This window comes from Streptomyces sp. NRRL F-5630, assembly GCF_000719475.1.
Taxonomy (GTDB): domain Bacteria; phylum Actinomycetota; class Actinomycetes; order Streptomycetales; family Streptomycetaceae; genus Streptomyces.
The window spans coordinates 57,672-113,585 of sequence record NZ_JOGO01000009.1 but is presented as its reverse complement, the minus strand read 5'-3'; the positions used below and the strand labels follow the sequence as shown (position 1 = coordinate 113,585).

The window sequence follows — 55,914 nt, the reverse complement described above, 5'->3', positions numbered from 1 at the left end:
CGGTCGCCGCGCTGCTCGTCCTCCTGGCGGACGATCCCGCGCTGCACCCCGGCGTCGTGCCGCTCGTCGCGCCCGTCCTCCCGCTGTGGCCCGCGCTCGCCGTGCTCGCCGGGCTCGTCCCCGCCCTCGCCGCGCCGCCCGCGCCGCCCCTGACCCGTACCGCCCCGGAGCCCGCACCGTGATCCGTTTCGACAACGTCTCCGTCACCTACGCCGAGGCGGCGGCGCCCGCGCTCGCGGGCGTGGACCTGACCGTGCCCGAGGGTGAGCTGGCGCTCCTCGTCGGGCTCTCCGGGGTCGGCAAGTCGACGCTGCTCGGCACGGTCTCGGGGCTCGTGCCGCACTTCACCGGGGGGACGCTCGGCGGCAGAGTCACCGTCGCGGGGCGCGACACCCGGCTGCACAAGCCGCGCGAGCTCGCCGATGTCGTCGGCACGGTGGGCCAGGACCCGCTCGCGCACTTCGTGACCGACACGGTCGAGGAGGAACTCGCCTACGGCATGGAGTCGCTGGGCCTCGCCCCCGCCGTCATGCGCCGTCGCGTCGAGGAGACGCTCGACCTCCTCGGCCTGCACGAACTGCGCGACCGCCCCCTCGCGACGCTCTCCGGCGGCCAGCGCCAGCGCCTCGCGATCGGCTCCGTGCTCACCCCGCACCCGCGCGTCCTCGTCCTGGACGAGCCGACGTCGGCGCTGGACCCGGGCGCGGCCGAGGAGGTCCTCGCCGTCCTGCGCCGTCTCGTCGACGACCTCGGCACGACGGTCCTCATGGCCGAGCACCGGCTCGAACGCGTCGTCCAGTACGCGGACCGGGTGGTCCTCATCGAGGCGCTCGGCGCACGGCCCGTCACGGGCACCCCGCGCGGGGTCATGGCGGTCTCGCCGGTCGTCCCGCCCGTCGTGGCGCTCGGCCGCGTGGCCGGATGGGACCCGCTGCCGCTGTCGGTACGGGACGCGCGGCGCACGGCGGGGGGTCTGCGGGAGCGGCTGAGCGGCCTGGAGCCGGGGGCGGCGGCCCCGCACAGCGGGACGCCCGGCCCGGCGGACCCGGAGGGCGGGACCCCTCGCCCGGCGGACCCGTCCGGGGGCTCCCCGGACCCGGGGGCGGTCCCGTGCGACGGAGCGCCCCTCGCCCCGCGGCCCTCCCCCGCACAAGCCCGCTCCCCGCGCTCCCGCCTGCTCGACCGCGTGCTCCGCCGCCGGGCCGCGCCGGACGCCGCCCCCACCGCCCCCGCCCACGGCGCCGAGGCCGCCCGGGTGCGGGGGCTCGCGGTCACGCGGGGGACCGTGCGGGCGCTGCGGGGCGTCGAACTGACCGTGCGCGGCGGCGAGACCGTCGCGCTCATGGGGCGCAACGGGGCGGGGAAGTCCACGCTGCTCTCGTGCCTCGTCGGGCTGCTCGCGCCGACGGCCGGGTCCGTGACGGTCGGCGGCGAGGCGCCGCGCGCGCTCGCGCCCGCCCGGCTGATCCGGCGCGTCGGGCTCGTCCCGCAGGAGCCGCGCGACCTCCTGTACGCGGACACCGTCGCCGCCGAGTGCGCCGCCGCCGACGCGGACGCGGGTGCGGCGCCCGGGACGTGCCGGGCCCTCGTGCGCGAACTGCTGCCGGAGGTGCCCGACGCGACGCACCCGCGCGACCTCTCCGAGGGCCAGCGGCTCGCGCTCGCGCTCGCCGTCGTGCTCACCGCGCGCCCGCCGCTGCTGCTGCTCGACGAGCCGACGCGCGGCCTGGACTACGCGGCGAAGGCGCGGCTCGTGGGCATCCTGACCGGGCTCGCCCGCGCCGGGCACGCGATCGTCCTCGCCACGCACGACGTGGAACTCGCCGCCGAACTCGCGCACCGCGTCGTCATCCTGGCCGAGGGCGAGGTCGTCGCGGACGGCCCGGCCGCCGAGGTCGTCGTGGCCTCGCCGCTCTTCGCCCCTCAGACGGCGAAGATCCTCGCGCCGGGCGCGGCCTGGCTCACGGTGGGGCAGGTCGCCGAGGCGCTCGGGTCCGAGGGGACGGCGCCGCGATGAGGGGCACCGCCCGTACCGGGAGCACGGCCGCTCCTCAGGGGCGTACGACCGCCCGTACCGGGAGCGCGCCCCGTGCCGTGCGTCTCGGGCCCCGGGCCGCCGCGGCGCTCGCACTCGTCACCGTGATCGGGATCATGGCCTTCGGCTGGCCGCTGCTCGCCGCGCCCGGTGCGGGCGTCGCGCACTCGGGGGACGCGCCGTGGCTCTTCGCGGCGCTGCTCCCGCTGCTGCTCGCGGTCGTGGTCGCCGCGATCGCGGACGGGGGCCTGGACGCGAAGGCGGTGGCGATGCTCGGGGTCCTCGCCGCCGCGGGGGCGGCGCTGCGGCCGCTCGGCGCGGGCACGGCGGGCATCGAGCCGATGTTCTTCCTCATGGTGCTCGCGGGGCGGGTGCTCGGCCCCGGCTTCGGCTTCGTGCTCGGCGCGGTGTCGATGTTCGCCTCGGCGCTGCTGACCGGCGGCGTGGGCCCCTGGCTGCCGTTCCAGATGCTCGCGATGGGCTGGGTCTCGGGCGGCGCGGGCCTGCTGCCGGGGTCGCGGTCGCTGCGCGGGACGCGCGAGCTGCTGGTCCTGGCGGGGTACGGGGCGCTCGCGGCGCTCGCGTACGGCTTCGTCATGAACCTCCAGGGCTGGCCCTACCTCGGCGGCCTGTCCACGGGCGTCTCGTACGTGCCCGGCGACCCGCTCGGCGCGAACCTCGCCCGCTTCCTCGCCTACTGCCTCGCGACCTCGCTCGGCTGGGACCTGCCCCGGGCGGCGCTCACGGCGGTGCTGAGCCTGACGCTGGGGCCCGCCGTCCTGAAGACCCTGCGCCGGGCGACCCGCAGGGCGGCGTTCGCGCCGGAGGTCTCCTTCGCGGCGGACGCGCCCACGCCGCCCCCGGACGAGGGAGACGGGGCGCGAAAGTGAGGCACGAGCACGCCGCGACGCGGAGCGAGCAGGGCCCGGAGGCCGCCGCCACCCGCTCCGCGTGACGGCGGCCTTCGTCCCACGCCACCCGGGACGACTGCCCACGGCCCCGCGTCCGCGCGCCCTACCCCTGCCGCTCCCCGCCCTCCGCCGACGCCACGATCCCGGCCAGGACCAGATCGACGCCCGAGAGGAACTGCGTGCGGTCGTCGTGGTCGCGCAGTTGGCCGGCCACGGCGCGCGTGAAGGGGTACGCGGCCGGGTCGAGGGCTTCCCAGGCGCGCGAGGCGGTCTCCAGGTACTCGGTGCGGGACGCGTCCTGCGGCAGGGCGGCGGCCATGGCGGTGTTCGCCGCGTTCTGGGCCGCGACGCCGAAGACGTAGTGCATGAGCGCCGACGTGGCCGTGAACCAGCCGCTCTCGGGCATCCCCAGCGCCCGCACCTGCCGTCCCAGCGCCTCGAAGACGCGCGGCGCCACCGCGCCCCAGGGGCTGCGCGCGCACTCCGCCGCGAGCTGGGCGGCGAGCCAGGGGTGCGCCTCGGTCGCCTCGTAGAGGCCGAGTGCGACGGAGCGGATGGCCTCTCGCGGCGTGTCACCGGCGCCGGGCTCCACGGACACCGCGTCCGCGACCACCGCCTCCGTCGCCGCGCTGAGCAGCTCGTCCTTGTTCGCCACGTGCCAGTAGATCGCGCCGGGTCCCGTCGAGAGCCGCTCCGTCAGGGCCCGGAAGGTCAGCTTCCGCACGCCCGCCGTGTCGAGCAGTTCGACGGCGGTCCGGACGATGCGGGCGCGCGAGAGCGGCTCGGCGCGCGCGGTCCTCTTCGTCATGGCCCCATCCTGGCACACCCGCCTGGAACGCGGTTCCAGCTTGACAATGCTGGAACACCGTTCCACGGTAGTGGTGGAACAACATTCCAGACACCCCCGGACAGCGCTCCGGACGACTGCGAAGGAGCCCGCCATGACCACGCACCCGCACGTCACGATCATCGGCGCGGGACTCGGCGGGCTCACGCTCGCCCGCGTCCTGCACGTCCACGGCATCCCGTCCACGGTCTACGAGGCGGAATCGTCGCCCACGTCCCGCGCGCAGGGCGGGATGCTCGACATCCACGAGAACAACGGGCAGCCCGCGCTCGCGGCAGCCGGTCTCACCGAGGAGTTCCGCGCGCTAATCCTGGAGGGCCGCGAGGCCTCGCGGGCACTCGCGCCCGACGGGTCCGTGCTCCTGGAGGAGAAGGACGACGGCACGGGGGGCCGCCCCGAGGTGCAGCGCGGTGAGCTGCGCCAGGTCCTCCTGGACTCGCTGCCCGAGGGCACGGTCCGCTGGGACCACAAGGTCAGCGGGGTGCGCGCGCTCGGCGACGGCCGCCACGAGGTGAGCTTCGCGAACGGCACCCGCACGCGGACGGACCTCCTCGTCGGCGCGGACGGCGCCTGGTCGCGGGTGCGTCCGCTGCTGTCGGACGCGAAGCCCGTGTACACGGGGACGTCCTTCGTCGAGACGTACCTGTACGAGGCGGACACACGCCACCCGGCGGCGGCCGGGGTGGTCGGGGACGGCGCGATGTACACGCTGGTGCCGGGCAAGGGCATCCAGGCGCACCGCGAGAAGGGCGGCAGGCTGCACACGTACGTCTCGCTGCGGCGCCCGCTGGAGTGGTTCGAGGCGCTCGGCTTCGGCGACCCGGAGTCGGTCAGGGCGGGGCTGCTCCGGGAGTTCGAGGGCTGGGCGCCCGAGCTGACCTCGCTCATCACGGAGGGCGAGACGGACCCCGTGCTCCGCCCGCTGTACACGCTGCCCGCCGACCACCGCTGGGAGCGGGTGCCCGGCGTCACGCTGATCGGGGACGCGGCGCACCTCATGATCCCCTCGGGCGAGGGCGCCAACCTCGCGATGTTCGACGGGGCCGAACTGGCGAAGACGCTCGCCGCCCACCCGGGCGACACGGAGGCCGCGCTCGCCGCGTACGAGCGGGACGTCTTCCCGCGCAGCCACGAGGAAGCCGGGCAGGCGCTCCTCCTCCACGAGCTGATGTTCGGCCCGGACGCCCCGCACGGCTTCCTGCGCCTGATCACGGGGCAGGACGTGCGGTCCTGACCGCGCGGGGGCCCTCACCCCCCCGGTAAGGGCTTGCTCAGGGAGTCCCTTCGGAGACCGAGGAGCGGGGGCGTGCGGGGGGAGCTTCCGTGGCGGACCCGTCCGGCGCGGAGGGCTCGCCCGACCCGGCGGCCCTCCCGATGTCCTTGGTCCGCCCCCTCGGCCCCGCCAGGGCGTACGTGAGGGCGAAGCCCAGCCCCACCACCGTGGCGCCGCCCACCGCGTCCAGCACCCAGTGGTTCCCTGTCGCCACGATCGCCGACACCGTGAACAACGGGTGGAGCAGTCCCAGCGCCTTCATCCACCACTTCGGCGCCAGGATCGCGATCACGAGCCCGCACCACAGCGACCACCCGAAGTGCAGCGACGGCATCGCGGCGTACTGGTTGGTGACGGCGGTGAGGGTCCCGTAGTCCGGCTTGCTGAAGTCCTGCACCCCGTGGACGGTGTCGATGAAGCCGAGCGTCGGCATGAGGCGCGGCGGGGCGAGCGGGAAGAGCCAGAAGCCGAGGAGCGCGAGGAGCGTCGCGAAGCCGAGCGCGCTGCGCGCCCACCGGTACTCGGCGGGCCGCCGGATGTAGAGGACCGCGAGGACGGCCAGCGGGACGACGAAGTGGAAGGACTCGTAGTAGAAGTTGAAGAAGTCCTCCAGCCAGGAGACCTTCACGACGGCGTGGTTGACCCAGTGCTCGATGTCGATGTGGAGGAACTTCTCGATGCTGTGGATGACGTCGCCGTGGTGCTCGGCGGTGGCCCGGCCGCCGCGCGCGGCCTTGCGGACCTCGGAGTAGGCCGCGTAGCCGACGCGGATGAGCAGCAGTTCGAGGAGCAGGTTGGGACGCCGCGCGACCCAGCGCCACACGGGGAGCAGCGGCACCCAGGACCAGCGCGCGGGGCGGCGCGGCAGGTGGACGGTCGGCACCGGGTGCTCGTAGGCGGGTGCGGAGGTGCTGAGGAAGGGCACGACGCAGGCCGCGGCGAGGGCGGTGATGAGGATGATGTTCTGCGTGACCGGGTCGAGGCTCGCCATGTTCGGCAGCAGCACCTTGGGGGTGAGCGAGAGCGCGAGCACGACGGCGACGGGCCACACGTACCGGTCCGCCGCCTTGGTGCCGACGCGGCCGACGACGGTGAGCAGGACCCACAGCATCTGGTGCTGCCAGCTCGTCGGCGAGACCGCCACGGCGACGCAGCCGGTGATCGCCACGGCGAGGAGCGGCTGCCCGTCGGCCGCGTACCGCACCGCGCGGCGCAGCCCGGCGAAGATCACGAGCAGCGCGAGCACGGCGTAGAGCGCGAGTTCGGCCGGGCCGTGCAGGCCGAAGCGCAGCAGCGCGCCGTGCAGCGACTGGTTGGCGAGTTCGTCGCTGGAGCCGAGGCCGGCGCCCGCGACGTGGTGGACCCAGTAGGTCCACGAGTCGTGCGGCTGGGCGATCCAGGCGAGCACGGTGCCGACGAGGAAGGTGCCGAGCGTGGAGAGGCCCGCGCGGCGGCGGCCGGTGAGCCACAGGAGCGGCGCGAAGAGCAGCATCGTCGGCTGGAAGGCCGCCGCGAGGCCGATGAGGATTCCGGCGGGGACGTCCTTGCGCACGGCGAAGCAGCCGAGGACGACGAGGAGGACGGGGAGGATGCTCAGCTGCCCGGTGTGGAAGGCGTTGCGCACCGGGAGCGAGACGAGGAAGAGGCAGATCGCGACGGGCGCGACGAGCAGCGGTACGAGGCGGGACTGCGAGCGGGGCCGGGGCACGGCGCGCGCGACGACGAGGCCGAGCACGACGACGAGCAGGAGGCTGGCCACCGTCCACAGCACGCCGAGGGTGTCCTGCGCCGCCTCGCGCAGCGGCTTGAGGACGAGCCCGCCGAAGGGCGTCCCCGTGAAGCGGCCGGTGTCGTACAGGGAACCCGAGACGTGCAGCACCCCCTCCGGGCCGACCCACGTCTCCAGGTCGGTCAGCCGGTCCCCGGGGGGCAGCCGCAGGACGGCCGTGAGCTGCCGCGCCACGAGTGCCGCGGCGGCGGCCCACAGCACGATGCAGAGGACCCGCGTCCGGGCCCTGACACCTTCGGGCCCCCCGGGACCGAACATCCCGTCCGTCCCGCTCCGCTCCGCATTCGCCACGGCGTGTGGCCTCCCGCCCCGCTCGTCGTTGTCCGGCACGTCCCGGCCCTCGGTGGCGCGCTCCGTGCTCCCAGAGGCTCGTGCCGCCCGTGTATGGAGACGCGGCCGAGCCCCTGTTCGCCTCATAGCCTCTTCTCTTTCACCTTGCCGTTGGCCATGTTTTGACCGGCTTTTGGCCGAAAACAGAGGATCTGGACAAGGTCGCCCACCGACGAGGAAGCGGACACCTCCCGAATTCTCGCGGAACGGCGCGGAACGCTCCCTCTTGCCCCGCTCGGGGCGGGGAAAGCGTAGCCCTCGGCGCGCGGCCGGTTTTCACCGCACCCTCCCGGCGATCGATTGGTCACCCTACGTGACGCCCGGCCCGGCCGGAGCCCCCCGGGACGGCCCGATGATAAGTTCCCTTTGGGAACTCACCCCGAGAGCTTCCGCGCCGGGAGCCTCGCCGCGCACCGAAAGGCCGCACCGTGCCCGACCCCGCCCAGACCTGGAACGACGTCGACACCTACTTCACCGATCTGCTCGCCCCCGCCGAGGACGCCTTCGCCGCGGCACTCGCCGCGAGCGACGCGGCCGGGCTGCCGCCCATCGCCGTCGCGCCCAACCAGGGCAAGCTCCTTCGCCTCCTCGCCGAGACGCAGGGCGCCCGCCGCGTCCTGGAGATCGGCACGCTCGGCGGCTACAGCACGCTGTGGCTCGCGGCGGCGCTCCCCGCGGACGGGAAGCTCGTCACGCTGGAGTACGAGCCGAGGCACGCCGAGGTGGCGCGCGCCAACCTCGACCGCGCCGGGTACGCCGAGACGGTCGAGATCCGCGTCGGCGCCGCGCTGGACAGCCTCGCCGCGCTCGCCGAGGAGAAGCCGGAGCCCTTCGACTTCGTCTTCATCGACGCGGACAAGGTGAACAACCCCGGCTACGTCACGTGGGCCCTGGCGCTGACCCGTCCGGGCAGCCTCATCGTGATCGACAACGTCGTACGGAACGGGGCGGTGAAGGACGCGGACAGCACGGACCCGAGCGTTCTCGGCACCCGTGCCGCGCTCGACCTCGTGGCGCGCGAGCCGCGCCTGAGCGGGACGGCGGTGCAGACGGTGGGGAGCAAGGGGTACGACGGTTTCGCGCTGGCCCGCGTCGTCGCCTGAACGCCCGGCGGGCGAGGGGCCCGTAGGCGCGAGGGACGTCGGTGGACGGAGACGGCGGCACGACCCGGGTGAAGCCCCCCGGCGTGGGCTTCGCGTCCTCGCGGGCCGTCTTTCCCCTGCTCCACCGCATCTCGTCATGGTGCGGGCCCTTGTCCGGGAGCGGCTTCTCGCCCGGGACGGGACCGGAGCAGGCAGCCGGTCCCCCGTCGCGCGGCCCCGGCGCATGAGGAAGGGGCGGAGGACGGGGTCCCACCCGTCGTCCGCCCCTTCCGGCTTCCGTCGCCCGCGGTCCGCGAGGTCCGCGCGTGGTCCGTACGGCCCGCGAGGTCCGCACGGTCCGGCGGCGTCACAGGTTCAGCAGGCGCTCCGTCGTCTCGCGGTACTCCTGGAGCGCGAGGCGCAGCCGCTCGGTGTCGGCCTCCGCGCCGCTCGTGGCGCCGGGCCTCCGCGTGTCGGAGGCACCGGAGAGGCCGGTCCGGTCCTCGGCCACACCGTCGCGGTCGGCGTCGCGCACCGTACCCGTACGGTCGCGCGGTCCGCTCGGATCGATCCGGTCGCCGCCGAGGTCGGCCCTGTCGCTCACCAGGTCCGCCCGGTCGCTCGCCAGGTCCGCCCGGTCGCCGCCCAGGCCCGTACCGGCGCCGCCCGGCGTGCCGTCGCCGAAGCCCGCGCCGTCCTCGCGCCGCGCGCTCTCCGCGTTCCGGGCGCTCCCCGCGTCTCCCTTGCCGTCCCACGCCGAGCGGAGTTCACCGCGGCGGTGGACGAGGGCCTCGTGGAGCTGTTCGACGGTCTCGGCGAGGAGGCGGTCGGCCTTCTCGACGGCCTCTGCGGGCGAGTCGACGAACTCGCTGACCGCCTCGCGGAGCCGGGGTTCGAGGCGCTCTCGTGCGCCGCTGGGCAGGAAGCTCGTGGTGTGGTCGCCGGTACGTGTGGTGGTGGTCTTCCCGTCGGGCAGTGTCGCGGTCATCTCGGTCAGCTCCTCCGGGCCTCGTGGCCCTCGTAGGTCTCTGCGGCTTCGGGGGCGGGGGCCGGGGCCGTGCCCGGCGCCGGGGCCTCGGCCGTGCCGGCTGCGGGCGGTGTACCCGGTCCCTGCGCGCGTTCGTCCGCGTGCGCGGTGCGGTGCGGTGCGCCGTGTGCGGTGCCCCGTCCCGTACGCATCCCCGACGTGCCCGCGCCGATGAGCTCCTCGAAGAGGCCGCGCGCGGCGAGCAGCGCCTCGCGCAGTTCCTCGGTGCTCTCGTGACCGCCCTCGGTGGGGGTCAGCGCGGCGCGGAGCCTGCGGTAGCCGTCGACGTGGTGCGGGTGGTGGACGGAGAGCGAGTCGAGCCGGGCCGCGTGCCGGTCGCCGCCGGGGTGGCCGACGGCCGTCGCGGTCTCGGCGAGGAGCCGGTCCGCCTCGGCCGCGGCCTCGCGCGGCGCCTCGACGAAGCGTTCCTGGAGAGTGCTCCAGGAGGCGAGGAGACGGGTGCGCTCCTCGGGAGCGGGGGTGTGCTCGCGCAACGAGCCGTACGTCTTGACGCGCTCCTTCAGCTCCTGCTCGGCGGCGCGCCTGTCACCGTCGTGGTGGCGTACGGCCCGGTCGTACTCGGGGCCGAAGCGGCGCGGCAACGAGCCGCCCGAGGCGCCGGCGCCGCGCCGTACGAGGAAGAACGCGACGGCGGCGAGAACGGCGACCACCACCACGATCAACACGACTGTCAAGGCGGGAGACATGCTTGCCCTCCGTGGGAATGAGTCCGGCGGAACCCGCGTCCCTGTCCCGGACCCGGGGTCTTGCGTTCTGCACTCCGGGTTGCCGCGAACGGCGGGTCAAAACCGTTGGCCCGCGACCGGCACGGGTGTGAGGGCCGAAGGACGGCCACCCCCGGAGCGATCGGCCCGGGCCGCACGGGACCCCGACAGCGCCTGACCTGTGGCGCGCGTACGGCGGGGAGGTCTCCGGCCCCTGGGGACCGGCCCCGCCCGCCGCGACCACAGCCGTGGAGGAAGGAGCGCGGCCCTCCTGGCGCGTTGACGGGTGGTCATGTCCCGCCCCGCCGAACCGGCGCTCACGGGGCTCGGCATAATCGCGGGAATCGCTCAGGGGGCCGGGAGGGGACCGCGGTGGACGCAGAGGAACGCGGAAGAGAAGACGGGCAGCGCAGGGCAGACGGGCAGGAACCCTGCCCGCAGTGCGGAAGGCCGCGCGCGGGCGGGGCGCCGTGCGAGTGCGGCGCGGACGCCGAGGAGTTCAGCCCGTTGCGGGTGCGGCCGTACGTGACGGTCGGCGAGGAGGAGGCCGACGGGGCGGAACCGGAGCCGACGACGTACGGCGCGGCGCTGCCCGAGGCGACGACGCCGCTGCCGCCCGTCCCCGGACCGGGCGTTCCCGGCGCCGCCGAGCCGGAGGCGGAAGCGCGGGACGGCGCGCGGCGCAAGGGGGTGTACGTGGCCTCGGGAGCGGCCGTCGTGGCCGTGGGCGCCGTCGCGGCGCTGTTCGCGGGCGGCGCGTTCTCCTCGGACCCGGGCACGGCGGGACCGCCGCCGAGCGTCGCGGCGGCGGAGGGCGGGCCCAGCACGGTGCGAACGGGCGGGACGCAAGCGCCCCCGAGCGCGTCGGCCTCCCTCTCCCCCACGGCCGGTACCTCTCCCTCCGCGTCCGCGTCCGCGTCGCCCAGCGTCTCGGCCTCCGGCACGACGCCGAGCCCGCACGACTCGGCCCCCGGGTCCCCCTCGGCGAGCGCGAGCGAGGCGGCGTCGCCCCTGCCGACGCGCGACGACGTGCCGGAGCCGCCCACGGCGGGGCCGTCCGAGCAACGCCCGCCCAAGGGCATCACGGCGGTGGTGCTGCGGCGGGGCGACAGCGGCCCGGAGGTCACGGAACTGGAGGCGCGGCTGCGGGCCGTCGGGATCTACCCCGGGCGCGACGACGGCCACTTCGACCGGGCCCTCGCCTACGCGCTGACGACGTACCAGGTGACCCGCGGGGCCACCGACGAGCACGGCGTCTACGGGGCCGACACGCGGACGAAGCTGGAGGGGGAGACACCACAGCTGGGGTAGCGAGACGCGGGGGCGGGGGCGCCGGGGGCTCCGGAAGGCGAGTGCTCCGCGAGGCGGGTGCTCCGGAAGCCGACGGGCTACGGGAGTCCGGGAGTCAAGGGGGCCGGGCGCTCCGCGAGGCCAGGCGCTGCGCAAGGCAAAGCGCCCCGCAAGGCAAAGCGCCCCGAGAGGGCCGGTCCGCGAGGCCCGGCGCCCCGCAGGGCCCGGCGCCCTCCGGACCGGGCCGAAGCCGCCCGCCCGTCAGCCCAGTTGGACCCGTACCCCGTCCGCCGTGCCCTCGACCCGTACCGCCCGCAGGTCCATGACGTGGTGGTCCGGCGCGTAGGCCGTCGCGCGGGGGCCGACGCCGAGGACCGTGGACCCGGCGGCGCGGCCCGCGGCGATGCCGGCGGCGGAGTCCTCCAGGACGAGGCAGTCGGCGGGGTCCACGCCGAGCGCGGCGGCGCCCTTCAGGAAGCCCTCGGGGTCCGGCTTGCTCGCGCCGACGTCCTCGGCGGTGACCCGCACGGCGGGGACCTCGAGCCCGGCGGCCGTGAGACGGGCCGTGGCGAGGGGGACGTCGGCGGACGTGACGAGGGCGTGCGGGTGGGGGGCGAGCGCGGCGAGGAGCGCGGCGGCGCCGGGGATCTCGACGACGCCCTCGGTGTCGCGGGTCTCCTCGGCGAGCATGGCCTCGTTCTCGGCGAGGTTGATCTCGACGGGGCGGCCGGGGAGCAGCGCCGCCATCGTCGCGTGCCCCTGGCGTCCGTGCGCGACGCGCAGGACCTCCTCCGGGTCGAGCCCGTGGCGCAGGGCCCAGGCGCGCCAGATGCGCTCGACGACGGCGTCGGAGTTGACGAGCGTGCCGTCCATGTCGATGAGCAGGGCCTTGACGTGCAACTCGGTACGCGGCATGTCACACCTCACGGGCGCGGGGAACACGGGCGGAGAACAAGAGTGGTCCCGCCCACCAGGTCAGGGTGTGTGGGCGGAACCACTTTGTTCGGTCACGATACAAAACGGGCCGGGGAAGCGCCACACCGCCCCTGCCGCGCATCCCTGCCCCCGCCGCGCGTCCCGCACCCGCCGCGCGTTCCAGTCTCCGCCGCGCGTCCCACCACCCGTCCCGGCTCAGGCGACGGCCTCGAAGAGGCTGAGCGCGCCGAGGGCGAGCATCACGAGCACGGCGGCCTTCGTGACCAGGCCGAGCGGCACCTTCCGTATGAGCCCGCGTCCGCCGAGCACGACGAGCGCCCCGACCGCCCACAGCGCGGCGACGGAGCCGGCCCCGACCGAGAGCGGCTGACCGGCGTAGCGGGCGGCGAGGTTCGCGGTCACGATCTGCGTGAGGTCGCCGAACTCGGCGGCGAGGATGAAGGAGAACCCGGCCCCCGCCACCGGCCAGAAGCTCTGCCCGCCGGGCTCGCGCGCCCTGGCGACGGCCGCCTCGTCGGGCGGTCGCTGGAGCAGCAGGAACGCGGCCCCCGCGAGGAAGAGCACGCCGGTGAGGGCGCGCAGCAGCCGCGTGGGCAGCAGGGTCAGCACGCTGCCCGCCGCGATGGCGAGGACGACGTGGAGCAGGAAGGCGGCGGCCATCCCGGCGTAGACGTACGAGGCGCGGTACCGGGTGCCGAGGACGAGCCCGGCGAGCGCCGTCTTGTCCGGCAACTCGGCGAGCGCGACCACCCCGAAGGCCAGCGCGGCCACCCCGAGATCGAACACGCTTCCCGCCTCCCGCGACACCCTCCGGACCGGCACCGGCCCACCCCTGCACCCGGCCACCGAAGGTACCGGGTCCCGGGGAGTGCGGACGCACCGGCGAGGGGCGTGGGGGACGGGAGTTCGCGGTGACGGGGGCGGGATCTCGCGCGGCGGACGGCGCCGGGCGCCTCTCGCCCGCCCCGGCCCGTACGGCAAGCGCCTTCCGCGTGCCCACACCAAGCCCGCACAACTCCCCCGTCCCGCGCGCGGCATCCGCACGCCCGCGCACGACCGACGGTCGCTCACCACCCTTGTAGTGACGTGCGCATGACGCCACGCTGTTACCTGGCGCCCACCCCACGGAAACCCCGGGCCGCCAGCCTGAAGACGGACCCACCCCCACACCGAGGAGTCGACGTGCCCTCACGCCAGGACAGTTCGTTCCCGCTCTACGCGCGTCACGACCGCCCGGTCCCCCGCCGCCCCCGCCGCCTGCTCGGCGCGCTCGGCGCCCTGACCGCCGCGCTCACCACCGCCTCCGTCCTCGCGGGGCCGCCCGCGCAGGCCGCCCCGCCCACCCCCATCGCCGCGTCCACGGCCCGGAGTTACCTCTCCCAGCTGACGGTCGCCGCGCAGGGCTCGATGAGCGGCTACAGCCGCGACAAGTTCCCGCACTGGATCACGCAGTCCGGCACGTGCGACACCCGCGAGGTCGTGCTGAAACGTGACGGCACGAACGTCGAGCAGAACTCCAGCTGTTCCGCGACCTCCGGCACCTGGAAGTCCCCCTACGACGGCGCCACCTGGACGGCGGCCTCGGACGTGGACATCGACCACGTCGTCCCGCTCGCCGAGGCGTGGCGCTCCGGCGCGAGTTCCTGGACCACCGCGCAGCGCCAGGCCCTCGCCAACGACCTCACGCGCCCCCAGCTCGTCGCCGTCACGGACAACGTCAACCAGTCGAAGGGCGACAAGGACCCCGCCACCTGGATGCCCCCGCTCGCCTCGTACGGCTGCGTGTACGCGCGCATGTGGGTCCAGGTGAAGCACTACTACGACCTCGATGTCGACACGGCGGAGAAGTCGGCGTTGCAGGGGGTGCTGAACGGCTGCTGAAGCGGGGCCGGGGGAGGCGGCGCGCACCGCTCTTCCGCCGCCGGACGCCCCGGCGGCGGGAACCGTTCCCGCCCCGCCCGCCGTTCTCCGTAGTGGTTCCGTGCGAGGGCCACGCGTCCCGTTCGAAGGAGCGGGTAAGCGCGGGGGCGCGGGGCGACGACGAACGTGGAGGGCGGGCGGGGATGGCGAAACTGCTGCTGGGTCCGGTGCTGCGGTACGTGGACGCGAGGTCGGCGACCGTCTGGGCCGAGACGGACGAGGCGTGCACGGTACGGGTGCGCGCGACGGCCCGGGAGGACGCGGAAGGCGGTGCGGGCGCGGGGGACGCGGCCTCCCCCGTCGCGAGCCCGTCCGCCTCCGCCTCCTTCGCCGGTGAGGCCGCCACCTTCCGCGTGGCCGGGCACCACTACGCCCTCGTCGTCCTCGACGGCCTCCCCTCCGGCGCCGTGCTGCCCTACGAGGTGACGGTCGAGGCGGAGGGCGGCGGCAGCGAGGCGCGCGTGTGGCCCGAGGAGGACCCGGCGTTCCCGCCCTCCGAGATCCGCACCCTGAGCGAGGACGCGACGGCGCCGGTCCGGGTCTCCTTCGGGTCCTGCCGCTGGGCGGCTCCCCCGGCGGACGAGAAGGACCCGGTGGGCCCCGACGCCCTCGACACCCTCGCCCTGCGGCTCGCCGGGGAGCCCGCGAGCGAGCGGCCCGGACTGCTCGTCCTGCTCGGCGACCAGGTGTACGCGGACGAGGTCTCCCCCGCGACGCGCGAGTGGATGGGGCGGCGGCGCGACCTGGACAGCCCGCCCGGGGCGCAGGTCGCCGACTACACCGAGTACACCCGGCTCTACGCCGAGTCCTGGGGCGACCCGGAGATCCGCTGGCTGCTCTCGACCGTCCCGAGCGTCATGATCTTCGACGACCACGACGTGATCGACGACTGGAACACGAGCGACAAGTGGGTCGCGGAGATGCGCGCGACGGACTGGTGGCGCGAACGCATCCTCAGCGGCCTGATGTCGTACTGGGTCCATCAGCACCTCGGCAACCTCTCGCCCGCGGAACTCGCGGCCGACCCGCTCCTCGCCGCGATCCGTTCGGCCCCCGGCCGCGACGGCACCGAGGCGCTCCGCGCCTTCGCCGAGCGCGCGGACACCGACCCGGCTACCGTGCGCTGGAGCTACCGCCGCGATCTCGGCCGCACCCGGCTCCTCATGATCGACTCGCGGGCCGCACGGGTCCTGGCGGAGGACCGGCGCGCGATGATCGACCGCCGCGAGGAGGACTGGCTGCGGGCGCAGGTGCGCGAGGACCGGGGCGCGTACGACCATCTCCTGCTCGGCACCTCGCTGCCCTGGCTCCTCCCGCATCTGATCCACGACCTGGAGAGCTGGGACTCGGCGCTGTGCGGCGGGGAACGGGGGGCGCGCTGGGCGGGGCGCGGCGAGTACCTGCGGCGCGCCGCCGACCTGGAGCACTGGGCGGCCTTCCCCCGGTCCTTCGACGCGCTCGCGGAGCTGATCGCGGAGGTACGGCAGGGGCCCGAGGCGCCCGCGACGGTGAGCGTCCTGTCGGGCGACGTGCACCACGCCTACGTCGCCGAGGCCCGGTGGCCGCGCGAGGACGGCGTGGAATGGCCGCGCGAGGACGAGGCGGTGGCGGGCAGCCCGGTCTACCAGCTCACGTGCTCCCCCGTGCACAACTCGGTGCCGCTCGCGATGCGCTTCGGTTTCCGTTTCGGCTGGACGGGCGTGGGGCGCGCGCTCGGCCGGGTCTTCGCGCGGCACGGGCGCGTGCCACGGCCCGCCGTGCGCTGGCGGCGCGACGGCGGGCCGTGGTTCGGCAATCAGCTCATGACGCTCGACCTGCGCGGCAGGACGGCCGAGCTGACCCTGGAGAAGGCGGTGGTGCGAGAGGGACGCGCCGCCCTGCGCGAGGTGACGCGCACGAGGCTGCACCGCGCGTGAGCGGTGGGCGACCCGAAACCCCGGCGCACCGCCCGCCGGACGCTTTCAGCGCCCCCGGAAGGGCACGGAGACGCAGGCGGCCCGTTCGGTCGCGACCGACGCCTCGTGGAGGACGACCGACCGGGCCCCGCCGGGGCGGAAGCCCCACGGGTGGGTGGCGGACGCGGTGCCGTCGCCGCGGGCGTCGGTGGTGACGTCGAGCCAGACCTCGTTGCTCGCGTTCGCGTAGGCCGGGTCGGCCGATGGCGACACCGGGTCCTTCTCGTGCTGGTAGTGCCCCCCGGCGGCGGCCGGCTCGGCGCCGCAGACGCCGGTGTGCACGTGCGCCGCGTAGCGGTGACCGGCCGGGAGGCCGGTGACCCGCAGCGTGACGCGGGTGCCCTCGCCGTCGGTGCGCTGCTCGACCTGGACGCCCGCCCCCGCGGGGACGAGCGAGGGCTTGTAGGTGAGCGCCTTCGGGAGGTCCGCGGCGGGCGCGAGCGCCTTCGGCACGGCGGAGAAGCGCGAGCCGACGACCAGTTGGTAGGTCGCGGCGGGGCGCGGACCCGCCGGGGTGCCGAGGGTGCCGGCGGGCGCCGACCCGGCCCGTACCCGCGGCGTCACGGGGCGCACCGAGGTGTCGGCGGCGGGGCGCGGCAGCGGGCGCAGCGCGGGCCTGGCCGGGGGCGCGGCCGGGCGCAGGTAGGAGGCGGGGAGCGGGCCGTGCGCGGGCGCGCCCACCACCTCGCGGTCCGCAACCGGCCGGGGCGGCTCCGGTCGGGCGCCCGGCCCTGTCGGTACGGCGACGGCCTGGCCACTCGCCCCGGCCGCCGCCAGCACGGCCGCGGCGACGGCCCCGGCGACCCTTCCTGACACCATCTGCTGCTCCTCGCGCTCGGTCCCCGTTCGATTACCTTGGGTGTCTTCACTCGTACGGGACGGGGCGGCCGGGCGCCGCTCGGGCGGGGCACGTGGGTGAACGTGAGATGCCCTACAAGCGCACCCCCGGCAAAGCCCCTCGTGATCAGTCCGCGTACGCTGTACGGCTGAGATCCGATCGCCCTTGCCGCCTCCCGTGCGACAGCGTGGCGCTGTCCATGACCGGGAGTTTTCGGTGTTCGAGAGCCTGGGGCCGCTGACCGGCAGCCCGTGGATGTACGCGGTCATCGCGCTCTCGGTCGCGCTCGACGTCTTCCTCCCCGTGCTGCCCAGCGGTGTCCTCGTCGTGACGGCGGCGACGGCGGCCGCCGCGACGGCTTCGGCGACCCCGCACGTGAGCCAGATCCCGCACGTCGTCCTGCTCGCCGCCTGCGCGGCGGTGGCCTCCGTGCTCGGGGACCTGCTGGCCTTCCGGCTCGCGTTGCGCGGTGGTGCGCGCCTGGACCGGGCCATCGCGCGCTCGCGCAAACTCAGCACCGCGCAACAGCGGCTCGGCTGGGCACTCGCGCGCGGCGGCGGGGCTCTTGTCGTCCTCGCCCGCTTCGCCCCCGCCGGCCGCTCGGTCGTCTCCCTCGTCGCGGGCGCCGCGCACCGCCGTACCCGCGACTTCCTGCCGTGGTCGGCGGTCGCGGGCGTCGCCTGGGCCGCCTACAGCGTGGCCCTCGGCTACTTCGGCGGCCAGTGGCTCGGCGCCAACTGGTTCGGTACGGCGATCTCGGTGGCGGCCCTCTTCGGCGCCGGCACGGGGGCGGCCTTCCTCATGCGCCGCCCGGCCCCCTCCGCCCCCGTCCCGCACGCGGGCCGGAACGCGCCGCAGAGCTGACCGGACGAGCCGCGACCGAAGGGCGCGACGCCGCAAGGCTTGAGCCCGCGTCCGAGGGGCCCCGGCGTGCACGGTCACCTGTGCGAACAAGTCCGTGAGGAACATGGCAAGGGCCGCGCCGCCCACCGTGACGAGCGAAGTGACGCGGGTCGGCGGCGTCGGCACCGCGTCGCCGGGCGCGCGGGGGCCGATGACTGCCGCGCCCTGTGCACGCGACGCGGACGCGCTCCCCGGCCGTTGCCGCCCGCGGGCGCACCACGGCCCGGTTGTCGAGCCCATGCGTGGAGGACCCGGTCAGCGGGACGCTCCGGTGTACGACCGTCCCCCCTCCGGAGAGGGCACGTAAGCGCGCAGGAATGCTTCGACGCCGTCGATGAGGAGTTCGTCGATGGCATCGGCATCCTGCTGCCTGTCGAGAGCCTCCAGGGCGAGAAGGAGCGTGAGCGCGACGAAATGGCCGGTCGCGCGGCGCGGGTTCGGCACGCGCAGGGCACCGGTGGCGCCGAAGGCGGTGATGCGCTCCTCGAGCAGCTCGGCGGGGTCGTCCAGCTCCTCGGTCAAACGCCATTGGAGAGGTCCTGCCGCCGCGAGGAGCTTCCTGTACAGCACGTAATGCGAGGACCCGAACGTCACGGTCGAGACGCGCCGCGCGAACGCCAGCAAGGACGGGCCGGGGTCACATCCGTCGGGCAGCTCCTCCTGGACGGCACGGCGTACCCCTTCGAACAGGGTTGAGGACACCTGCGCCGTGACGGCGGAGAACAAGTTCTCCTTGCCGCCGAAGTGGTCGTACACGGTCCGCTTCGACACCCCGGCCCGCTCCGCGATCGCGTCCACACTCGCGCTTTCGTACCCCTCAGCGATGAACAGTGCCTCAGCGGCACTCAAGATCGCCGCCCGCTTCTTCGGGGAACGCCCGCGGCGGACGGGTGGCTGCTGGTCGACGTTCGTCATCGGTTCTCATTTCCTGGACACGCGCTAATCACACTGTACGGTGTAGTTTACTTAGCTCGACGGGCGTAAGGAGCATTCCCATGCACAGCAAGGCCACCACCGACGTCCTCATCATCGGCGCCGGGCCGACGGGCCTCACTCTGGCAGTCGATCTCGCCCGGAGCGGCGTCACGTGCCGGATCATCGAGCAGTCGCACGAAGCGAACCGCGCGTCGAAGGCGAAGGCGATCCAGCCGCGCGCCCTGGAGGTACTCGACGATCTCGGCGCCGCGCCGTTCGTCACCGCACGCGGGGTGATCGATCTGCCGACCCGGTTCCACGAGCCGTCCGGTGCCGTCGTCGACAAGCCCAGCCTGCCCGCCCGGGCCGGTGAGAGCTTCTCCACGCCGTATCCCGACCCGGTGTGGGTCGGTCAGTTCGATGTCGAGGCCGCGCTGCGCCACCGGCTCGCGTCCCTCGGTGGCGCGGTGGAGTACGGCGCCCGCGCCACAGGCGCCGAGCAGGACGCGGACGGAGTCACCGTCGCGGTCTCCACGCCGGGTGGCGAACAGCTCGTACGCGCCCGCTACGTCGTCGCCGCGGACGGCGGCAAAAGCAGTATGCGCAAGATCGCCGGGCTGCCGCTCGTGGGTGAGACCTATGAGAAGCAGCGCTGGTACCTCGGCGATGTCACGACCACGAGCATCGACCGCGACCACCTGCACATCTGGACCTCCGAGCGCGGGATGATCGGCCTGACGCCGCTGCCCGGGTCGGACCTGTGGCAGTTCCAGAGCCCGATCCGCCCGGAGGAGGAGCCGGAGGACCCCTCGCTGGAGCTCTACCAGGCGATGCTCGACGAACGGGCGGGCAAGGGCACCGTGACCCTCACGAGCGCGACCTGGCTGTCGGTGTACCGGGTCAACGTCCGCATGGTCGAGCACTACCGGCGGGGCAGGATATTCGTGGCCGGCGACGCCGCCCACGTGCATTCCCCGGCGGGCGGGCAGGGCATGGCGACCGGCATCCAAGACGCCTACAACCTCGGGTGGAAGCTCGCGGCCGTACTTCGCGGCGCGCACGACACGCTTCTCGACACCTACGGCTCGGAGCGGATCCCGGTGGCCCGCGCCGTCCTCGAGGACAGCACCCGGAAGATGCGAGCCACCCTGCGGACCGTCACCGGGCCCAGCGACGCGGGACTCTCCTCCGCACTCGGCAGCATCGCCGACGACATCACCACCGGTCTCCCCATCGGGTACCCGGACAGCCCGCTCACCCTGCGCTCCCCCCAGAACGCCGACGCGAGGGTCCTGCCCGGAGACCGCGCACCGGAGGCCGCGGACCTGGAGGGTCACGGCTTCGCGGGAACCCTGTTCGACCTGCTCCGGGGACCCCACTGGACCCTGCTGGCGTTCGAGCACGCGCGGCCGCTCGCACTCGACGGCGCGAAGCCCGCACACCTGCACGTGCACCGCATCACCGCGTCGCCCGCCGAAGGGGCGATCCACGACAGCGCGGGCGCGTTCCAGCGCCAGTACCAGGCGACCCCCAACGAGCTCTTCCTGATCCGCCCCGACGGATATCTCGCCGCACGCGTTCCCGGCGGTGACGAGGCGGAGATCATCCGCCACCTGGCCGCATTCCGTCCCGACGGCACGCGGTGGTGACCCAGGAAGCCGACGTCCGGCTGGGCGCCCGCGCGGCCGGACGACGTTCCGCTCCGTCGGCACTCCTCCGGCTTTGACCACGGATGCCGCGTATCACCGCTTGCGACCGCCGAGCCGGGAGCAAGCCCGGGCGGCCTGGCCGTAGGCGGCGCCTGGGTCCGGGGGTCCGTGCGCGACCGCCGTGACGGTGGGAGCGCCGGAACGCCGGGGTGGAGCTCCCGGACGTACGGGGCCCCCCGCCGCGCAGCACGGGCAAGGGGGACGTCGTCGTGCGGGACACGGGCGACGCCCGCGGGCCCCAGCGGCTCGTGACCCGCAACGGTGCGGTGCGGGTCACGGGCTCGCGACGCGTGGAGGCCGGGACCGTCAGCGGCGGCCTCGGCCTCCGTACGGCCAGCCCCGCCCCGCGTCCGAGCGGCACGACGCGCGACGGTTCGGCGCGCGTGTCACCCTCCCCGCCGACCCGCCGCCGTACGCGCTGCGCGCCACGGCGTGCGGCGGACGCACCGTGCACGACCTGCCGGACCCCTCGGCGGCCCCGGACCACCTCCTCACGCCGCGCACGGGGAACGGCGACACGAAGGTCCACCCGGGCTGAGTCCGCGCCCGCTGAACCGGGACCGCTCAGCCCTGGCCCCTCACCTCCAGCCCCGCCATCAGCTCCGCCGTCGCCCGGGCCACCTCCGCCACCGCGCGTTCGAACACCTCGCGGTTGTGCGCGGCCGGGACGCGGAAGCCGGACACCTTGCGGACGTACTGGAGCGCGGCCCCGTGGATCTCTTCCCCGGTCGCCCAGGCGGGCTGGGCGGGCGGGCGCAGGGTCCTGATGTTGCGGCACATGCCCCCACCCTGCCGTGCCGGTGCGCGACATGCGGCGCGAACGCGGGACCGGGCGCTTCCCGGCGCGGGTCGGCACCGTCGTGGCGGTGTGCCTCGCGCGTCATCCCGCACCACCTGTTCACACGTTCGAATGAATCCCCGCCCGCACCACCCGCCGCGTTCGCTTCAGAAAATCGAACAGGCGTACCATTCGGAGCGTGGCAGAGACCCGAGACTTCCCCGACGACCTCCGCGCCGGCCAGGAGGAACTGCACCAGGTGCGGGCGGAGCTGCGCGAGCTGCTGAAGCGGCTGCCCTGGTCCGTGGCACCGCACGACGGCTTCAGCGACGACAACGGGTGGCGCCGCGTGGAGCGGCCCGCCTCCCCGGGCTGGGGCGCCGAGGACCAGGCGCTCGTCAGCAAGCTGCGCGCCCGCGAGTTCGAGCTGACCGTCTTCGTGACCTCTCACCCCTACTGGGCCGAGGTCGCCGAGGAGCGCCGCGTCGAGGCCCGCAGCCGCCTCAAGCACGTGGCACCGCCACCGGCGCCACGACCCGCCGCGCCGGAGGGTCCCGCCGCCCAGCCCCCGGCCCCACCGGAGGGCTGACCCCTCGCGACTCGGCCCCACAGGAGGGCTGCCCCCTCACGGCCCTGCCACCCCGGGGACCGCCTCCTCACGCCCCCTCACCGGGAGACCGGACCTCCTCGCGACCTCCCCCATACCTCCCCAACCTCCACACCCCCACCCTTGACCCGCACCCTCTCAACTCCCCACCTCGCCAGCCCTGTTACCGCCGGACACCCCGGACTGGTGCAGATGAGGTGAGAATCGCATCCTGATGCGGCCAACCGTCCGATGCCACAAGTACCGACTGATACGATCATTGGACTTTCAGTAGGCTGATGACGCGTCATGCGCGTGCGGGGGACAGTCTCAAAGGCCCCATCGCCCAAGGGCGCGGGACGGATACGCCAGGCGGCTCCGCGCCACCCGCCACGACGCACGACCCCGCGCGGTGCCCCGGAGGACCCGTCCCCGTCCTCGCGCGGTGCGAGTTGAAGAGAGTCTCATGACTTCATTTTTCCGAGATCCGCTGCTGTGGTTCTCGCTGGTAGTGCTCGTGGTCGCGGTGTTCGCCGTGCTGCGGGCGCGAAGGACCAACCTCTCACTCAGGAAGGCGAAGGCCGAGTTGGAGGCGGGACTCGGCCGGGCCAGGGGTGACCTCGCGCACCTGGAGGCGAGAGCCGCCTCACTGGCCGACCGGCACCACGGCGAACTCGCGGATGTCCGCGCGGACGCCGAGTCCTCGACCAAGGCCGTGCTGAAATCGGCGATGGGGACGCTCCAGTCCCTCGCCGAGGAGCAGCAGCTCCTGCTCGACGGGCTGCTCCAGAAGTACGGCGACGACTCCGAGATGCTCGCCGACCTCATGTCGGTGGACCACACGGGCAGCCAGATCGGGCGCCGTGCCAAGGGCATCTCGGTGCTGTGCGGCGGCTGGCTCGGCCGCCGCCAGGCCCCCGCGAACGTCTACGACGTCGCACGCAGCGCCCAGGGCCGCATCAAGGGCTTCGGCCGGGTCAGCGTGCACGCCCAGGTCAGCGCCCAGGTCGTGAGCAAGGCGGTCGAACCGCTCGCCGTCGTGCTCGCCGAGCTGCTCGACAACGCGACGGCGTACAGCGCCCCGGGCACCCCGGTCGAGGTGAACATCCAGACCGTGCCCACCGGCATCTGCTTCATCGTCGACGACGCGGGCCTCGGCATGGACCAGGAGACGAAGGACCGGGCGGCGTCGCTGCTCTCGGCCCAGGAAACCGTCGACATCACCAAGCTCGGCGACCCGCCCCGCTTCGGCTTCGCGGTGTGCGGGATGCTCGCGACCCGCTACGGCTTCGCGGTCTCGGTCGGTTCGGTATCCCCCTACGGAGGCGTGCGTGCCGTGATCCGCGTACCGGAAGAGCTCCTCAGCGCCCAGTCGGCGGCCCCCGCCGAGCCCGTCCGGCAGGACCCCGCGCAGGGCGAGGAGGCCCCCCAGCGCCTCGCCCCCGTACCGGTCGGCCCCTCGCACATCGTGGGCCGCACCTCCGGCGGGCTCCCCAAGCGCAGCCGCCGCCAGCGCGCCATCTCGGTCGTCCCCGAGCCCGCCGCGGGTGAGGCGATGGCACCGGGACAGTCCAGCGAAGTGACCGCTTCCCGCCTCGGTGCCTTCGCACGGGGCACCCAGCTCGGGCGGAGCACGACCTCCTTGGAAGGACCAGATCAGCCGTGAACACCGACCTGTCATGGGTGCTGAACGACGTGCTGGAAGTGCGCGGCGCACGCCACGCGATCCTTGTCTCGGGTGACGGGCTGCTGCTCCAGCGCTCCGACGAGATATCCCGCGACGACGCGGAGACCAACGCGGCCGCGATGAGTTCCATGCAGTCGCTCAGTCGCGCCGTCGCGCCCTTCGTCGGCGCGGGCAACGGCTTCTGGAAGCAGACGCTGCTGGAGTACGACGGCGGCTGGATCTTCCTCATCGCCGCGGGCTCGGGCGCCTACCTCGCCGTGTCGGCCGCGGTCGACGTCGACATGGAGGCCGTGTCCTTCCGGATGCAGAAGACAGTGACGGCGCTCGCGAAGGCGATGAGCATCGCCCCGCGCACGGACAACGGTGTCGGCGTATGACGGCCCCCGACGAGGAGGCTTCCGTCACGAGCGACTTCGTCCGCTCGTACGTCATCACCGGCGGCAGGGAACTGCCCTCCCCCGAGGACCTGGCGCTGCACACCCTGGTGACGCTGGCGCCCGACCGGACCCTGCCGCTCGGTGCCAGTCCCGAGACCCGCGCGATCTGGGACCTGTGCGGCGGGGGCTACCTCTCCGTCGCCGAGGTGTCGGGCCACCTCGGGCTCCCCGTCGGCGTCGTGCGGTTGCTCCTCACCGACCTCGCGCGACAAGGGCACCTCATGCGCCGAGCCGAACCGCCCCGGGCCCAGCACGTTGACAGAGCGACTCTGGAGAAGGTTCTCAATGGACTCCAATCCCTCATCGGCTGAGGTCGCGCCGCGCTCCATCTACGTTCCCAGCGCGGTGACCAACGCCGCGAAGATCCTGGTGGTCGGGCACTTCGCCGTAGGGAAGACGACCCTCATCGGTTCGCTCTCGGAGATCACTCCGCTGCGTACCGAGGAGCGCATGACCCGCGCCTCGGTCGACGTGGACGACCTGCGCGGCACGGGTGACAAGAGCACGACGACCGTCGCGCTCGACTTCGGGCGGCTCACCCTGAGCGAGGACCTCGTCCTCTACCTCTTCGGGACGCCGGGCCAGCAGCGCTTCATGCAGCTGTGGGAGGACATGGCGCGCGGCGCCCTCGGCGCGCTGCTGCTCGTCGACCCCTCGCGCCTGGAGCAGACCTTCCCGGTCATCGACCTGCTGGAGAGCTACGGCCTGGAGTACGCGGTCGCCGTCAACGCCTTCGACGCCGGCCACTCCTACAGCACGGAGGAGGTACGCGAGGCGCTCGACCTGCTCCCGGACACCCCGGTGGTCGTCTGCGACGCGCGCGATCAGCGCTCCTCGGCGCAGGCGCTCATCGCACTCGTCCGCCACCTGCTCGAACACGCGGCCTGACCGCGTTCCCCGCCGTACGGGCCGCACCGTCCCGTACGGCGGGGGACGCGGCCTTCGCGCGTACGGACCCGGCGCCCACGGGCCCGGCGGCGGCTCTCCTTCCGGCAGGCGCACCGCCACCCCCTTCCGCTCCCTCGTCCACGCGGCCCTCCCCCGGCCGCTTCCCCTCGCTCCCCGGGAGCCCCCTCCCGGTTCATGAAGGAAGTCCGATGAACGCTCATCGCGCGTCCGCCCCGACCGGCGGCGGATGCCCCCTGCACGACGCGGCCTTCGCCGCCGACCCCCACCGGGTGTACGACAAGCTGCGCGCCGAAGGCGCCGCCGGGGCCGTCGAGCTGGCCCCCGGGATCGAGGGCACACTCGTCGTCGACCACGGCACGGCTCTCCAGGTGCTGCGCAACACGGAACTGTTCGTGCGCGACTCGCGCCGCTGGCGGGATCTCGTCGAGGGGCGCGTCGCCGCCGACAACCCGCTGCTGCCGATGCTGGGCTACCGGCCCAACACGATGTTCAGTGACGGCTCCACGCACCTGCGCCTGCGCAAGGCGGTCACCGACAGCCTCGCCAAGCTCAACATGAGCCGGATACGCCGCGATGTGGAGCCCATCGCGGACCACCTCCTGGACCAGTTCAGCGAGCGGGGCCGGGCGGATCTGCTCGCCGACTACGCCAAGCTGCTGCCGCTGCTGCTCTTCAACAAGCTCTTCGGCTGCCCCGCCGGTATCGGCGACACCCTCACCTCGTCGATGTCGGCCATCTTCGACGGCCGCGACCCGCTGCGCGCCAACGAGGAACTGACGGCGTGCCTCATGGAGCTGATCGCGCTCAAGCGGCGCCAGCCCGGTGACGACATCACGTCCTGGCTCATCCAGCACCCGGCCGGGCTCACCGACGCCGAGCTGAACGACCAGCTCGTCATGATGATGGGCGCCGGTGTCGAGCCGGAGCGCAACCTCATCGGCAACACGCTGCTGCTCATGCTCTCCTCCTCGGGCGACCACGACTCCGGGCCGCAGATCGAGGAGGCGATGGACCACGTGCTGTGGAACGCCTCCCCGATCGCCAACTACGCGGCCCACTACCCCGTGCAGGACGTGGACTTCGGCGGGCACATCGCCGAGGCGAACACCCCCGTCCTCATCTCCTTCGCGGGCGCCAACGGCGACCCCCGGCTCGCCGAGGCGCGCGGCAACCAGAGCAAGGGAGCGCACCTCGCCTGGGGCGCGGGCCCGCACGCCTGCCCCGCCAAGGACCCCGCCCAGGTCATCGCGAGCGCCGCCATCGAGCGGCTGCTCAACGCGCTGCCCGACCTCGCGCTCGCCGTGCCCGAGCACGAACTGCGCTGGCGTCCCGGCCCCTTCCACCGTGCCCTGGTCTCCCTGCCGGTGAATTTCAGCCCTTCTCCGGCCACCCGCATGGCCTCCCACCGCCCCCAGCCGGCACCCGGCGAGGAGCGGCAGCCCCCCTCCGGCGGCGCGCGGGGCGCGGGCGGCACGGCGGGTGCGGCCGAACCAGCCCGCAAGAAGGGCTTCTGGTCGGCGTTCCTCGACGTCTTCCGCGCCTGACCTCCCCTCGGGTCCACCGGGACCCCGGCGTGCGTGACTGATCATCACCTGGTGATAATTCAGGCCGACTTCGAAGTGCGCGTTTCGAGGTGCGGAGGGCCCGTACAGGGCCCTCCGCACCTCTGTCGCACCCGGAGCGAATCACGACAGAAGCAGAGAAAAAGAGGCACCGCGCACGGTGTTTTCGAGGCCAGAACCACCGCATGTGACAGAGGAAACACCCTGTGGCGCATGACATGCAGACGGGAAGGGTAACTTTCGCCGGTAACGGCAGCCTTGGCCGAAGGAGCTATGCGTGAACGCCGTGAGCCATCACCCCGGCACTCCCACTGTCAGCCGCCGTGCCATCATCCCCCTGCTGCGGCGACTTCGCAGCCCCGAGGGGACAGCGAACCCGCGCCCCGTCTGGGCCGCCCTCCACGAACTCGGCGACATCATCCCCGCACCCTGGGGCGGCTATTTCGTGGTCGGCTTCGACGCCTGCAACGAGGTCCTGCGCGGCAGGAAATGGCAGACCACCGATTTCGCCTGGCAGGAACGCCAGAGCAACCCGGAACGCTGGGCCGACCTCGCGACCCGGGAGATGACCCGCACCCTCCCCCGGCTCAACGCCCCGGCGCACACCTGCCAGCGCCGCGCCGTCGGCACCCCCTTCGACCGTGCCTCGGTCGAAGCCCTGCGCCCCGTGATCGCCACGCTCGTCTCCTCGCTCCTCGACGAACTGGAGGCCGAGATGAGGGTCGAGGGGCACGCCGACTTCATGCGGATCGTGGGCGAGCAGTTGCCCGCCCGCTCGGTCGGCGAGTGGATCGGCATCGATCGCGCCGACCATGCCCACCTCCTCGATTTCACCCACCGCCAGGTCTACGCGCAGGAGTTGCTGCCCACCAGGACGCAGCTCGCCGTCTCCGAACAGGCCACCCTGGAGATGCGGGAGTTCTTCACCCGGCTCATCCGCGAGCGCCGCGCCCAGCCCGGCGACGACGCCCTCACGCAGTGGATCGCGCACTTCGACGCCTTGTCCGAGGGCGACCGGGCCGCCGCCGACCAGGTCATCTACGACCTCACCATGTTCGTCACCATCGCCTCGCTGGAGACCAGCGCCGTCCTCCTCGGCAACACGGTCCACCTCGCCACCGCCGACCCGGGCCGCGCCGCCTGGCTGGGCGCGCACCCGGAGCACATCCCGTCCATGGTCGAGGAGACGCTGCGCTACGACCCGCCCATCGCGATCAACTCCCGCGTCGCTTCGGAGGATCTCGTTCTCGCCGGGGTCCCGGTACCGCGCGACACCACGGTCCACGTGATGTACGGGGCCGCCGCGCACGATCCGCGCCGCAACCCCGACCCGGACACCTTCGACCCGCTGCGCCGGGGCGGTCACCTCTCTTTCGGGGGCGGCCTGCACTACTGCCTGGGAGCCGGTCTGGCCCGGCTGGAGGCCCAAGAGCTCCTCCACCAAGTGCTGCAACGTTTCCCCACTTTGCGCGCGGTCACACCGCCCGTTTTCGACGACACCCGCCTCGTCTTCCGCCGACTCGTCTCCCTGGACGTCCAGATATGACCGACCGACCGGAGCCCGCCGGAGCACCACCGGCCACGCCCGTACCGCCTTCCCCGCTCTCCCACCTCCCCCTGGACAGCGACCGCAAAACCCTCCGCACCCGCCGCGAGGGCGGCCTGCTCGTCGTGGAGCTGCGCGAGCAGGAGCAGGGCAACGCCGTCACGGACACCCTGCTCGACGAGTTGCACGAAGTGCTCGACGCCCAGGACAGCGCGACGAAGGTCGTCGTCCTCACCAGCGCCGGGCCCGATTTCTGTCTCGGCGGCGACCGCCACGAACTTTCCGCGCACATGGCCGACGACCCGGCCGGGGGCGCCGTACGCCTCTCCGGCGCCCGGGCCCGCCGTGTGTGCGAGGCGCTGAGCACGGGACCCGCCGTGACCATCGCCCGCGTCCAGGGACGCGCGATCGGCGCCGGATTCGCCCTCGCGCTCGCCTGCGACCTGCGTGTCGGCGCCGAGACCGCCAGCTTCCGCCTGCCCGAACTGGCCCTCGGCCTGCCGGTCGCCTGGGGCGGCCTCCTGCCCCGCCTCATCAACGAGGCCGGCGCGGCCCGCGTCCGCGAGTTCGTCCTGACGGCCCGTGTGATCGAGGCCGAGGAGGCGCTGCGCCTGTCGATCCTCCAGCGGGTCGTGCCGGAGAACGCTCTGGACGCCGCCGTCCTCGCCTGGGCCAAGCCGCTGCTGCGCCGTTCCCCCACCGCGCTGCGCCTCACCAAGACGCTCTTCAACGCCCACGCGGCCCCCACCCGGCTGGCCGACGCGAGCCTCCTCGACCCGGAACTCATGGCCCTCGCCCTCACCGAGCTGCGCCGCTGAGCCCGCCGCTCCCGGCCGACGGAGCCGAGGAGCCGCGCGGCCCGGAACACGAGGAGCGCGTCGACCCCCTCCCGGGATCAACAGCTCCCGCTCCCCCGCCCCTTCGGGCGAGAATGGCGCCATGACGACCGTCGCCGAGGCCGATGCCCTCGCCGCCCTCGCCCATGCCGGGCAGGTGGACAAGATCGGCGTGCCGTACCTCGCCCACGTCCGCGCCGTGGCCGCCGGGCTCGCCCCCTTCGGCCCCGACCTCCAGAGGGCCGGACTGCTGCACGACATCATCGAGGACACCGAGCGGACGGCCGAGCGGCTGCGCGCGGCGGGGGTCCCCGACCGGGTCGTCGCCCTCGTCGAGGCCGTGACCAACGTCCCCGGCCTCGCCTACGAGGAGAAGATCCGCCGTATCGCGGCCGACCCGCTCGCCGCCCTCGTGAAGATCGCGGACAACGCCCACAACAGCCGTGCCGACCGGACCGCTCACCTCCCCCCGCCGCAGGCGGAACGGCTGACCGCCAAGTACCGCGCCGCCCGCTCCGTCCTGTGGGCAGCCGTCCCGGCCAAGGACATCGCGACGATCCTGGCGCGCGTCAACCCGGACCTGCTGAAGGAGCTGCGGGCGTAGGCCGCGCGGTGCGGGGGCCTGCGGGGGTCACAGTACGGGGCGGCCCCGCCCGCCCCGAGCAGCCTTCCTCCGCCGCCGGGCCGGTGGCACGCCGGGGGGAGGTCGGCTAGCGCGCGACCCGTCGCCGGGGCCGTCCCACGAAGGGCGCCACACCCCCGTACACGAGGGAGACCACGGCCCACCGGAGCCCGAAGTCCCACCCCCACTTCCCCGTCACCGCGGACATCACCACGGCCACGACCCCTCCGACCACCACCGCCGCCAACACCCACCGCAAGAACCGCCTCATACCCCCGCGCCTACCCGCGACGACGCGGGAAAGACCCACCCGCCGAACCACCGTCCAGGTGGGGCCCTTGCCGGCCCGGCCGGGTCCTCAGGCTCGGCAAGGCCCCGCCGGCCACAGGCAATCGAGTCGCTCGCCCCGTACCTGGCCATCGCCCCCCGCCCGCGAAAAGCCCCTCAGCGGCCCCGAATAGGGCGGGGAGGCGTCTCTTTCGGTTGCTCGCCCGGTCCCCTGGCCGCCTGGCCGCCTGGCCGGAAGCGCAGCCCTCAACCGCCCCTCCCCTTCCGGTCCTCGTGGCAGAACTGGTCTCCACACAGTGGCGCTCACGCGACGGATCGAGTTACCCGGTGTGTCTGTTTCACCGTTTCGAGCGGTTTGACGATGCGGTTATGGGCTTGGCCGTGCCCCTGGCCTCGGTTTTCCCGATGACATGGCGGCAGGAGCACTGGATGGGTGGGAGGCGGCGCGGTGGAGGTGAGGGGGGTGCATCACGCCTACCGTCGGCGGGTGGTCCTGCGGGGTGTCGACTTGGACCTCGGGCCTGGTGTGCTGGCCGGGATCGTCGGCGAGAACGGCGCGGGCAAGACGACCTTGCTGAAGATCCTCGCCGGTGAACTGCGTGCGGATCGTGGGGCGGTGTGTCACCGGGGACGTTTCGGCTACTGCCCGCAGGATGTGGTCCTCAACGACGCCCTGACCGTCCGACAGCACCTGGAGTTCTTCCAGACGGCCTTCGCGCTTGACGATCTGTGTCATGCCGAGAGGGTCATGGAGGCCCTGCGGTTCTCCCAGTACGCCGATGTGCGGGCCGGGATGCTCAGCGGCGGGACCCGGCAGAAGCTGAACCTCACGCTCGCGCTCATGCACGATCCCCAGGTCCTGCTGCTGGACGAGCCGTACCAGGGGTTCGACTGGGACACCTACCGGCGGTTCTGGGAACTGGCCGCCCAGTTGCGCGACGCCGGTCGCTCCGTCCTGGTCGTCTCCCACCTGGCCTACGACACCGAACGGCTCGACGAGCTGTGGCGCCTGGAGGCGGGCACACTGCGCCTGGAGACGGCGGCAGCGGCATGAGGAGACGCCTGAAGCTGTTCACCACGGCCACCCGGTACGACCTGATCGAGCACGCCCGCAACCGGTTCGCCATGCTGCTGGTCGTCTTCTTCATTCCCACCTGGGTCAGCCTGGTCTACCTCACCATCCCTGGCAAAGCGGCCCCGTTCCGCCTGGTGTCCACCGGAGAGCGGCTGGCGCCGGCCGGAAACGAGCTGACGCAGATCACCGGGGCCCTCAACGCCGTCACCCTGGTCACCGGGTTCATGATGTTCGCCGCCACCTTCACCGGCGGACAATTCGACCGGCGCCTGGCCATGGCCGGCTACCCCCGCGCCCATCTCGTCCTGGCCAAGGCGGCCTCCTTGGTCCTGGCCTCCGCACTCCTCGCCGCCTACGCCACCGAAGCCATGTGCCTCGCCTGGACACCGAGACAACCCCTCCTGCTGGCCGCCGCCCTGTTCTGCGCCGCGCTGACGTACGGCGCCCTCGGCGTGGTCTTCGGCTCCCTGCTGCGCCGCGAGGTCGAGGGCATGTTCGCCCTGGTGATGACGAGCGTCATCGACGTCGCCCTGCAGAACCCCGTCGTCAGCTCCGGCGCCGACAACCCGCTGACACACCTGCTGCCCACCTACGGCTCCGTCCAGTCCGCCACCGCGGCCGCCTTCTCCACCACCTCCACACCGGCGTACCTCGCCCTGCAACTGCTGTGGTGCGCCGTCGCCACGTTCCTGGGTCTCCTGGCTTTCCACCACCGCACCCGCAACGCCCTGCCCCGGTCCAGCCGTCACCACCGGCCTTCGACGGCGGACCCGCGCGACGCCGCGTCCCCCGAAGCCCAGCGGGCAGCAGCCGCCGGCCGGAACTCCTCGCCCAGCGCCCCGTGACCGGTGTCCGGTCGGGCGGCGCGCGCTCCGCCGACCGCGCGGGAACGCCCTCCGTCCCTCGCCCTCAGGACTCCCCATCGACCACCGACGAAGGAGCAGCATGAGCAGCACATCGGAAGCGGATCAGACGGTGATTCCGGCCCCGCGGGGAGGCACGCCGCGCTTCCACTACCCTCTGCCGATGTCGGCGCCCTCCCACGTCCCCACGGAGGTCATGGCCGAGGTCCAGGCGTGGAAAGAGTCGTACGGGTTTCCCGAACTGAGCCCCGGACCCCACCACGTCCCCGGCACCGTCGTGACCTGGTGCCTCGGAAGGTACTCCACCTCACAGACCGACAAGGCGGTGATCCGCGCCATCGGCTGCCTGGCCGAGTGGGCGCTCGTCATCGACGACGCTGTGCTCGATCACCCGGAGGCCCGCAGTCGGGTCGGCGACGTCGTCCGCCTCGTGGGGCAGATCACCCGCGTGTTGGAATCCCCCGGATACCGGGTACCGGAGACTGCAAGTCCCTTCATCGCGGCAGTACATGACGTGATGGAGCAATTGCGCGCCGCGTGCACACCGACCCAGGTGGCCCGTCTGAGCGGCGGCATGAGGGCCGTGCTCACCAGCGGCGTGCACAAGATCCACCTGGACGAACCCGACGAAGACGAATACCTCGCCCTGCGCATCCACGACATCGGCGGGTACGTGCTCGCGACGGAGATCGAGATGTGCGGCCCCGCCCCCCTCCAGGACGAGGACTGGAACGCACCGGCGGTCCAGGCCCTGATCGGGTGCGCCATTCTGCTTGTCGCCGTGGAGAACGACGTCGTCTCCTACCACAAGGAGAAAGCAGAAGGCCAGACGTCCCCGAACTTCCTGGGCATCCTGCAAACGACCCGCCGGCTCTCCTTCGACCAGGCCGTCACCGCGGCGATCGAGACGCGCGACCGCCTGATGCTTCTCTTCCTCCGCCTGCGCGAGCGCCTGCTGCCCACGGCCGAGACGCCTCTCCAGTACCTCATCGACCGGCTCGGCCAGCTCATCGTCGCCAACACCGAAGTCACCCTGTGCGCGCCGCGCTACAACCCGACAGCCGCACCACGCACGGCTCTGGAAGACGTCATCAGGACACCCGAGTGCTGGGCCCCCTCGCTGTCGACCACCGACACCAGCCCCCTGCGCTACCCGAGCATCTCCTGGTGGTGGGACCACTGCTGAGGAAACCACAGGCTGCGGCGGCCATGACGTTTGGGCTTCACTCCGGGCAGGGCCGCGCCTGGAGCTGAGCCGGTGCGCGGGGCCAAGCCCCGTCCGGCGCTCCCGGGCGGGCTCGTGCCTCGCTCGCCCTCGGGCACCCCCCGCAGGTCCGCGCCGTAGCGGCTGCGGCCGTCGCGCTCGTTGTGGGCCCGCTCCCCTGGAGCCAGTCCCGCGCGACACAACCGGCGGTCGGACTTCACCGCCGTCACGGAGCGCCTGGACCGCGAGCCGCGCGACGAGCGCACGCAGCGCCGCGTCCTCACGCGCTACGTGATCGAGCTGTGGCGCTGGGGCGGACGCGTCGGCCCGGACACCCCGGTCGGCCCGCCTCCGGACCCCCGCCCGCCGACCTGGACCTGACTCCCTGGCACCAGTAACCCGCCCTCTCCCCGCCACGCGCGGGGGGCTTTCTGTTGCTCGGGCATTGCTCGGTCTCGATGTTCCACCGATCATCGGCGCAATTCCCAGCAATCGCCCCCCACCGCCGCTCGCTCCGGAGCATCCTGAGCGGACGTTCAGCCGACATGGAGGAAGCAGACATGACGCTGCGGTTCATCGGCACCACCAGCGAAGACGGGGACTGCCCCACCCTCTACGAGATCGAGGAAACCGGCGACATCGTCGTCCAGGGGGACCGGCTCACCGACCCCGAGCACTTGGAGCAACTCCGCGACGTAAAGGACTCCGAGACCTTCGTCGTCGTCCCCCGGGAACTGCTTACCCGCTACGCGCCGAAGGAGTGACGTGTCGCTGATCCCCTTCTCGGATGCCGCTCACCTGTTCAAAGAATTCGAGGAGGAGGCGTGGCGCCTGGAGACACGCAAGGGCTACGCCTCCGACCGCTCCAGCCCAAGCTGGGATCGCTTCTCTGCCGGTGACGAGTTCGGATACGACCCGAACCGCCCCTGGCACGCAACGGTCCGCGCAGCCACGAGCGCAGGCAAGAGATTCGCTCGGGTGCGTCTCATCGACTCACCACCCACCGAGGGACAGCGATTCCTTCTCGCCACCGGCCTCGGTAACGTGGCAGCAGGCGAGGACATTCGGAACCTCTGGCGCGCCGATGCAGAGCGCCTCGGCCTTCCCGCCGAGGACTTCTGGCTCTTCGACTCACGGCTGCTTGCACGCTTCGTCTTCGACGAGGACGACGTGACCCTCGGCGTGATGCTTTCCGAGGACGCGAACGAAGTCGCTGCCGCGTGCTGGGCCCGCGACCTTGCGACAAAGCACGCGATCCCGACCCGCGACTTCATTCTCCAGGTACCGTCCCGCGCGTGAGCAATGACTTTCAGTCTGCCCGCGTGGCCCTCGGTGCGCGGCTCCGCGAGCTGCGCACCGAGGCCGGACTCGACGGGAAGAGCGTGGCGGAGCTGCTGGGATGGCAGCGGTCAAAGGTGTCCCGGCTGGAAAACGGGCGGCAGACTGCCTCGCGGCCCGACCTGGAAGCGTGGGCGCAGGCGGTCGGCCGGCCTGAAGCGACCGCCGAACTGGTGGGGCTCCTCGCTGGCATGGCCTCGCAGGTCCGATCGTGGCAGCGGCAAGTGGCAGCGGGGCATCGGAGCCGACAAGAGCTGGGGACGGCTGAGACGCGGCAGACCAGACGGCTCAGGGCGCTCGAAATGGTCCGCGTCCCCGGGCTGCTGCAGACCGCCGACTACGCGCGCTGCCTCTTCACCGCCAGCGCAGAGTTCCGCCGGACCCCCCGGGACACGGAGGAGGCGGTCCGTAGCCGCGTACAACGCCAACAGGCCCTCTACGAGCCAGGCAAGCGCTTCGAGTTCCTGGTGTGGGAGGCGGCGTTGCACGCCTTGCCCTGCCCTCCCGAAGTCATGGCCGCTCAGCTTGATCGGCTCGTGTCCCTTATCGGCCTGGACACTGTGGACCTCCGCATCGTCCCCATGACGGCACGGTTGCGGCGCACTCCGTCCCACGGCTTCTGGATTTACGATCAGCGCCTCGTCATCGTGGAGACAATGGCAGCCGAGCTGTGGCTGACCGACGAAGCCAGCATCGCGCTCTACGAAAAGGCGTGGTCCTGGGCTGCCGAGTCGGCCGTGTCAGGCCCTCACGCACACCGCCTGATCGCGCGCGCCAGGGCCTCCTTGGGGCTCGCGTAGCAGCAATCCGCACAACCCCCGCGCCCGGTCCGCAATGCGACGCAATCGCCGCGCGAGCGCACAACCCGGCCGCCTACGGTCCGTGGCATGGCAGTCATCCGAGGTGAGATCGGGCGCCGCTGGCTCACACGCACCATGGCGAACCCGCAGCAGGCACTCCGCACATGGGCGCACGACGACCGGCTCGTGCCCGTTCCCTCGTCCGGCGCGTGGCGGGTCGTCGAGGCGCCGCTCTACCCGTCGATCGATGCCATGTGCGCCCTTCGCGCCTCGGGGGCGCTGGGCCCTGTCCTCGCCTCCGTCCGCGAACCGCTGGCCTGGTGACTCGTGCCGGCCGACGAGGCGGACAACCTCTCCCACCGCAAACAGCTCACCGTCCACCCACGCGGCTGGGTACTCGACTGCCCGCACGAAGGCATCGGAAGCGAGGGGCGGTTGTGGCTCGAACCCCCGGACGGGAGCGGGCGACTCACACCCGCGGCCCAGCTCGACGCCGCGTTCGGCCCGGCCGGGGTGACGGCCCGGTGAGTACCCACGCGAACGAGGACCTCCTCCCCGCCGTCGAGACGCTCACGGCCGAGCAACTGCGCGGCGCCGCGTGCGTGTGGTGCGAGACGGCACTCCGGCCCGGCATCGACGACGTCGACCTCGGCGCCCGCCGGGCCACCCGCAACGGGCCCGCCTGGTTCCCGCGCGGTTGCCCCCGTTGCTGCTATGGCGGGGAGGACCGATGACCGCCAGGCGCGCCCGCACCATCGCCTGGTGCGCGTGGCACCGCGACCTCGCGGGACGACATCGTCCTCGTCCAGCCGGCGCCCGAACCCGCCACCGACCCCGGCGGCGTCCTCTACGCCTGCCGCCGCTGCCGCGAGACGTACCGCCTGATCTCCAGGAAGAAGCGAGGAGCATGTCCGAGAAGGAGAGGTCCGCGTTCGCCGCCGTCAATGACCACGCGACCGAGTGCTGCGCGCTGCCGGGGCGGCGACGACGAATGCCCCGCAGCGGCCACGTTGTACCGGGCCTGGCGATCCGCCCGGCGCCTCGGGCGCGGCGAGGAGGTGGCGTCGCGCGCACACCAGCACATGTGAGTCTGCGGCCTCCCCTTCGAGCCAGCCCAGGCGGTCGGGGCGATACCCCGAGAGGCCGTCTCCGGGGCCCGGCCCGACGCCTCGGTGCACGCGGGCTGCCCGCCGCGCCGCGCGTGCCTGCCGCGCCGCCTCCCGAGCGTCCCCGCACATGCCGTGCCTGGGTAGGGTTGCCGACGCCCCGCCCCGAGAAGAGGAAGAGATCATGCGCCCCGAGCAGCTCCAGGACTACGCCCTCGACCTCGCGAAGAACGCGCCCGGCGTCACCCGCGTGCAGACCCTCGCCGATGCCGGGGACAAGACGCACCCCTACGGCCTCGCGATCACCCGTGGCAAGGACGAGCGCTGGCAGTTCATCGGGCAGCTCGCCCCGGGCGAGAAGTTCGACGCCCCGACCGCGCCCGTCGAGGGCACCCCGGCCTCCGGCCCCGCGCCGGCCGGGGACGCGGGCGCCGAGGAGTGGCTCGCCGGAATCCTCCTCGCCGCCGAGAACCCCCAGATCGCCGCGGTCACCCGCTGGTCCACCCGCGAGGGCGAACGGTCCGGGAACTACGGCCTCACCATCGACTACCACAACGGCGCCAAGACCTTCGTCCGCGCCCTCTGAGGCTTCGCCGCCCGGCCAGGGCCCGGCCGCGCGACGAGGAAACGCACCACCACAGGAATCCATCGACCTCTTCCAGGAGGACGCTATGCCTGTACGTGCCCGACGACGCGACTTCGACCCCGGCCGCTGGTACGGCAACTGCCCCGCCTGCGGGCAGAGTGTCGGCTCCCAGACCGGCGAGCCCACCACCATCCACCAGCCCCCGGGCGACCGCAGCACCTGCCCGGATAGCGGTCAGCCCGCCCTGTAGCAGGACCTCCGACTCCCCGCCCCACGCCCCCCGTCAGGGGCGGGACGCCGCAGCCCCCGGCCGGAGCGCACGGTCGGCCGGGGGCTCACGGCAGCAGGTCGCGCACCTCGCAGTCGAGAGCGGCGGCGAGGTCGGCGAGGTGGCTGATCCTCGCGTCCGACCCGGGTTCTCATAGGAGGGATTGAGGAGACAGCCGCCCGTATCGAGGACGTAGGGCGCACGTAGCGCGGATGTAGTGACCGCGCGGATATGCGAGAAAGGGCGCCCCGCTCCCCCGCCTGAACAGGCAGGTCGTGCGGGGCGCCCCAGCTCTTCCCGGTGGGCGCGGACGGTTTCGAACCGCCGACATTCGCCTTGTAAGGGCGACGCTCTACCCCTGAGCTACGCGCCCGGGTCGAGCCGACAGCCTACCTTGCCCCGAGCGGGGGCCGGGACAGGGTGCGGTGGGGAAAACCCCCGGCTGAGGGCGGGGGGTCGCGTCATCGTGGGGAGGACCCACGGACTCGTACCGTCGGGGGGTGACGACGGCGAGCGGGGACGGGGGAAACATGCGGCGGGTGCGTGCGGTGGTGGCGGTGGTGCTCGGGACGGGGCTCGTGGCGGTGCTCGGCGGGTGCGCGGACGCCTCGGAGGCGAAGGCGGAGCACCGGGCCTGGGCCTTCGAGGGGAAGCGGCTGACGGTCGACGTGGACGGCGCGCGGCTCCGGGTCGTCGCGGCCGACGTCGAGAAGGTCGAGGTCACGCGGCGGATCGCGGGCCACGTCGTGCTGGGCAAGGGGCCGACGTCCACATGGGGGCTCGACGGCGACCGGCTGCGGTTGCGGACCTCGTGCGCGGGGGTCGTCGCCGACTGCGACGCGCGGTACGAGGTGAAGGTGCCGCGCGCGCTCGCGCTCACGGTGCGGGGCAAGGACGGCGGGGTCAGCGTCTCGGGGTTCCGGACGGCGGTCGCGGCGCGGGTGGACGACGGCTCGCTCACGGTGCGGGACGTCTCGGGGCCGCTCGACGTGCGCACTGCGGACGGCAGCGTCGACGCGCGCGGGATCGGCTCGCGCACCGTGCGGATGCGGAGCACGGACGGCTCGCTCCACCTCGTGGCCCGTACCGCGCCCGCGCTCGTCGACACGGACTCCAAGGACGGCTCGACGACCGTGGAGGTGCCGGGCTCGGTCCGGTACGCCGTGCGGACCGAGGTCAGGGACGGGAGTACGCACGTCTCCGTGGACCGTGCGGAGGACGGCGCGCACAAGGTGCGGGCGCGCAGCGTCGACGGCTCCGTCACGATCCGCGCGGCGGGCTGACGGCCCCGCCGCACCACCCGTCACAACCGGCACCCGCTTCCGCGAACTTTTGGGCCCGCGCGTTCGTCCTCCTGGATGGGAGAATGAAACGAGCAAGCGAGACGCGGCACGGGAGAGGGATTGTGACGGCGACACCTCGGCGGTCGTGCACCGGGCGGGCGGCACGGCGGCCCGGACCGGGTGCCGCTCCTGAAGGGCCCGCGGCCCGCCCCTCCCGTTCCCCGGCCCGCCCGGCGCGGTCCCCGCTGCGCGATGTCGTGGCGCTGGCCCTGCTCCCCCTCCCCCTCCTCCTCGCGCTGCCCGGCGCCCTCACCGGGGGCGGGGCCGGTTCGCGGCGCTGGTTCGGCGGTGGCGGGCGGGGCGAGAGCAGACGCGCGGAGGCGCAGGCCGCGAAGGACGCCGCCGCGAGCGCCTTCTACGAGCTGGACACCGCGCAGCGCGATCTACGCATCTCAATCGAGACGATCTCGGCCGTCGACGACACCCCCGCCGGGCAGCGCGCGGTCTCCGATTTCGCCGCGCTCGGCCGGAAGATCGACGAGGCGAGCGGGACGTACATCGCCGCCGTCGACGCCGTGGACCTCGACCGCGACGAGCTGGACGGCGCGGCGGCCTCGCAGGCGCGGCGCGCGCTGGACGGCGCGAAGGACGAACTGACGCGCGTCAAGGCGGAGCTCGACCGGTTCGCGGAGAGCCTCGGGCCGCTGCTCGGCAAGGCCGAGACGCAGCTCGCGCGGCTCGCCCCCGCCGTGGAGCGCGCCAAGCAGTCGCTGCTCGCCACGACGACCGCGCTCGACACCGTACGGGCCCAGGGGCTGCGCGCCGACGACTTGGCCGCGCGGCTCGCGGCGCTCGCCCCCGAGCTGACCCGGCTCAACGAGGGCGCCGCGCGGCACGGCGTGGCGGAGACGATCCAGCGCGCGGACCGGGTCCGCCGGGAGGCGGAGGCGCTGCGCGCCGAGGCGGAGCGGCTGCCGGAGCGGGCCGGGGAGATCGACCGGCGGCTCGTCTCGCTGCGGACGAGGGCGGAGGCGCTGACGACGCGGAGCGCGCAGGTCGAGCCGGTGCTCAGTGAGTTGCGGCGCCGGTTCACCGCGCCGTGCTGGCAGGACCTCCAGCACGTGCCGGAGGAGGCGGCCAAGCACGTGGCGCAGGCGGGCGCGAAGCTCGCGGAGGCGCGGCAGGCCCGCGAGGCACAGCGCTGGGCCGACGCGACCGCGCTGCTCGCGACCGTGCGGGCGCTGCTCGACGAGACCGACGAGGCGGTCTCGGCCGCCGGGGACCGGCTGCGGCAGCTCAACGAGGTGGCGAAGGACCCGCAGCGCGAGATCGAGCGGACGCGCTTCGCGGTACGGGACGCGCAGCGGCTCGCGATGACGGGCCGCCACACCCCGGACCCGCGCCACGCCCGCCCGCTCGACGACGCGGTGGCGCGCCTGGACCGGGCGGTGGCGGCCCTGGAGGGCCGCCACCCGGACTACTGGCAGTTCCTGCGCGAGACGGAGGCGGTGCGCGAGACGGCCGCGCGGGTCGTGGAGCTGATCCGCGAGGAGCGCGGCGGGAGCTGAGGCGGTACGGGCACGGCCTCCGGGCACTCTCGCCGGGCCGCGCCCGCGCCCGTACCCTGTGCTCATGCCTCGATACGAGTACCGCTGCCGTGCCTGCGGCGACACCTTCGAACTGAACCGTCCGATGGCCGAGTCGGGCGCTCCCGCGAACTGTCCGGCGGGGCACGCGGACACCGTCAAGCTGCTCTCGACCGTCGCCGTCGGCGGCCGGGCCTCGGGCGGTGCCGCGCCCGCGCCGCAGGGCGGGGGCGGCGGCTGCTGCGGAGGCGGCTGCTGCGGCTGAGGACGGGCCCACCGAAGGCACCGGGGAGGCCGCCCGCAGGGGCCGGGGAGCCGTCCTCCGGACCCGGGGCTCCCAGGAGGCCGGGGCCGGGCCGACGCCCCGCTCAGCCCCCGGCCCGCTCCTCCTCCTCCGCCGCCTTCAGGAACCTGCGGACGATCTCCTCGCCTGCCGCGGCCCCCACCTCCTCCAGCGCCGTCACGCCCTCGTGCCGCCAGCCCTGGTCGGCGAGTTCGCCGTGGCCGGGACGCCAGGCGCGGTCGGCGGCGGTGAGCAGGTCGGCGTCGAGGAGCGAGTCGCCCGCCGCGAGGGTGAGCGTCGCGCCGGTGCGGTCGGCGACCTCGCGGAGGGCCGCGCTCTTGGTGAGGGCGCGCGGCACCGCGTAGAGCTTGCGGCCCTGGAGCGAGACGGTCCAGCCGTGGGCGTGCGCCCAGGCGGCCGTCTCGTCGAGCCAGTCGGCGGGGAGGAGCGCGCGGTCGACGACGAGGTAGGCGAAGAGGTCCTCCGCGACGCGTTCCTTGAGGAGCCACGTGGGCTCCGCGCCGTCGAGCAGGCGCTCGCGCATCGCGGCGAGCGGCGCCGAGCCGTCGGCGACGGCGCGTTCCACCCGGCGGCTCCAGGCGGGGTCGCTCTCGCCGTCGACGAGGATGCGGCCCCCGTTGGCGCAGATCGCGAAGCGGGGCGGGGGGCCGGGGAGGTGGACGCGGGCGTACTGCGCGGGGGTGCGCGTCGTGGTGGGGACGAACGCGGTGCGCGCGGCGAGTTCGGTGAGGAGCGCGGCGGCGGTCTCGGTGACGTACGAGAGCGGCTCGCCCCGGTAGACCTCGACGCACAGCAGCCGCGGGGCCTGTTCGTCGGGGCCCGTGAGGGCGAGCGCGCGCGAGGAGTAGATGAGGGTGCGGTCGAGGTCGCTCGCGACGAGGACGGGGCTCACGCGACGTTCACCGCCTTGCCGTTCGCGCCGGTGGCGCCGCGCGTGTAGCGGGGGTGGATGAGCCCCACGCACGTGTACGGGAGGTCGTCGGTCTCCTCGACGGGGACGCCGCGCTGCTCGGCGAGGAGCCTGATGTGGTCGAGGTCGGCGCCCGCGTCGCGTCGCGCGACGATGCGCCACGGCACGCGGCGCAGGAGGACGCGTGTGGTCTCGCCGACACCGGGCTTGACGAGGTTGACGTCGTTGATCCCGTACTCCTCGCTGAGGCGTTCCACCGCCCGCCAACCTTCCCACGTCGGCGCGCGGTCGCTGCCGGCGAGTTCCTTGACGCGCTGCCCGACGGTCTCGGCGACCTCGGTGAAACGGGCGGCGACGGTGTCGACGAAGGCGTTCGAGACGTCCGCACCGGCCAGTTCGCGGTAGAACTTGGCGCCGTGGAAGTCGTCGGGTCCGACGAGGTCGGCGCGCAGGACCGTACGGGATATGAGCCCCGAGACGGTGGAGTTGAGGCACGCGGACGGGATGAGGAAGTCCTCGCGCGTGCCGTAGGTGCGTACGCAGGAGCCGGGGTCGGCGAGGACGGCGAGCCCGGGGTCGAAGCCCGGGAAGTCCTCCAGGGCTTCGGCGAGTTCGCGGGTGATGGCGCCCTTGCCGGTCCAGCCGTCGACGAAGACGACGTCGCGCGGGTCGTGGTGGGCGGCGAGCCAGCGCAGCGCGTTGGCGTCGATGCCGCGTCCGCGCACGATCGAGACGGCGTAGTGGGGCACGTCGATGCCGTGCCGCTCTCGCGCCCAGCGCCGCATGAGCACCCCGACGGGGGTCCCGGCGCGGGCGAGCGAGACGAGGACGGGGCGCGGGGAGCGCTCGGCGAGCACCGTCTCGGTGACGGTGCCCACGGCGGTCGCGACGCGCGCGGCGGAGGCGTCGAGCGCCTCGTGGTAGAGCCGCTGGTAGGCGGGGGTCGGCTGGTACTCGACGGGCAGCGACTCGGCGTAGTGCGCGCCGCCGCTCTGGATCGCCTCCTCGCGCTCCTCGGTGGGGGCTTCGAGCGCCGTGTCCGAGAGGTCCTGGAGCAGCCAGCCGACGTCGGCGGCGGGGTAGCTTGAGAAGGCGGGGCCGCGGAGCGGTTCGGGGAGCAGGGTGTCCTCCGGTGCGGTACGGGGGTGGGGGACGCGGGGCGCGTGGTGCGGGAGCGCCGCGTACAGGAGCCGGGGAGTGTGCGCGGCGAGCGTGTCGAGGAGGCCGCCGGGGGCGTGGAGCGCGGGGGTGTCGCCCGCGGCGTCGGTGACGAGGAGGAGCGCGTCGAAGCCCGCGCCCGCGACGTTGTAGGTGTGGCGCGGGCCGGGGCCGTCCGCCGGGTCGTCGTGGGCGGGGAAGGTGAGCGCGGTGCGGATCGCGTAGCCGGGGTCGTCGACGGCGAGGACCGGGGAGCGGGTCGTGGTCGAGAAGCACACGTCCCACTCCGGCGCCTCCGTCTCGACCGCCTCGGCGAGGCGCAGCGGCGCGTACATCAGCTCCTCGGTCCCGAGGACGAGCAGCCGCCCGCCGCCCTCGGGGAGCGCCGCGCGCACGTGCTCGGCGAGGCCGGGCAGCGCGGCGTCGAGCCGGTCCCTGTCGGCGGGCGTGAAGCCGTGGCGGCCCCCTTCGGGGAGCCCGGCGGGCCAGTCGAGCTCCAGGCGCAGGGGCGTCGCCCGGGTCCCCGCGTCGTCGGCGGTACGGGCCCGGCCTGCCTGGCGCGCTTCCTCGGCGGCCACCAGGGCGAGCCCGCGGTCCAGCACGTCGGGGGGCAGCTCGACGTGACCGGCGACGGCGGCGACGAGGTCGACGCGGGCGTCCAGCTCGGCGGCGAAGGCGTCGAGGCGGGCGCGGTCGGCGGGGCCGCGCATGTCGGTGAGGGCGACGACGACGTAGTGGGTGCGGGGGCTCAGGGCGTGCAGTTCGCGCAGGGTGTTGATGACGGTGGAGCCGGTCGAGAACTCGTCGTCGACGAGGACGAGCGGTCCCGGGGCGGTGAGCAGCGCCGGGTCGGCGGGGAGCAGGAGATGCGAGGTGGCGTGCGAGTGCGCCTCCTCGAAGCCGCCGACGGGGGTGATGCCGGGGACGGGGCGGCGGGTGGAGTGGAGGTACGGGGCGGTGCCGATGCCGTCGGCGACGCAGTGCCCGAGTCCGGTGGCGGTCTCGGCGTAGCCGAGGACGACGGCCTCGTCCGCCGCCGCGCCGAGCAGGGCCCGGACCTCGCGGCCGAGCGCGCGCCCGGCCTCGGCGACGACGCGCGGGGAGCGCGGGACGTGCTTGCCGAGGACGTGCGAGACGAGGAGGTGGGCGCGCTTGGGGTTGCGGCGCAGCGCGAGGCCGAGCATGTCCTCGATGCCGGGGCCGCCGCTCAGCCGTACGCCGAGGCGCTCGGTGACCCAGCTTCCTGTCCACACCACGTGTGCGTCTCTTTCGTCCGGTCGCCGGGGGTGTCGCGCGGGGCTCACAGGGCGTCCTGGGGGGTGACGGCGGCGAGGAGGTCGACGAAGCCGACGTCCTCGCGGGCGACGCCGAAGGCGTCCGCGCGGCGCAGGACGCGCTCGGCCCAGGCGCGGTGCGGCTTCACCTCGTTCATCTTGTTCGTGTACGCGGAGCGGAGCACCCCGCCCCCGCCCCGCTCGGGCCGCAGGATGTCCTCGGCGTCGCTGTACTCCTCGTGCGTGACGACGGAGAGGGCGTGCACGGGGGCGACGTGGCTGGGGTGGATGCAGGTCTTGCCGAGCAGCCCGTTGGCGCGGTCGAGCGCGATCTCGCGCAGGAGTCCGTCCATGTCGTGCTCGATGAGCGCGTCCCGCAGGTCGTCGGCCTCGCCGCCGACGAAGGGCGTGCGGCGCAGCTGGGGCTTGAACATGCGCTCGGCGACGGGGAAGTACTCCCAGACGGGTCCGGTGATGGTGAAGCCGCTGCCGTCCGCGCGGCCGAGGACGTTGACGACGTCGGCGATGACCGAGGCGACGATCCGGACGTCGTAGGCGGTGAGGTCGGCGGGCCTGCGCAGTCCGTAGGCGGAGCAGAAGTCGGTGACCCCGAGGCGCAGGGCGAGGACGCGGTCGCGGTGGGCGCCGACGGTGCGCGCGATTCCGGCCAGGGCCTCGTGGCGGGTCTCCAGGTGGAGCAGTTCGGGCGATTCGAGGACGGGCATCGCGTAGAGCCGGTGTCCGGCGGCGCTCTCGGCGGCGGCGAGGGCCTCCAGGAAGGCGAGTCCGCACTTCTCGGTGAACTTGGGCAGGACGAAGCCGCTGAGCACCCGGATCAGGGGGCCGAGACGGCGGGCGAGGTCGCCGAGCTGCTCGGGCGTGCGCACCCGCACGAAGAGCAGCGGGAGCCCGTCGGCGGGCCCGGCGGCGAGGACGCCGAGCTGGTGGACGAGGTTCCGCTCGGCGGCGGGCACGTCCTCGTCGCTGATGGAGTCCTCCAGGCACAGCACCATGGAGACCGTGCCGCGCGCGGCCTGCTTGCGCACGTCCTCGGCGAGCCGGGGCCGCGTCGCCGGCGTGTACAGGGTCGCGCCGAGCGCGGTCGCGAGGAACTCCGGCGGCGAGTCCGCGGCGAAGGGGCGCGGCTCCCGGTGGAAGAGCCGTGCGCGTTCCGCCGGGGCGATGTGCCCGAAATGCTGCATCTGACCCCGCAAGTGGAAGAAACGTTCGAAGAGAAGTGACCGGTAATAGTACGTACGGGCTGGCCGGAGTGGTTCCCCCGGCCCGTGAACTTCTGGTGTCCCCGGGGTGGGCGGCTCGACACGGAAGGGGCGCCCGCCCGTGCGGCACGGGGACACCCGCGTTGTCCACGGGTACCCCGGGAAGGCAGGATGACGGTATGACGCACGCCATGCTGAAAGGCTCGAACGTCCCGGTCGAGGCGGCGGCGGTCCGCGCCGTCGTGTGCTGGTCACCCAGCCCCGAGGTCTCGGTGGTCGACGCCTCGGCGCTGCTGCTCGGGGCGGACGGACGCGTGCGCTCCGACGACGACTTCGTCTTCTACAACCAGCCGAGGCACCCCTCGGGGACGGTGTGGAGCCTCGGCAAGCGGCGCCTGGGCAGCAGTATGCGGGACTCGATCCAGGCCGATCTGGCGCGGGTGGACGCGGAGGTGGAGCGGGTCCTGCTCGTCGCCTCGGCCGAGGGCCTGCCCTTCGAGGGCGTACGGGACCTGCGCCTGCTGCTGCTCGACGCGGCGGCCGGGGAGAACGCGGAGCCGTACGCGTCCTTCGACATCCGCCCGGAGACGGGCGCCGAGACGGCGCTGATCTGCGGGGAGCTGTACCGCAGGGGCGGCGAGTGGAAGTTCCGCGCGCTCGGCGAGGGGTACAGCAACGGCCTGATCGGCCTCGCGACGGACTTCGGCATCACGGTCGACGAGTCGGCGGCGCCCGCCCCGGCCCCGGCGGCGGAACCGGCCCCCGTCCCGGCCCCCGCCCCCGTCCCGGCCTACGGCTACCCGCCGCCCCCGGCGGCGCCCCCCGCCCCGTACGGGTACCCGCGGCAGCCCGTCCCCGACCCGTACAGCCACCCGCAGCAGGAGCCGGAGAGCGGCCTGCCGCTGATGGGGCCGCAGTTCCTCAGGTAACGGCTCGCGTCCGGCGCGGGCCGCTCCTCAGCGCCCCGCCTTCGGCTTGAACCCGCGCCCCCATTGCAGGCCCCACCCGTACAGGCGGTCCAGCTCGGCCTGGAAGCCGTACACGAACCGCACCTCCCGGTGCACGACCAGGTCGCCCTTCACGTTCTCGATCCGCAGCACCGCGCACGAGCGCGCCTCGGGGGCCCGCTCGTCGAGGTCGATGACGATCTGCCGGCCGCTGCTGGGGTAGAGGGTGACCTGCGCCTGCGTGCGCTCGAAGGCGGGCGTCTGGTCGTAGATGTAGACGAAGACGAGCAGCCGCTTGAACTCGTCCTTCTGGTCGAGGTTGACGTACATCGTCTCGCCGGAGGGGGCGCCGAAGCGGTCGTCGCCGCTGAGCTTGAGGTAGGGCGGCTCGTTGAGGTCGCCGAGGAAGCCGCCGAGCGGCTGCACGACGCCCTTGGTGCCGTCCTTCAGCTCGTAGAGGCAGCCGAGGTCGAGGTCGACATTGACCATGGACTGCGTGTGCGCCTGGACGACCTCGGGCTGGAAGAACTTCAGCGGGTTGCGCCAGCCGCCGCGCAGCCCCCCGCCGGGGCGCCGCTCGCCGAAGTCGCTCGTCCGCATCCGCCAGGAGAGATTGACCCGCAGGTTCCCCGAGACGGCGCCCTCTTTGGAGAGGGAAACCGTGGGGTGCCGTTTGGTCAGCTCGATCGCGCTGCCGCTCGTGTTTCCGCTGTCGAAGGCGGCGGCTCCGCCCCGCAGCCCGTCCAGGAAGGCCATGCCCCTCACACCTCTGTCGTTCCCGTCGTGACCAACGCGCGCGGGGCGGCCCGAGGTGTCCTCGGACCGCCCCGCACGAAGAGGGTGCCCAGCGCCCGGGTCCCGTTACACCCGGGCCCGCGCTTCTGCCGTGACCTGGCCGAAAGCGCGCGGCCCGGCTGTCTCCCGGATCCCGCGAGGGCTCAGGCGGAGACCTTTTCGGCCTCGTGCCCCTCCTCCGCCTCGATGCGCTTGTTGCGCCGCACCGAGGACCAGAAGGAAGCGGCGATCAGCACGACGCCGATGAGGCCGGTGACGACCTCGGGGATCTCGTACCGGATGGTGACGAGGAGGAGGACGGAGAGGGCGCCGATCGCGTAGTGCGCGCCGTGCTCCAGGTAGACGTAGTCGTCCAGGGTGCCCTGGCGGACGAGGTAGACCGTCAGCGAACGGATGTACATCGCGCCGATGCCGAGGCCCAGCGCCATCAGGATGATGTCGTTGGTGATCGCGAAGGCGCCGATGACCCCGTCGAAGGAGAAGGAGGCGTCGATGACCTCCAGGTAGAGGAACATGAAGAAGGCGCCCTTGCCGGCGAGCGCGACGGCGGAGCGGGACTTGCCGCTCTTGACGGCCTCCTCCTCGGCCTCCTCCTCGCGTTCCTCCTCCTCTTCGAGCTTGTTCTCGAAGAATCCGGAGAGCCCGCCGACGATGAGATACGTGATGAGCCCCGCGATGCCGGAGAGCAGGACGGTCTCGGCCTTGTCGACGTGGCCGCCGCCGTGCACGTGCGCGTGCGTCGCGACCGTCATGGAGGCGATGAGCAGCAGGATCAGGGCGACGCAGACCGACAGCATGTCGACCTTGCCCAGCTTGGCGAGCGGGCGCTCCAGCCAGCCCAGCCACTTGATGTCGTGGTCCTCGAAGATGAAGTCGAGGAAGATCATCAGCAGGAACATCCCGCCGAAGGCCGCGATGGCCGGGTGGGCGTCGGTGACGAGTTCCTGGTAGTGGTGCTTGTTGTTGATCGCGAGGTCCACGGCGTCGACCGGGTTGATCTTGGCGGTGACCGCCACGATCAGGACCGGGAAGACGAGCCGCATACCGAAGACCGCGATCAGGACACCGATGGTGAGGAAGATCTTCTGCCAGAAGGCGTTCATCTTCTTCAGGATTCCGGCGTTGATCACCGCGTTGTCGAAGGAGAGCGAGATCTCCAGGACCGCGAGGATCGCCACGACGCCGAAGGCGGTCCAGCCGCCGTAGAAGGCGGCGGCCACCAGGCCGAGCACGGTGATCGCGAAGGACCAGCCGAAGGTTTTCAACAGCACTGCGTATTCCCCATCGTTGGAGGGCCCCTCCGGACCTGTCTGGAGGAGCTCTCCCTCCGCGCCGTGTCCGGCTTTACGAAACGTTGACCCCGAAGTCTAGAGCGATGCCCCTGAGGCCGGACGCGTACCCCTGGCCCACCGCCCTGAACTTCCATTCCTGTCCGTAGCGGTAGACCTCGCCGAAGATCATCGCCGTCTCGGTCGAGGCGTCCTCGGAGAGGTCGTACCGGGCCAGTTCCTGCCCGTCCGCCTGGTTGACCACGCGGATGAAGGCGTTGGACACCTGCCCGAAGCTCTGCCTGCGGGCCTCCGCCTCGTGGATGGAGACGGCGAAGACGATCTTGTCGCAGTGCGCGGGGACCTTGTTCAGGTCGACGAGGAGCGACTCGTCGTCGCCCTCGCCCTCACCCGTGAGGTTGTCCCCGGTGTGCTCGACGGAGCCGTCGGGGCTCGTGAGCTGGTTGTAGAAGACGAACCACTCGTCGCCGAGGACCCGCCCGTTCGCGCACAGCAGGGCGCTGGCGTCGAGGTCGAAGGGGGCACCGGTGGTCGAGCGGGCGTCCCAGCCGAGGCCGACGAGGACGTTGCTCAGGTTCGGCGCGGCTTTGGAGAGGGAGACATTGCCTCCCTTGGCGAGCGTGACACCCATGTGTTTCCTCCCCTGGTGGACCGCTGAAGAGCGGAGGCGGTACGGAACAAGCCGCGCGCCGCCGTCCGGGCCGCCCGCGGCGGCGACGGCGCCCCGGGGGGCGGTCTCCGCCGCGGACGGGGGACGGGGGGCGCGCGGCCGGTCCCTGCCCGCACGGCTGCTCGGAGCCGCGTACGGCTCAAAACCTTCGTACGGCTCGGAGCCCCGGGGGGCTCGGTCCGTACGGCTCAGACGTTGACGCCGAAGTCCTGGGCGATGCCGCGCAGGCCCGAGGCGTAGCCCTGGCCGATGGCGCGGAACTTCCACTCGGCACCGTTGCGGTACAGCTCGCCGAAGACCATGGCGGTCTCGGTCGAGGCGTCCTCGGAGAGGTCGTAGCGGGCGATCTCGGTGCCGTTGGCCTGGTTCACGACGCGGATGAAGGCGTTGCGGACCTGGCCGAAGGACTGCTGGCGGTTCTCGGCGTCGTAGATCGAGACCGGGAAGACGATCTTGTCCACCGTCGCGGGGACGGCGGCGAGGTTGACCTTGATCGCCTCGTCGTCGCCCTCGCCCTCACCGGTGGTGTTGTCACCGGTGTGCTCGACGGAGCCGTCGGAGCTCTTGAGGTTGTTGAAGAAGACGAAGTCCCCGTCGCCGGAGACCTTGCCCTCGGCGTTCGTGAGGATCGCGCTGGCGTCGAGGTCGAAGTCGGTGCCGGTCGTCGTGCGCACGTCCCAGCCGAGACCCACGGTCACGGCGGTGAGGCCGGGGGCCTCCTTGGTCAGGGATACGTTGCCGCCCTTGCTGAGGCTGACTCCCACGGGTCCTCCAATGATGTCGGGGTGGGTGGCGGGTACCGGTCGCCACCTTCGTATGTCGTCATCCGGGACAACGTACGGATAGTAGTGACCGGTTCCCGCCGGAAACGGGGTCTTGCGTCCGGGCTCGCGCGGTGCGTGTCGAAGGCCCGGGACGCGCCGGGCAACGAGCCGGATCAGAGGGTCTCGAGCGCCTTGAGGTACTCGCCCAGGTCGCGCGCGTCCGGGAGGTCGTTGACGACCGTCCAGCGCACGACGCCCTCCTTGTCGATGATGAAGGTGCCGCGCACCGCGCAGCCCTTGTCCTCGGCGAAGACGCCGTAGGCGCGCGAGACCTCGCCATGCGGCCAGAAGTCGGAGAGCAGCGGGTACTCCAGGCCCTCCTGCTCGGCGAAGACGCGCAGGCTGTGCACGGAGTCGTTGGAGACCGCGAGCAGCTGGGTGTCGGCGTTCTCGAACTTCGGCAGCTCGTCGCGCAGGGCGCACAGCTCGCCGGTGCAGACCCCGGTGAAGGCGAACGGGAAGAAGAGAAGGACCACGTTCTTCTCGCCGCGGAAGTCCGAGAGGCGCACGGTGCGGCCGTGGTGGTCCTTGAGCTCGAACTCGGGGGCCTTGGTGCCGGCCTCGATCGCCATGGGTACCGATCCTTTGCGGTGATACGTACGGGTAACGGCGCCCCGGGCCGTACGGGCCCGGCGCCGCCCCCACCCTACGCACCGGGCCCCCGCCGCCCTTGAGGAGTCCGTGGGAGCGGTGGGGGCCCGGTGGGCGCCGTACGGTTCAGCGCTTGGCCTTCGCGTTGGCCTTCGGGGTGACCAGACGGGTGCCGATCCAGTCCTTGCCGACACTCGTGCTTTTGGTCTGGGTGAATCCGGCGGTCCGCGCCGCGTCGTTGATGTCGCTCGGCTCGACGTACCCGTCCCGGCCCGTCTTCGGGGTCAGGAGCAGGACGAGGTCACCGTCGTCGACCAGCTGCGAGGCGTCGACCAGCGCGTCCGTCAGGTCGCCGTCCTCGTCGCGGAACCAGAGGACCACGGCGTCGACGAGGTCCTCGTAGTCCTCGTCCACCAGCTCCGTGCCTGTGGCTTCTTCGATGGCCTCGCGGAGCTCCTGGTCGACGTCCTCGTCGTAGCCGATCTCCTGGACCACCTGCTCGGGCTGGAAACCCAGCCGTACGGCAGGGCTGGTCCGCTCCTCCGCGTGGTCCGCGGTCGCGCTCACGGATTGCCTCCTGATCGTTTCGGGATGTGCTGCGCCCCCGCGGGCGCGGGGGCATGGGGCGTAGTCCACACGGGCGGGACCGATCGCGCAAGTACCCGGCAGCCGAGACCGCTGAAACAGTGACTTTCCGGGCGGTGTCCTCCAACTTCGGACACCTTTGCGCTCCGCTTCGTGCACCGGCCCATGAGCCCATTCTTCCCCAATTCTCCCACCCGGCACCTCGACCCCCTCCCGGGCCTCCACAGGCCCTCCCCCCAGCACTCCGCTCCCTCAGCCCTCCAGCCCCTCCGACGCTTGAGGACCAGAGCCCCGCAAACACCAGCCCCTCCGGCGTTTGAGGAGCGGAGTGTGGGGCGGCGCCCCACGAACCCACCCCCGGGCGCTTGCGGAGCGGGCCCCGCAAACCCAGCCCCTCCGGCGCTTGAGGAGCGGGGTACGGGGCCGAGCCCCGGAAGGGCGCCGGAGCGGAGCCGCACACGGGGTTCGGGGCGGAGCCCCGAGGGAAGCCGACGGAGAGGGCGAACCCGACGCGCCATTTCACCGTGCGTACGCACACCCGCACATATCGTGTCAACTCCACCGCCGCCCCCCGAAGGGAACCCCGTGCCACAGGACCCCACCCCGATCATCATCGGCGGCCTCCCCAGCCAGGTCCCCGACTTCGATCCCGAGGAGACCCAGGAGTGGCTCGACTCGCTCGACGCCGCCGTCGACGCGCGCGGCAGCGAGCGCGCCCGCTACCTGATGCTCCGCCTCATCGAGCGGGCCCGGGAGAAACGCGTCGCCGTGCCGGAGATGCGCAGCACCGACTACGTCAACACGATCGCGACGAGGGACGAGCCCTTCTTCCCTGGCAACGAGGAGATCGAGCGCAAGGTACTCAACGCGACGCGGTGGAACGCGGCCGTGATGGTCTCGCGCGCGCAGCGCCCGGGGATCGGGGTCGGCGGGCACATCGCGACGTTCGCGTCCTCGGCGAGCCTCTACGACGTCGGCTTCAACCACTTCTTCCGGGGCAAGGACGAGGGCGACGGCGGCGACCAGATCTTCTTCCAGGGCCACGCCTCGCCCGGCATCTACGCGCGCGCCTTCCTCCTGGACCGCCTCACGGAGGCCCAGCTCGACGGCTTCCGGCAGGAGAAGTCGAAGGCCCCCGACGGCCTGCCGAGCTACCCGCACCCGCGCTCGATGCCGGACTTCTGGGAGTTCCCGACCGTCTCGATGGGCCTCGGCCCGCTCTCGGCGATCTACCAGGCGCGGATGAACCGCTACATGGAGGCGCGCGGGATCGCCGACACCTCGCGCTCCCACGTGTGGGCCTTCCTCGGCGACGGCGAGATGGACGAGGTCGAGTCGCTCGGCCAGCTCTCGATCGCCGCGCGCGAGAACCTCGACAACCTGACGTTCGTCGTCAACTGCAACCTCCAGCGCCTCGACGGCCCGGTGCGCGGCAACGGCAAGATCATCCAGGAGCTGGAGTCGCAGTTCCGGGGCGCGGGCTGGAACGTGATCAAGCTGATCTGGGACCGCACGTGGGACCCGCTGCTCGCGCAGGACCGCGACGGCCTCCTCGTGAACAAGCTGAACACGACGCCGGACGGCCAGTTCCAGACGTACGCGACGGAGACGGGCGCGTACATCAGGGAGCACTTCTTCGGCGGGGACCAGCGGCTGCGCTCCATGGTCGAGAACATGAGCGACGACCAGATCCTGCACCTCGGGCGCGGCGGTCACGACCACCGCAAGGTGTACGCGGCGTTCTCGGCGGCGAAGGAGCACAAGGGCCAGCCGACGGTGATCCTCGCGCAGACCGTCAAGGGCTGGACGCTCGGGCCGAACTTCGAGGGCCGCAACGCGACGCACCAGATGAAGAAGCTCACGGTCGACGACCTCAAGGGCTTCCGCGACCGCCTCCACCTGCCCATCCCCGACAAGGACCTGCAGGGCGGCCTGCCGCCGTACTACCACCCGGGCAGGGACTCGGAGGAGATCCAGTACATGCACGAGCGGCGGCAGGCGCTCGGTGGGTACGTGCCGACGCGGGTCGTGCGCGCGAAGCCCCTCGCGCTGCCGGGGGACAAGACGTACGCGACGGTGAAGAAGGGCACCGGGCAGCAGTCGATCGCCACGACGATGGCGTTCGTGCGGCTGCTCAAGGACCTCATGCGGGACAAGGAGATCGGGCGGCGCTTCGTGCTCATCGCGCCCGACGAGTACCGCACCTTCGGGATGGACTCCTTCTTCCCGAGCGCGAAGATCTACAACCCGCTCGGCCAGCAGTACGAGTCGGTCGACCGCGAACTCCTGCTCGCCTACAAGGAGTCGCCGACCGGCCAGATGCTGCACGACGGCATCTCGGAGGCGGGCTGCGTCGCCTCGCTCATCGCGGCGGGGTCCGCGTACGCGACGCACGGCGAGCCGCTCATCCCGGTCTACGTCTTCTACTCGATGTTCGGGTTCCAGCGCACCGGCGACCAGTTCTGGCAGATGGGCGACCAGTTGGCGCGCGGCTTCGTCCTCGGCGCGACCGCCGGGCGCACGACACTGACCGGCGAGGGGCTTCAGCACGCGGACGGCCAGTCCCAGCTGCTCGCCTCGGCGAACCCGGCGTGCGTCGCCTACGACCCCGCGTACGGGTACGAGATCGCGCACATCGTCCGCGAGGGGCTGCGGCGCATGTACGGGCCGGACGCCGAGGACGTCTTCTACTACCTGACGGTCTACAACGAGCCGATCCAGCACCCGGCCGAGCCGGAGGACGTGGACGTCGAGGGCATCGTCAAGGGCCTGCACCTGCTGCGCCGCGGCGAGGCCGGGAGCCGGCGCGCGCAGATCCTCGCCTCGGGCGTCGCGGTGCCGTGGGCGCTGGAGGCGCAGCGGCTGCTCGCCGAGGACTGGGACGTGCGCGCGGACGTGTGGTCGGCGACGTCGTGGAACGAGCTGCGGCGCGAGGCGGTCGCGGCCGAGGAGCACAACCTCCTCCACCCGGAGGAGGAGACGCGGGTGCCGTACGTGACGCGGAAGCTGGCGGACGCCGACGGCCCCTGCGTGGCCGTCTCGGACTGGATGCGCGCTGTTCCGGACCAGATCGCGCGGTGGGTGCCGGGGCGGTACGGCTCGCTGGGCGCCGACGGGTTCGGCTTCGCCGACACGCGGGGGGCGGCCCGGCGCTTCTTCCACATCGACGCGCCGTCGATCGTGCTGGGTGTCCTGACGGAGCTGGTGCGCGACGGGGCGCTGGAACACGGGGTGCTGCGGCGGGCGATCGACCGCTACCAGTTGCTCGACGTGGCGGCGGCCGACCCGGGTGCGGCGGGGGGCGACGCGTAGCCCTCGGCGGGGCGGGGCCTCACGCGGCTCCGCCCCCGGACCCCGCTCCTCCCATGCCGGAGGGGTCCGTCGTCCCGACTGCGGTCGCTGGGCTCGCCTCACCTCTCCCAGATCTTGAACGCCCTGACCCTGTAGGGGGATTCGGGGAGCCACGTGCCGCCACCGGGGTACGTCTCGAACTCCCCCGTCTCCCCGCACTCCGCGGACTGGTACGTCGTGACGGGGCGGCCGGTGCGGTTGGCCAGCGAGAGGGCTCCCGCTCTGCCGCCCAGCGGGACACAGCTCTCGATGTCGGTGGCGGAGAGTTCGTGGACGGTGCGGCGGCCCCCGTACCCGGTGCCGGGCCACAGGCACAGCTCGCCCTGGCCGCATTTCCCGGAGGAGCCGGCCCCGGTGCGCGCCGGGGCCGCCGCCTCGGCCGGGGTGAGGAGGGTCGCGCCGAGGGTGAGGGCGCAGGCGAGCGTGGTCAGGGTCGTCCGCATGGGGCGGGTCCTTTCGGTGGGTGCCGTTTCTGACGCGCACTCTGGGCCGCTCCGCGTCCGCCGCGGAAGCCGCCACGAGCGGGACCGCACTGATAGGGGAAAAGGTCCCCGGACATCGGGAAGGGCCCCGCGGGGTGAGCCGGCGGGGCCCTTCGTTGACGTGGGTGGGCGGTCGGGTCAGAGGTGCGCGGCGCCCGCGCCTTCGGCCGCGTTGTCGCCCCGCTTGGTGAGCGTCGCGACGGCCGCCGCGACGAGGGCGACGATCCCGGCGACGGTGCAGGCGAGGCCCATGCCGGACATGAAGGTGTCGTGGGCGACCGTGGTGATCTGCGCCGCGACCTCCTTCGGGGCGTGCGGCGGTACGGGCGGGACACCGAGCTGGACGGCCTGGGACGCCTGGTCGAGCTGGGCGCCCGTGAGCTTCGGCAGGCCCGCGTCCGTCCAGTTGCCCGGGAGGTCCTTGTTGACGCGCGCGGCCATCACGGCGCCGAGCACGGCCGTGCCGAGCGCGCCGCCGACCTGCATCGCCGACTGCTGGAGGCCGCCCGCCACGCCGGAGAGTTCGAGCGGCGCGTTGCCGACGATGACCTCCGTGGCACCGACCATGACCGGGGCGAGACCGAGGCCGAGGAGCGCGAACCACAGCGACATCGTGACCGTCCCCGTGTCCGCCTCCAGGGTCGAGAGACCGAACATCGAGGCCGCGGTGGCGAGCATCCCGCCGACGAGCGGCACGCGCGGCCCGAAACGCGTGATGAGCACCCCGGCGATCGGCGAGGCGATGATCATCATGGCGGTGAGCGGGAGCAGGTGCAGGCCGCTGTCGACGGCGCTGAGGCGGTGCACGCCCTGGAGGTAGAAGGTGACGAAGAAGATGCCGCCGAGGAAGGCGATCGCCATGAGCACCATGAGCACGGTGCCCGCCGAGAGCGCGACCGAGCGGAACATGGCGAGCGGCACGAGCGGTTCCTTCGCGCGCGTCTGCCAGGCGGCGAAGGCGGCGAAGCACACGACGGAGAGGGCGAGGAGCCCCCACGTCCGCCCGTCGCCCCAGCTCCAGCCATCACCCGTTTTGATGATCGCGAAGATCAGGGAGCACATGGCTCCGGAGAGCAGCACGATGCCGGGCACGTCGAAGGAGCGCGGGGCGTTCGCGGCCCGGTGGTCCTTGAGGATGAAGAGGCCGAGGACGAGGGCGGCGACGCCGACCGGCACGTTGACGAAGAACACGGACTGCCAGGAGACGTGCTCGACGAGCAGCCCGCCGACGATCGGGCCGCCCGCCGTGGACGCGCCGATGACCATGCCCCAGATGCCGATGGCCATGTTGAGCTTCTCGGCGGGGAAGGTCGCGCGCAGCAGGCCGAGCGCGGCCGGCATCAGGAGCGCGCCGAAGAGCCCCTGGAGGACGCGGAAGGCGACGACGAGCGAGACGCTGGAGGAGAGCCCGATGACGCCGGAGGCGAGCGCGAAGCCCGCCACGCCTATCAAGAAGGTCTGGCGGTGGCCGAAGCGGTCACCGAGCTTGCCCGCCGTGATGAGCGCCACCGCGAGGGCCAGGAGGTAGCCGTTGGTGATCCACTGCACTCCGGCGAGGCTCGTGTTCAGGTCGTCCGCGATGGCCGGATTGGCGATGGCGACGATGGTGCCGTCAAGGGCGACCATCATGACGCCGATAGCAACTCCGAAGAGCGTCAGCCAGGGACGG

53 protein-coding genes, 1 tRNA gene and 1 pseudogene (1 of these 55 cut by a window edge) are annotated in these 55,914 nt (G+C 73.1%); 34 read left to right on the top strand and 21 right to left on the bottom strand.

The features are described 5' to 3' along the window. The 3 genes in view from IF99_RS0106995 to IF99_RS0106985 are tightly spaced (each overlapping or abutting the next) and all read left to right on the top strand, a layout consistent with a single transcriptional unit that may run on beyond the window. On the top strand, window positions 1-182 hold the end of the coding sequence (locus IF99_RS0106995; protein ID WP_420705645.1) for an energy-coupling factor transporter transmembrane component T. The gene continues 1,018 nt to the left of window position 1, outside the view; 182 of the gene's 1,200 nt are visible here — the last part of the coding sequence; its start codon lies beyond the left edge, outside the window; it ends in the stop codon at window positions 180-182. Further along, a complete protein-coding gene (locus IF99_RS0106990; protein ID WP_030995471.1) occupies window positions 179-2,017 on the top strand; it encodes an ABC transporter ATP-binding protein in 1,839 nt (612 codons plus the stop codon). Before IF99_RS0106995 ends, IF99_RS0106990 begins: the two co-directional genes overlap by 4 nt. After that, complete coding sequence (locus tag IF99_RS0106985; RefSeq protein ID WP_051703397.1) at window positions 2,014-2,925, top strand: ECF transporter S component; 912 nt, start codon at window positions 2,014-2,016, stop codon at window positions 2,923-2,925. The genes IF99_RS0106990 and IF99_RS0106985 overlap by 4 nt, the downstream gene beginning before the upstream one ends. A 124-nt stretch (window positions 2,926-3,049) precedes the next feature. On the opposite strand, the gene IF99_RS0106980 is transcribed toward IF99_RS0106985, so the two are convergent. Next, complete coding sequence (locus IF99_RS0106980) at window positions 3,050-3,754, bottom strand: TetR/AcrR family transcriptional regulator (protein WP_030995469.1); 705 nt, start codon at window positions 3,752-3,754, stop codon at window positions 3,050-3,052. A 133-nt stretch (window positions 3,755-3,887) separates the two neighbouring features. Here IF99_RS0106980 and IF99_RS0106975 point away from each other — a divergent pair, with 133 nt between their 5' ends. Next, the gene (locus IF99_RS0106975) at window positions 3,888-5,027 is read left to right on the top strand and encodes an FAD-dependent oxidoreductase (RefSeq protein ID WP_030995468.1); all 1,140 of its coding nucleotides are present in this window, start codon (window positions 3,888-3,890) and stop codon (window positions 5,025-5,027) included. Between the two features lie 37 nt (window positions 5,028-5,064). Here the strand turns inward: IF99_RS0106975 and IF99_RS0106970 are convergent, their stop codons facing one another. After that, complete coding sequence (locus tag IF99_RS0106970; protein ID WP_030995467.1) at window positions 5,065-7,113, bottom strand: bifunctional glycosyltransferase 87/phosphatase PAP2 family protein; 2,049 nt, start codon at window positions 7,111-7,113, stop codon at window positions 5,065-5,067. 500 nt (window positions 7,114-7,613) lie between these two features. Here IF99_RS0106970 and IF99_RS0106965 point away from each other — a divergent pair, with 500 nt between their 5' ends. Further along, window positions 7,614-8,288 carry an O-methyltransferase gene (locus IF99_RS0106965; protein ID WP_030995466.1) on the top strand — a complete coding sequence of 225 codons (675 nt, stop codon included), beginning with the start codon at window positions 7,614-7,616 and terminating at the stop codon, window positions 8,286-8,288. A gap of 346 nt (window positions 8,289-8,634) precedes the next feature. Here IF99_RS0106965 and IF99_RS0106960 read toward each other — a convergent pair whose 3' ends face one another. Then, on the bottom strand, window positions 8,635-9,255 hold the full coding sequence (locus IF99_RS0106960; RefSeq protein WP_030995465.1) for a hypothetical protein: 621 nt from the start codon (window positions 9,253-9,255) through the stop codon (window positions 8,635-8,637). 5 nt (window positions 9,256-9,260) lie between these two features. Then, window positions 9,261-10,001, bottom strand: coding sequence for a hypothetical protein (locus IF99_RS0106955; RefSeq protein WP_234340610.1), 741 nt, complete (start codon window positions 9,999-10,001; stop codon window positions 9,261-9,263). A gap of 531 nt (window positions 10,002-10,532) precedes the next feature. Between IF99_RS0106955 and IF99_RS0106950 the strand changes: the two genes are divergently transcribed. After that, the gene (locus IF99_RS0106950; RefSeq protein WP_234340612.1) at window positions 10,533-11,330 is read left to right on the top strand and encodes a peptidoglycan-binding protein; all 798 of its coding nucleotides are present in this window, start codon (window positions 10,533-10,535) and stop codon (window positions 11,328-11,330) included. Between the two features lie 240 nt (window positions 11,331-11,570). Here the strand turns inward: IF99_RS0106950 and IF99_RS0106945 are convergent, their stop codons facing one another. Both IF99_RS0106945 and IF99_RS0106940 read right to left on the bottom strand, forming a co-directional pair. Next, a complete protein-coding gene (locus IF99_RS0106945; RefSeq protein WP_030995462.1) occupies window positions 11,571-12,224 on the bottom strand; it encodes an HAD-IA family hydrolase in 654 nt (217 codons plus the stop codon). 216 nt (window positions 12,225-12,440) lie between these two features. Next, window positions 12,441-13,031 (bottom strand): TMEM165/GDT1 family protein, encoded by a 591-nt coding sequence (locus IF99_RS0106940; RefSeq protein ID WP_030995461.1) that lies wholly within the window; start codon window positions 13,029-13,031, stop codon window positions 12,441-12,443. Window positions 13,032-13,502: 471 nt separating this feature from the next. Between IF99_RS0106940 and IF99_RS0106935 the strand changes: the two genes are divergently transcribed. After that, complete coding sequence (locus IF99_RS0106935) at window positions 13,503-14,126, top strand: HNH endonuclease family protein (RefSeq protein ID WP_030995460.1); 624 nt, start codon at window positions 13,503-13,505, stop codon at window positions 14,124-14,126. Window positions 14,127-14,308: 182 nt separating this feature from the next. Further along, entirely contained in the window at window positions 14,309-16,081 is a 1,773-nt protein-coding gene (locus tag IF99_RS0106930) for an alkaline phosphatase D family protein (protein ID WP_030995459.1), read from the top strand. A 45-nt stretch (window positions 16,082-16,126) separates the two neighbouring features. Here IF99_RS0106930 and IF99_RS0106925 read toward each other — a convergent pair whose 3' ends face one another. Beyond that, on the bottom strand, window positions 16,127-16,939 hold the full coding sequence (locus tag IF99_RS0106925) for a superoxide dismutase family protein (RefSeq protein ID WP_078655011.1): 813 nt from the start codon (window positions 16,937-16,939) through the stop codon (window positions 16,127-16,129). A 235-nt stretch (window positions 16,940-17,174) separates the two neighbouring features. Here IF99_RS0106925 and IF99_RS0106920 point away from each other — a divergent pair, with 235 nt between their 5' ends. Continuing rightward, window positions 17,175-17,822 carry a DedA family protein gene (locus IF99_RS0106920; protein WP_030995456.1) on the top strand — a complete coding sequence of 216 codons (648 nt, stop codon included), beginning with the start codon at window positions 17,175-17,177 and terminating at the stop codon, window positions 17,820-17,822. A 294-nt stretch (window positions 17,823-18,116) separates the two neighbouring features. Here the strand turns inward: IF99_RS0106920 and IF99_RS0106915 are convergent, their stop codons facing one another. Next, a complete protein-coding gene (locus IF99_RS0106915) occupies window positions 18,117-18,776 on the bottom strand; it encodes a TetR/AcrR family transcriptional regulator (protein WP_051703396.1) in 660 nt (219 codons plus the stop codon). 80 nt (window positions 18,777-18,856) lie between these two features. Between IF99_RS0106915 and IF99_RS0106910 the strand changes: the two genes are divergently transcribed. Next, complete coding sequence (locus IF99_RS0106910) at window positions 18,857-20,425, top strand: FAD-dependent monooxygenase (RefSeq protein ID WP_030995454.1); 1,569 nt, start codon at window positions 18,857-18,859, stop codon at window positions 20,423-20,425. 624 nt (window positions 20,426-21,049) lie between these two features. On the opposite strand, the gene IF99_RS0106900 is transcribed toward IF99_RS0106910, so the two are convergent. Continuing rightward, window positions 21,050-21,265, bottom strand: a complete 216-nt coding sequence (locus IF99_RS0106900; RefSeq protein ID WP_030995453.1) for a DUF2277 domain-containing protein — start codon at window positions 21,263-21,265, stop codon at window positions 21,050-21,052. 197 nt (window positions 21,266-21,462) lie between these two features. Between IF99_RS0106900 and IF99_RS0106895 the strand changes: the two genes are divergently transcribed. The 19 genes and pseudogenes from IF99_RS0106895 (at window position 21,463) to IF99_RS34265 (ending at window position 36,958) form a co-directional block, all read left to right on the top strand. Continuing rightward, window positions 21,463-21,852 (top strand): hypothetical protein, encoded by a 390-nt coding sequence (locus IF99_RS0106895; protein ID WP_030995452.1) that lies wholly within the window; start codon window positions 21,463-21,465, stop codon window positions 21,850-21,852. A gap of 463 nt (window positions 21,853-22,315) precedes the next feature. After that, the gene (locus IF99_RS0106890) at window positions 22,316-23,515 is read left to right on the top strand and encodes an ATP-binding protein (RefSeq protein ID WP_030995451.1); all 1,200 of its coding nucleotides are present in this window, start codon (window positions 22,316-22,318) and stop codon (window positions 23,513-23,515) included. Then, window positions 23,512-23,913 (top strand): roadblock/LC7 domain-containing protein, encoded by a 402-nt coding sequence (locus tag IF99_RS0106885; protein ID WP_009064783.1) that lies wholly within the window; start codon window positions 23,512-23,514, stop codon window positions 23,911-23,913. The genes IF99_RS0106890 and IF99_RS0106885 overlap by 4 nt, the downstream gene beginning before the upstream one ends. Further along, on the top strand, window positions 23,910-24,284 hold the full coding sequence (locus IF99_RS0106880; RefSeq protein ID WP_030995450.1) for a DUF742 domain-containing protein: 375 nt from the start codon (window positions 23,910-23,912) through the stop codon (window positions 24,282-24,284). The genes IF99_RS0106885 and IF99_RS0106880 overlap by 4 nt, the downstream gene beginning before the upstream one ends. After that, a complete protein-coding gene (locus tag IF99_RS0106875) occupies window positions 24,259-24,861 on the top strand; it encodes a GTP-binding protein (protein WP_030995449.1) in 603 nt (200 codons plus the stop codon). Before IF99_RS0106880 ends, IF99_RS0106875 begins: the two co-directional genes overlap by 26 nt. A gap of 209 nt (window positions 24,862-25,070) precedes the next feature. Next, window positions 25,071-26,426: a cytochrome P450 gene (locus tag IF99_RS0106870; protein ID WP_030995448.1), complete on the top strand. Its 1,356-nt coding sequence runs from the start codon at window positions 25,071-25,073 to the stop codon at window positions 26,424-26,426. 295 nt (window positions 26,427-26,721) lie between these two features. Further along, entirely contained in the window at window positions 26,722-27,990 is a 1,269-nt protein-coding gene (locus IF99_RS0106865; RefSeq protein ID WP_030995447.1) for a cytochrome P450, read from the top strand. Then, a complete protein-coding gene (locus IF99_RS0106860) occupies window positions 27,987-28,808 on the top strand; it encodes an enoyl-CoA hydratase/isomerase family protein (protein ID WP_030995446.1) in 822 nt (273 codons plus the stop codon). Before IF99_RS0106865 ends, IF99_RS0106860 begins: the two co-directional genes overlap by 4 nt. A gap of 121 nt (window positions 28,809-28,929) precedes the next feature. After that, window positions 28,930-29,430 (top strand): HD domain-containing protein, encoded by a 501-nt coding sequence (locus IF99_RS0106855; RefSeq protein WP_030995445.1) that lies wholly within the window; start codon window positions 28,930-28,932, stop codon window positions 29,428-29,430. 754 nt (window positions 29,431-30,184) lie between these two features. Next, a complete protein-coding gene (locus IF99_RS0106845; RefSeq protein WP_030995443.1) occupies window positions 30,185-30,790 on the top strand; it encodes an ATP-binding cassette domain-containing protein in 606 nt (201 codons plus the stop codon). After that, window positions 30,787-31,656: a hypothetical protein gene (locus IF99_RS0106840; RefSeq protein WP_030995442.1), complete on the top strand. Its 870-nt coding sequence runs from the start codon at window positions 30,787-30,789 to the stop codon at window positions 31,654-31,656. The genes IF99_RS0106845 and IF99_RS0106840 overlap by 4 nt, the downstream gene beginning before the upstream one ends. Window positions 31,657-31,837: 181 nt before the next feature. Then, a complete protein-coding gene (locus IF99_RS0106835; RefSeq protein WP_158716581.1) occupies window positions 31,838-32,860 on the top strand; it encodes a terpene synthase family protein in 1,023 nt (340 codons plus the stop codon). Between the two features lie 578 nt (window positions 32,861-33,438). After that, entirely contained in the window at window positions 33,439-33,642 is a 204-nt protein-coding gene (locus IF99_RS0106825; protein ID WP_030995440.1) for a hypothetical protein, read from the top strand. 1 nt (window position 33,643) lies between these two features. Beyond that, window positions 33,644-34,177 (top strand): DUF6879 family protein, encoded by a 534-nt coding sequence (locus IF99_RS0106820; protein ID WP_030995439.1) that lies wholly within the window; start codon window positions 33,644-33,646, stop codon window positions 34,175-34,177. Next, window positions 34,174-35,016 carry a helix-turn-helix domain-containing protein gene (locus IF99_RS0106815; RefSeq protein WP_030995438.1) on the top strand — a complete coding sequence of 281 codons (843 nt, stop codon included), beginning with the start codon at window positions 34,174-34,176 and terminating at the stop codon, window positions 35,014-35,016. The genes IF99_RS0106820 and IF99_RS0106815 overlap by 4 nt, the downstream gene beginning before the upstream one ends. 87 nt (window positions 35,017-35,103) lie before the next feature. Beyond that, window positions 35,104-35,544, top strand: a pseudogene (locus IF99_RS35565) (hypothetical protein). After that, window positions 35,541-35,750, top strand: coding sequence for a hypothetical protein (locus IF99_RS0106805; RefSeq protein ID WP_030995437.1), 210 nt, complete (start codon window positions 35,541-35,543; stop codon window positions 35,748-35,750). Before IF99_RS35565 ends, IF99_RS0106805 begins: the two are co-directional and overlap by 4 nt. A gap of 556 nt (window positions 35,751-36,306) precedes the next feature. Continuing rightward, complete coding sequence (locus IF99_RS0106800) at window positions 36,307-36,708, top strand: hypothetical protein (protein WP_030995436.1); 402 nt, start codon at window positions 36,307-36,309, stop codon at window positions 36,706-36,708. Window positions 36,709-36,793: 85 nt separating this feature from the next. Further along, a complete protein-coding gene (locus IF99_RS34265; RefSeq protein WP_199806463.1) occupies window positions 36,794-36,958 on the top strand; it encodes a hypothetical protein in 165 nt (54 codons plus the stop codon). Between the two features lie 319 nt (window positions 36,959-37,277). On the opposite strand, the gene IF99_RS0106795 is transcribed toward IF99_RS34265, so the two are convergent. Continuing rightward, window positions 37,278-37,349, bottom strand: a tRNA-Val gene (locus tag IF99_RS0106795). Between the two features lie 127 nt (window positions 37,350-37,476). Here IF99_RS0106795 and IF99_RS0106790 point away from each other — a divergent pair. The 3 genes from IF99_RS0106790 to IF99_RS0106780 all read left to right on the top strand — a co-directional run bounded on the left by IF99_RS0106790 (window position 37,477) and on the right by IF99_RS0106780 (window position 40,110). Further along, entirely contained in the window at window positions 37,477-38,259 is a 783-nt protein-coding gene (locus IF99_RS0106790) for a DUF4097 family beta strand repeat-containing protein (RefSeq protein WP_234340606.1), read from the top strand. Between the two features lie 122 nt (window positions 38,260-38,381). Continuing rightward, a complete protein-coding gene (locus IF99_RS0106785; RefSeq protein WP_030995434.1) occupies window positions 38,382-39,827 on the top strand; it encodes a hypothetical protein in 1,446 nt (481 codons plus the stop codon). Between the two features lie 64 nt (window positions 39,828-39,891). Beyond that, window positions 39,892-40,110 (top strand): FmdB family zinc ribbon protein, encoded by a 219-nt coding sequence (locus tag IF99_RS0106780; RefSeq protein WP_030995433.1) that lies wholly within the window; start codon window positions 39,892-39,894, stop codon window positions 40,108-40,110. A gap of 103 nt (window positions 40,111-40,213) precedes the next feature. Here IF99_RS0106780 and IF99_RS0106775 read toward each other — a convergent pair whose 3' ends face one another. The 3 genes from IF99_RS0106775 to IF99_RS0106765 are packed head-to-tail and all read right to left on the bottom strand — an operon-like array spanning window position 40,214 to window position 44,693. After that, a complete protein-coding gene (locus tag IF99_RS0106775; RefSeq protein WP_030995432.1) occupies window positions 40,214-41,041 on the bottom strand; it encodes a hypothetical protein in 828 nt (275 codons plus the stop codon). Beyond that, window positions 41,038-43,473, bottom strand: a complete 2,436-nt coding sequence (locus IF99_RS0106770; protein ID WP_030995431.1) for a phosphoribosyltransferase — start codon at window positions 43,471-43,473, stop codon at window positions 41,038-41,040. The genes IF99_RS0106775 and IF99_RS0106770 overlap by 4 nt, the downstream gene beginning before the upstream one ends. A 44-nt stretch (window positions 43,474-43,517) precedes the next feature. Further along, complete coding sequence (locus IF99_RS0106765; RefSeq protein ID WP_030995430.1) at window positions 43,518-44,693, bottom strand: HpcH/HpaI aldolase/citrate lyase family protein; 1,176 nt, start codon at window positions 44,691-44,693, stop codon at window positions 43,518-43,520. A gap of 197 nt (window positions 44,694-44,890) precedes the next feature. Here IF99_RS0106765 and IF99_RS0106760 point away from each other — a divergent pair, with 197 nt between their 5' ends. Continuing rightward, the gene (locus tag IF99_RS0106760) at window positions 44,891-45,640 is read left to right on the top strand and encodes a TerD family protein (RefSeq protein ID WP_037826541.1); all 750 of its coding nucleotides are present in this window, start codon (window positions 44,891-44,893) and stop codon (window positions 45,638-45,640) included. Between the two features lie 27 nt (window positions 45,641-45,667). Here IF99_RS0106760 and IF99_RS0106755 read toward each other — a convergent pair whose 3' ends face one another. The 6 genes from IF99_RS0106755 to IF99_RS0106730 all read right to left on the bottom strand — a co-directional run bounded on the left by IF99_RS0106755 (window position 45,668) and on the right by IF99_RS0106730 (window position 50,394). Further along, the gene (locus tag IF99_RS0106755) at window positions 45,668-46,414 is read right to left on the bottom strand and encodes a Tellurium resistance (RefSeq protein WP_030995428.1); all 747 of its coding nucleotides are present in this window, start codon (window positions 46,412-46,414) and stop codon (window positions 45,668-45,670) included. A gap of 182 nt (window positions 46,415-46,596) precedes the next feature. Further along, a complete protein-coding gene (locus IF99_RS0106750; RefSeq protein WP_030995427.1) occupies window positions 46,597-47,724 on the bottom strand; it encodes a DUF475 domain-containing protein in 1,128 nt (375 codons plus the stop codon). A 73-nt stretch (window positions 47,725-47,797) separates the two neighbouring features. Next, entirely contained in the window at window positions 47,798-48,373 is a 576-nt protein-coding gene (locus IF99_RS0106745) for a TerD family protein (RefSeq protein ID WP_030995426.1), read from the bottom strand. Window positions 48,374-48,600: 227 nt separating this feature from the next. Beyond that, the gene (locus IF99_RS0106740; protein ID WP_030995425.1) at window positions 48,601-49,176 is read right to left on the bottom strand and encodes a TerD family protein; all 576 of its coding nucleotides are present in this window, start codon (window positions 49,174-49,176) and stop codon (window positions 48,601-48,603) included. A 173-nt stretch (window positions 49,177-49,349) separates the two neighbouring features. Beyond that, window positions 49,350-49,808 carry a peroxiredoxin gene (locus IF99_RS0106735; protein ID WP_030995424.1) on the bottom strand — a complete coding sequence of 153 codons (459 nt, stop codon included), beginning with the start codon at window positions 49,806-49,808 and terminating at the stop codon, window positions 49,350-49,352. Between the two features lie 145 nt (window positions 49,809-49,953). Further along, window positions 49,954-50,394: a DUF3052 domain-containing protein gene (locus IF99_RS0106730; protein ID WP_030995423.1), complete on the bottom strand. Its 441-nt coding sequence runs from the start codon at window positions 50,392-50,394 to the stop codon at window positions 49,954-49,956. 603 nt (window positions 50,395-50,997) lie between these two features. Here IF99_RS0106730 and aceE point away from each other — a divergent pair. Beyond that, window positions 50,998-53,724, top strand: a complete 2,727-nt coding sequence (gene aceE / locus IF99_RS0106725) for a pyruvate dehydrogenase (acetyl-transferring), homodimeric type (protein WP_030995422.1) — start codon at window positions 50,998-51,000, stop codon at window positions 53,722-53,724. A gap of 98 nt (window positions 53,725-53,822) precedes the next feature. Here aceE and IF99_RS0106720 read toward each other — a convergent pair whose 3' ends face one another. Further along, the gene (locus IF99_RS0106720) at window positions 53,823-54,206 is read right to left on the bottom strand and encodes a peptidase inhibitor family I36 protein (protein WP_030995421.1); all 384 of its coding nucleotides are present in this window, start codon (window positions 54,204-54,206) and stop codon (window positions 53,823-53,825) included. 177 nt (window positions 54,207-54,383) lie between these two features. Further along, window positions 54,384-55,874, bottom strand: coding sequence for an MFS transporter (locus IF99_RS0106710; protein ID WP_420705646.1), 1,491 nt, complete (start codon window positions 55,872-55,874; stop codon window positions 54,384-54,386). Window positions 55,875-55,914: the final 40 nt, after the last annotated feature.

What these genes read in the sequence shown, in the direction of transcription:
- IF99_RS0106985 (WP_051703397.1), top strand. Translation starts at nt 2,014, where the DNA reads ATGAGGGGCACCGCCCGTACCGGGAGCACGGCCGCTCCTCAGGGGCGT.
- IF99_RS0106980 (WP_030995469.1), bottom strand. Translation starts at nt 3,754, where the DNA reads ATGACGAAGAGGACCGCGCGCGCCGAGCCGCTCTCGCGCGCCCGCATC.
- IF99_RS0106975 (WP_030995468.1), top strand. Translation starts at nt 3,888, where the DNA reads ATGACCACGCACCCGCACGTCACGATCATCGGCGCGGGACTCGGCGGG.
- IF99_RS0106970 (WP_030995467.1), bottom strand. Translation starts at nt 7,113, where the DNA reads ATGTTCGGTCCCGGGGGGCCCGAAGGTGTCAGGGCCCGGACGCGGGTC.
- IF99_RS0106960 (WP_030995465.1), bottom strand. Translation starts at nt 9,255, where the DNA reads ATGACCGCGACACTGCCCGACGGGAAGACCACCACCACACGTACCGGC.
- IF99_RS0106955 (WP_234340610.1), bottom strand. Translation starts at nt 10,001, where the DNA reads ATGTCTCCCGCCTTGACAGTCGTGTTGATCGTGGTGGTGGTCGCCGTT.
- IF99_RS0106945 (WP_030995462.1), bottom strand. Translation starts at nt 12,224, where the DNA reads ATGCCGCGTACCGAGTTGCACGTCAAGGCCCTGCTCATCGACATGGAC.
- IF99_RS0106930 (WP_030995459.1), top strand. Translation starts at nt 14,309, where the DNA reads ATGGCGAAACTGCTGCTGGGTCCGGTGCTGCGGTACGTGGACGCGAGG.
- IF99_RS0106925 (WP_078655011.1), bottom strand. Translation starts at nt 16,939, where the DNA reads ATGGTGTCAGGAAGGGTCGCCGGGGCCGTCGCCGCGGCCGTGCTGGCG.
- IF99_RS0106915 (WP_051703396.1), bottom strand. Translation starts at nt 18,776, where the DNA reads ATGACGAACGTCGACCAGCAGCCACCCGTCCGCCGCGGGCGTTCCCCG.
- IF99_RS0106910 (WP_030995454.1), top strand. Translation starts at nt 18,857, where the DNA reads ATGCACAGCAAGGCCACCACCGACGTCCTCATCATCGGCGCCGGGCCG.
- IF99_RS0106900 (WP_030995453.1), bottom strand. Translation starts at nt 21,265, where the DNA reads ATGTGCCGCAACATCAGGACCCTGCGCCCGCCCGCCCAGCCCGCCTGG.
- IF99_RS0106890 (WP_030995451.1), top strand. Translation starts at nt 22,316, where the DNA reads ATGACTTCATTTTTCCGAGATCCGCTGCTGTGGTTCTCGCTGGTAGTG.
- IF99_RS0106880 (WP_030995450.1), top strand. Translation starts at nt 23,910, where the DNA reads ATGACGGCCCCCGACGAGGAGGCTTCCGTCACGAGCGACTTCGTCCGC.
- IF99_RS0106875 (WP_030995449.1), top strand. Translation starts at nt 24,259, where the DNA reads ATGGACTCCAATCCCTCATCGGCTGAGGTCGCGCCGCGCTCCATCTAC.
- IF99_RS0106870 (WP_030995448.1), top strand. Translation starts at nt 25,071, where the DNA reads ATGAACGCTCATCGCGCGTCCGCCCCGACCGGCGGCGGATGCCCCCTG.
- IF99_RS0106860 (WP_030995446.1), top strand. Translation starts at nt 27,987, where the DNA reads ATGACCGACCGACCGGAGCCCGCCGGAGCACCACCGGCCACGCCCGTA.
- IF99_RS0106855 (WP_030995445.1), top strand. Translation starts at nt 28,930, where the DNA reads ATGACGACCGTCGCCGAGGCCGATGCCCTCGCCGCCCTCGCCCATGCC.
- IF99_RS0106840 (WP_030995442.1), top strand. Translation starts at nt 30,787, where the DNA reads ATGAGGAGACGCCTGAAGCTGTTCACCACGGCCACCCGGTACGACCTG.
- IF99_RS0106835 (WP_158716581.1), top strand. Translation starts at nt 31,838, where the DNA reads ATGTCGGCGCCCTCCCACGTCCCCACGGAGGTCATGGCCGAGGTCCAG.
- IF99_RS0106825 (WP_030995440.1), top strand. Translation starts at nt 33,439, where the DNA reads ATGACGCTGCGGTTCATCGGCACCACCAGCGAAGACGGGGACTGCCCC.
- IF99_RS0106800 (WP_030995436.1), top strand. Translation starts at nt 36,307, where the DNA reads ATGCGCCCCGAGCAGCTCCAGGACTACGCCCTCGACCTCGCGAAGAAC.
- IF99_RS34265 (WP_199806463.1), top strand. Translation starts at nt 36,794, where the DNA reads ATGCCTGTACGTGCCCGACGACGCGACTTCGACCCCGGCCGCTGGTAC.
- IF99_RS0106780 (WP_030995433.1), top strand. Translation starts at nt 39,892, where the DNA reads ATGCCTCGATACGAGTACCGCTGCCGTGCCTGCGGCGACACCTTCGAA.
- IF99_RS0106765 (WP_030995430.1), bottom strand. Translation starts at nt 44,693, where the DNA reads ATGCAGCATTTCGGGCACATCGCCCCGGCGGAACGCGCACGGCTCTTC.
- IF99_RS0106760 (WP_037826541.1), top strand. Translation starts at nt 44,891, where the DNA reads ATGACGCACGCCATGCTGAAAGGCTCGAACGTCCCGGTCGAGGCGGCG.
- IF99_RS0106755 (WP_030995428.1), bottom strand. Translation starts at nt 46,414, where the DNA reads ATGGCCTTCCTGGACGGGCTGCGGGGCGGAGCCGCCGCCTTCGACAGC.
- IF99_RS0106745 (WP_030995426.1), bottom strand. Translation starts at nt 48,373, where the DNA reads ATGGGTGTCACGCTCGCCAAGGGAGGCAATGTCTCCCTCTCCAAAGCC.
- IF99_RS0106735 (WP_030995424.1), bottom strand. Translation starts at nt 49,808, where the DNA reads ATGGCGATCGAGGCCGGCACCAAGGCCCCCGAGTTCGAGCTCAAGGAC.
- IF99_RS0106720 (WP_030995421.1), bottom strand. Translation starts at nt 54,206, where the DNA reads ATGCGGACGACCCTGACCACGCTCGCCTGCGCCCTCACCCTCGGCGCG.
- IF99_RS0106710 (WP_420705646.1), bottom strand. Translation starts at nt 55,874, where the DNA reads ATGATGGTCGCCCTTGACGGCACCATCGTCGCCATCGCCAATCCGGCC.